The 55,581-nt window shown below is 68.5% G+C and carries 51 protein-coding genes and 1 tRNA gene; 25 read left to right on the top strand and 27 right to left on the bottom strand.

What is annotated here, in order from left to right:
* Window positions 1-86: 86 nt before the first annotated feature.
* From AC07WC_RS04410 to AC07WC_RS04400, 3 genes are read left to right on the top strand one after another with little or no spacing between them, the layout of a single operon-like run.
* Complete coding sequence (locus AC07WC_RS04410; protein ID WP_495208922.1) at window positions 87-671, top strand: RNA polymerase sigma factor; 585 nt, start codon at window positions 87-89, stop codon at window positions 669-671.
* The gene (locus AC07WC_RS04405) at window positions 668-1,186 is read left to right on the top strand and encodes a hypothetical protein (protein WP_495208921.1); all 519 of its coding nucleotides are present in this window, start codon (window positions 668-670) and stop codon (window positions 1,184-1,186) included. The genes AC07WC_RS04410 and AC07WC_RS04405 overlap by 4 nt, the downstream gene beginning before the upstream one ends.
* Before the next feature lie 11 nt (window positions 1,187-1,197).
* Entirely contained in the window at window positions 1,198-2,079 is an 882-nt protein-coding gene (locus AC07WC_RS04400; protein WP_495208920.1) for a DUF4097 family beta strand repeat-containing protein, read from the top strand.
* Between the two features lie 45 nt (window positions 2,080-2,124).
* Here AC07WC_RS04400 and AC07WC_RS04395 read toward each other — a convergent pair whose 3' ends face one another.
* From AC07WC_RS04395 to AC07WC_RS04385, 3 genes are all read right to left on the bottom strand, one after another.
* A complete protein-coding gene (locus tag AC07WC_RS04395; RefSeq protein ID WP_019183415.1) occupies window positions 2,125-2,304 on the bottom strand; it encodes a hypothetical protein in 180 nt (59 codons plus the stop codon).
* An 11-nt stretch (window positions 2,305-2,315) separates the two neighbouring features.
* Window positions 2,316-2,615, bottom strand: a complete 300-nt coding sequence (locus AC07WC_RS04390) for a YkgJ family cysteine cluster protein (RefSeq protein WP_080114834.1) — start codon at window positions 2,613-2,615, stop codon at window positions 2,316-2,318.
* A gap of 317 nt (window positions 2,616-2,932) precedes the next feature.
* Window positions 2,933-4,288 carry an Hsp70 family protein gene (locus AC07WC_RS04385; protein ID WP_495209109.1) on the bottom strand — a complete coding sequence of 452 codons (1,356 nt, stop codon included), beginning with the start codon at window positions 4,286-4,288 and terminating at the stop codon, window positions 2,933-2,935.
* Between the two features lie 120 nt (window positions 4,289-4,408).
* On the opposite strand from AC07WC_RS04385, the gene AC07WC_RS04380 reads away from it, so the two are divergent.
* Complete coding sequence (locus AC07WC_RS04380) at window positions 4,409-4,744, top strand: zinc ribbon domain-containing protein YjdM (RefSeq protein WP_179458273.1); 336 nt, start codon at window positions 4,409-4,411, stop codon at window positions 4,742-4,744.
* Window positions 4,745-4,750: 6 nt separating this feature from the next.
* Here AC07WC_RS04380 and AC07WC_RS04375 read toward each other — a convergent pair whose 3' ends face one another.
* Window positions 4,751-5,857 carry a tetratricopeptide repeat protein gene (locus AC07WC_RS04375; protein WP_495208919.1) on the bottom strand — a complete coding sequence of 369 codons (1,107 nt, stop codon included), beginning with the start codon at window positions 5,855-5,857 and terminating at the stop codon, window positions 4,751-4,753.
* Window positions 5,858-6,120: 263 nt separating this feature from the next.
* On the opposite strand from AC07WC_RS04375, the gene AC07WC_RS04370 reads away from it, so the two are divergent.
* From AC07WC_RS04370 to AC07WC_RS04355, 4 genes are all read left to right on the top strand, one after another.
* Window positions 6,121-6,726, top strand: coding sequence for an HD domain-containing protein (locus tag AC07WC_RS04370; RefSeq protein WP_495208918.1), 606 nt, complete (start codon window positions 6,121-6,123; stop codon window positions 6,724-6,726).
* 62 nt (window positions 6,727-6,788) lie between these two features.
* Entirely contained in the window at window positions 6,789-6,968 is a 180-nt protein-coding gene (locus AC07WC_RS04365; RefSeq protein ID WP_495208917.1) for an oxidoreductase-like domain-containing protein, read from the top strand.
* A gap of 14 nt (window positions 6,969-6,982) precedes the next feature.
* Window positions 6,983-7,630: a DUF998 domain-containing protein gene (locus tag AC07WC_RS04360; RefSeq protein WP_495208916.1), complete on the top strand. Its 648-nt coding sequence runs from the start codon at window positions 6,983-6,985 to the stop codon at window positions 7,628-7,630.
* Window positions 7,631-7,708: 78 nt separating this feature from the next.
* A complete protein-coding gene (locus AC07WC_RS04355; protein WP_495208915.1) occupies window positions 7,709-9,055 on the top strand; it encodes a virulence factor family protein in 1,347 nt (448 codons plus the stop codon).
* Window positions 9,056-9,078: 23 nt separating this feature from the next.
* On the opposite strand, the gene mprF is transcribed toward AC07WC_RS04355, so the two are convergent.
* On the bottom strand, window positions 9,079-11,643 hold the full coding sequence (gene mprF, locus AC07WC_RS04350) for a bifunctional lysylphosphatidylglycerol flippase/synthetase MprF (protein ID WP_495208914.1): 2,565 nt from the start codon (window positions 11,641-11,643) through the stop codon (window positions 9,079-9,081).
* Window positions 11,644-11,838: 195 nt separating this feature from the next.
* Between mprF and AC07WC_RS04345 the strand changes: the two genes are divergently transcribed.
* Window positions 11,839-12,186 (top strand): RidA family protein, encoded by a 348-nt coding sequence (locus AC07WC_RS04345; protein WP_019183404.1) that lies wholly within the window; start codon window positions 11,839-11,841, stop codon window positions 12,184-12,186.
* Window positions 12,187-12,275: 89 nt separating this feature from the next.
* On the opposite strand, the gene rnfB is transcribed toward AC07WC_RS04345, so the two are convergent.
* From rnfB to AC07WC_RS04305, 8 genes are all read right to left on the bottom strand, one after another.
* Window positions 12,276-12,698, bottom strand: a complete 423-nt coding sequence (gene rnfB / locus AC07WC_RS04340) for an Rnf electron transport complex subunit RnfB (protein ID WP_495208913.1) — start codon at window positions 12,696-12,698, stop codon at window positions 12,276-12,278.
* 28 nt (window positions 12,699-12,726) lie between these two features.
* Complete coding sequence (locus tag AC07WC_RS04335) at window positions 12,727-13,368, bottom strand: HAD family hydrolase (RefSeq protein WP_495208912.1); 642 nt, start codon at window positions 13,366-13,368, stop codon at window positions 12,727-12,729.
* 59 nt (window positions 13,369-13,427) lie between these two features.
* Window positions 13,428-15,476, bottom strand: a complete 2,049-nt coding sequence (metG, locus tag AC07WC_RS04330; protein WP_495208911.1) for a methionine--tRNA ligase — start codon at window positions 15,474-15,476, stop codon at window positions 13,428-13,430.
* A 97-nt stretch (window positions 15,477-15,573) separates the two neighbouring features.
* Entirely contained in the window at window positions 15,574-16,017 is a 444-nt protein-coding gene (locus AC07WC_RS04325) for a DUF2147 domain-containing protein (RefSeq protein WP_070425636.1), read from the bottom strand.
* A 100-nt stretch (window positions 16,018-16,117) separates the two neighbouring features.
* On the bottom strand, window positions 16,118-16,537 hold the full coding sequence (gene gloA2 / locus AC07WC_RS04320; protein ID WP_495208910.1) for an SMU1112c/YaeR family gloxylase I-like metalloprotein: 420 nt from the start codon (window positions 16,535-16,537) through the stop codon (window positions 16,118-16,120).
* Window positions 16,534-17,574 carry a serine hydrolase domain-containing protein gene (locus tag AC07WC_RS04315; protein WP_495209108.1) on the bottom strand — a complete coding sequence of 347 codons (1,041 nt, stop codon included), beginning with the start codon at window positions 17,572-17,574 and terminating at the stop codon, window positions 16,534-16,536. The genes gloA2 and AC07WC_RS04315 overlap by 4 nt, the downstream gene beginning before the upstream one ends.
* Before the next feature lie 57 nt (window positions 17,575-17,631).
* On the bottom strand, window positions 17,632-19,548 hold the full coding sequence (locus AC07WC_RS04310) for a DUF885 domain-containing protein (RefSeq protein WP_495208909.1): 1,917 nt from the start codon (window positions 19,546-19,548) through the stop codon (window positions 17,632-17,634).
* A gap of 131 nt (window positions 19,549-19,679) precedes the next feature.
* Window positions 19,680-20,357 (bottom strand): DUF502 domain-containing protein, encoded by a 678-nt coding sequence (locus AC07WC_RS04305; RefSeq protein WP_070425632.1) that lies wholly within the window; start codon window positions 20,355-20,357, stop codon window positions 19,680-19,682.
* A 77-nt stretch (window positions 20,358-20,434) separates the two neighbouring features.
* Here AC07WC_RS04305 and AC07WC_RS04300 point away from each other — a divergent pair, with 77 nt between their 5' ends.
* Entirely contained in the window at window positions 20,435-21,727 is a 1,293-nt protein-coding gene (locus AC07WC_RS04300; RefSeq protein ID WP_495208908.1) for a hypothetical protein, read from the top strand.
* A 113-nt stretch (window positions 21,728-21,840) separates the two neighbouring features.
* On the opposite strand, the gene AC07WC_RS04295 is transcribed toward AC07WC_RS04300, so the two are convergent.
* On the bottom strand, window positions 21,841-22,440 hold the full coding sequence (locus AC07WC_RS04295; RefSeq protein ID WP_495208907.1) for a hypothetical protein: 600 nt from the start codon (window positions 22,438-22,440) through the stop codon (window positions 21,841-21,843).
* 337 nt (window positions 22,441-22,777) lie between these two features.
* Here AC07WC_RS04295 and AC07WC_RS04290 point away from each other — a divergent pair, with 337 nt between their 5' ends.
* The gene (locus tag AC07WC_RS04290; protein ID WP_495208906.1) at window positions 22,778-23,449 is read left to right on the top strand and encodes a dioxygenase family protein; all 672 of its coding nucleotides are present in this window, start codon (window positions 22,778-22,780) and stop codon (window positions 23,447-23,449) included.
* A gap of 34 nt (window positions 23,450-23,483) precedes the next feature.
* Here AC07WC_RS04290 and AC07WC_RS04285 read toward each other — a convergent pair whose 3' ends face one another.
* The 4 genes from AC07WC_RS04285 to trxA form a co-directional block, all read right to left on the bottom strand.
* On the bottom strand, window positions 23,484-23,987 hold the full coding sequence (locus tag AC07WC_RS04285) for a DUF4442 domain-containing protein (protein ID WP_495208905.1): 504 nt from the start codon (window positions 23,985-23,987) through the stop codon (window positions 23,484-23,486).
* 65 nt (window positions 23,988-24,052) lie between these two features.
* Window positions 24,053-25,684 carry a CHASE2 domain-containing protein gene (locus AC07WC_RS04280; protein WP_495208904.1) on the bottom strand — a complete coding sequence of 544 codons (1,632 nt, stop codon included), beginning with the start codon at window positions 25,682-25,684 and terminating at the stop codon, window positions 24,053-24,055.
* On the bottom strand, window positions 25,681-27,339 hold the full coding sequence (locus AC07WC_RS04275) for a FecR family protein (protein ID WP_495208903.1): 1,659 nt from the start codon (window positions 27,337-27,339) through the stop codon (window positions 25,681-25,683). The genes AC07WC_RS04280 and AC07WC_RS04275 overlap by 4 nt, the downstream gene beginning before the upstream one ends.
* Window positions 27,340-27,554: 215 nt before the next feature.
* Window positions 27,555-28,418: a thioredoxin gene (trxA, locus tag AC07WC_RS04270; protein ID WP_495208902.1), complete on the bottom strand. Its 864-nt coding sequence runs from the start codon at window positions 28,416-28,418 to the stop codon at window positions 27,555-27,557.
* Window positions 28,419-28,546: 128 nt separating this feature from the next.
* On the opposite strand from trxA, the gene AC07WC_RS04265 reads away from it, so the two are divergent.
* The 8 genes from AC07WC_RS04265 (at window position 28,547) to AC07WC_RS04230 (ending at window position 35,678) form a co-directional block, all read left to right on the top strand.
* Entirely contained in the window at window positions 28,547-29,158 is a 612-nt protein-coding gene (locus AC07WC_RS04265; protein WP_495208901.1) for a DUF998 domain-containing protein, read from the top strand.
* Between the two features lie 187 nt (window positions 29,159-29,345).
* Window positions 29,346-31,994 (top strand): leucine--tRNA ligase, encoded by a 2,649-nt coding sequence (leuS, locus tag AC07WC_RS04260; RefSeq protein ID WP_495208900.1) that lies wholly within the window; start codon window positions 29,346-29,348, stop codon window positions 31,992-31,994.
* 162 nt (window positions 31,995-32,156) lie between these two features.
* Window positions 32,157-32,759, top strand: a complete 603-nt coding sequence (locus AC07WC_RS04255) for an LPS-assembly lipoprotein LptE (RefSeq protein ID WP_495208899.1) — start codon at window positions 32,157-32,159, stop codon at window positions 32,757-32,759.
* A 31-nt stretch (window positions 32,760-32,790) separates the two neighbouring features.
* A complete protein-coding gene (gene holA / locus AC07WC_RS04250) occupies window positions 32,791-33,828 on the top strand; it encodes a DNA polymerase III subunit delta (RefSeq protein ID WP_495208898.1) in 1,038 nt (345 codons plus the stop codon).
* Window positions 33,829-33,832: 4 nt separating this feature from the next.
* On the top strand, window positions 33,833-34,498 hold the full coding sequence (gene nadD / locus AC07WC_RS04245; protein ID WP_495208897.1) for a nicotinate-nucleotide adenylyltransferase: 666 nt from the start codon (window positions 33,833-33,835) through the stop codon (window positions 34,496-34,498).
* 58 nt (window positions 34,499-34,556) lie between these two features.
* On the top strand, window positions 34,557-34,988 hold the full coding sequence (gene rsfS / locus AC07WC_RS04240) for a ribosome silencing factor (protein WP_495208896.1): 432 nt from the start codon (window positions 34,557-34,559) through the stop codon (window positions 34,986-34,988).
* Between the two features lie 84 nt (window positions 34,989-35,072).
* Complete coding sequence (gene rlmH, locus AC07WC_RS04235; RefSeq protein WP_495208895.1) at window positions 35,073-35,543, top strand: 23S rRNA (pseudouridine(1915)-N(3))-methyltransferase RlmH; 471 nt, start codon at window positions 35,073-35,075, stop codon at window positions 35,541-35,543.
* A 58-nt stretch (window positions 35,544-35,601) separates the two neighbouring features.
* Window positions 35,602-35,678: transfer RNA gene (locus AC07WC_RS04230), tRNA-Asn, on the top strand.
* A gap of 121 nt (window positions 35,679-35,799) precedes the next feature.
* Here AC07WC_RS04230 and AC07WC_RS04225 read toward each other — a convergent pair.
* The 3 genes from AC07WC_RS04225 to AC07WC_RS04215 all read right to left on the bottom strand — a co-directional run bounded on the left by AC07WC_RS04225 (window position 35,800) and on the right by AC07WC_RS04215 (window position 40,433).
* Complete coding sequence (locus AC07WC_RS04225) at window positions 35,800-38,625, bottom strand: TonB-dependent receptor (RefSeq protein WP_495208894.1); 2,826 nt, start codon at window positions 38,623-38,625, stop codon at window positions 35,800-35,802.
* A gap of 182 nt (window positions 38,626-38,807) precedes the next feature.
* The gene (locus AC07WC_RS04220) at window positions 38,808-39,467 is read right to left on the bottom strand and encodes an energy transducer TonB (RefSeq protein ID WP_495208893.1); all 660 of its coding nucleotides are present in this window, start codon (window positions 39,465-39,467) and stop codon (window positions 38,808-38,810) included.
* Window positions 39,468-39,698: 231 nt separating this feature from the next.
* A complete protein-coding gene (locus tag AC07WC_RS04215) occupies window positions 39,699-40,433 on the bottom strand; it encodes an SIMPL domain-containing protein (protein ID WP_495208892.1) in 735 nt (244 codons plus the stop codon).
* A 130-nt stretch (window positions 40,434-40,563) separates the two neighbouring features.
* Between AC07WC_RS04215 and AC07WC_RS04210 the strand changes: the two genes are divergently transcribed.
* Genes AC07WC_RS04210 through tldD form a run of 4 tightly spaced genes read left to right on the top strand, consistent with a single transcriptional unit; the run spans window position 40,564 to window position 48,016 of the window.
* The gene (locus AC07WC_RS04210) at window positions 40,564-41,145 is read left to right on the top strand and encodes a Maf-like protein (protein ID WP_495209107.1); all 582 of its coding nucleotides are present in this window, start codon (window positions 40,564-40,566) and stop codon (window positions 41,143-41,145) included.
* Window positions 41,138-42,625, top strand: coding sequence for a ribonuclease G (rng, locus tag AC07WC_RS04205; RefSeq protein WP_019182611.1), 1,488 nt, complete (start codon window positions 41,138-41,140; stop codon window positions 42,623-42,625). Before AC07WC_RS04210 ends, rng begins: the two co-directional genes overlap by 8 nt.
* Window positions 42,626-42,655: 30 nt before the next feature.
* On the top strand, window positions 42,656-46,516 hold the full coding sequence (locus AC07WC_RS04200) for a YhdP family protein (protein ID WP_495208891.1): 3,861 nt from the start codon (window positions 42,656-42,658) through the stop codon (window positions 46,514-46,516).
* Window positions 46,517-46,570: 54 nt separating this feature from the next.
* Window positions 46,571-48,016 carry a metalloprotease TldD gene (gene tldD / locus AC07WC_RS04195; RefSeq protein WP_495208890.1) on the top strand — a complete coding sequence of 482 codons (1,446 nt, stop codon included), beginning with the start codon at window positions 46,571-46,573 and terminating at the stop codon, window positions 48,014-48,016.
* Between the two features lie 78 nt (window positions 48,017-48,094).
* On the opposite strand, the gene yjgA is transcribed toward tldD, so the two are convergent.
* On the bottom strand, window positions 48,095-48,715 hold the full coding sequence (yjgA, locus tag AC07WC_RS04190) for a ribosome biogenesis factor YjgA (RefSeq protein ID WP_495208889.1): 621 nt from the start codon (window positions 48,713-48,715) through the stop codon (window positions 48,095-48,097).
* 68 nt (window positions 48,716-48,783) lie between these two features.
* Between yjgA and pmbA the strand changes: the two genes are divergently transcribed.
* Together pmbA and AC07WC_RS04180 are read left to right on the top strand one after the other, a co-directional pair.
* The gene (gene pmbA, locus AC07WC_RS04185; protein WP_495208888.1) at window positions 48,784-50,151 is read left to right on the top strand and encodes a metalloprotease PmbA; all 1,368 of its coding nucleotides are present in this window, start codon (window positions 48,784-48,786) and stop codon (window positions 50,149-50,151) included.
* Between the two features lie 78 nt (window positions 50,152-50,229).
* The gene (locus AC07WC_RS04180) at window positions 50,230-50,610 is read left to right on the top strand and encodes a DUF4870 domain-containing protein (RefSeq protein ID WP_495208887.1); all 381 of its coding nucleotides are present in this window, start codon (window positions 50,230-50,232) and stop codon (window positions 50,608-50,610) included.
* Between the two features lie 95 nt (window positions 50,611-50,705).
* On the opposite strand, the gene AC07WC_RS04175 is transcribed toward AC07WC_RS04180, so the two are convergent.
* The 5 genes from AC07WC_RS04175 to AC07WC_RS04155 all read right to left on the bottom strand — a co-directional run bounded on the left by AC07WC_RS04175 (window position 50,706) and on the right by AC07WC_RS04155 (window position 55,499).
* Window positions 50,706-51,584, bottom strand: coding sequence for a polyprenyl synthetase family protein (locus AC07WC_RS04175; protein ID WP_495208886.1), 879 nt, complete (start codon window positions 51,582-51,584; stop codon window positions 50,706-50,708).
* Window positions 51,574-51,834, bottom strand: coding sequence for an exodeoxyribonuclease VII small subunit (locus AC07WC_RS04170; protein ID WP_176989251.1), 261 nt, complete (start codon window positions 51,832-51,834; stop codon window positions 51,574-51,576). The genes AC07WC_RS04175 and AC07WC_RS04170 overlap by 11 nt, the downstream gene beginning before the upstream one ends.
* 36 nt (window positions 51,835-51,870) lie before the next feature.
* Entirely contained in the window at window positions 51,871-53,157 is a 1,287-nt protein-coding gene (gene tilS, locus AC07WC_RS04165) for a tRNA lysidine(34) synthetase TilS (RefSeq protein ID WP_495208885.1), read from the bottom strand.
* 69 nt (window positions 53,158-53,226) lie between these two features.
* Window positions 53,227-53,712 carry a WG repeat-containing protein gene (locus AC07WC_RS04160; RefSeq protein WP_495208884.1) on the bottom strand — a complete coding sequence of 162 codons (486 nt, stop codon included), beginning with the start codon at window positions 53,710-53,712 and terminating at the stop codon, window positions 53,227-53,229.
* 74 nt (window positions 53,713-53,786) lie between these two features.
* On the bottom strand, window positions 53,787-55,499 hold the full coding sequence (locus tag AC07WC_RS04155) for an alkaline phosphatase (protein WP_495208883.1): 1,713 nt from the start codon (window positions 55,497-55,499) through the stop codon (window positions 53,787-53,789).
* Window positions 55,500-55,581: the final 82 nt, after the last annotated feature.

Genomic DNA, 55,581 nt, shown 5'->3' with positions numbered 1-55,581 from the left:
GCTCGCGGCAGCCCCAAGCGGAGACACCAGGAAAAGAAAGTCAGCGAGGGCTTAAACCTTTTCCGTGCCCCCCGCATCCAACGGATATGCTCGACACGACCATGTCCCCTTCCAGCGCCACGACCGAGGCCGATGCCGCCGATGACCACGCCCTGGTGCGTGCCGCGGCGGCCGGTGACGTGACGGCGTACGAGCGGATCTACCGGCGGCATTCGCCGCGTGTGTACGCCGTGCTGTGGCGCCTGTGCGGCGGCCACGCGGCCCGCGCCGAGGATGCCCTGCAGGAGGCGTTCCTGCAGGCATGGCGCGCCTTGCCGGGGTTCCGCTTCGAAAGCAGCCTGGGCACCTGGCTGCACCGCCTGGGGGTGAACGCGGCACTGATGGAGCTGCGCGCCAACGCCGCCGGCACTGCCGGCGATGCCGGCGAGGAGGGCTGGGAGTCGCTGGCGATGCTGCCGGCCCAGGACCGTTGCGCGGGGACCTCGATGGACCTGGAGCGCGCGCTGGAAACGCTGCCACCCCGGGCCCGCGCGGTGCTGGTCCTGCATGACATCGAAGGGTGGAAACACCAGGAAATCGCCGACCAGCTGCAGATGGCGGTCGGCAGTTCCAAGGCACAGTTGCACCGCGCGCGCGGCCTGCTGCGTGCACGCCTAGGAGAAACCGCATGAACCCCCATGATTCCGATCACGATGCGCTGACCGCACGGCTGCGGGCCCTGCCTGCCGAGCGCGTCCCGCCGGCGCGGGTGTGGCAGGGCATCGCTGCACGGTTGCCGGCGCAGATCCCGGCTCCGGTCCCGGCCGTTGCCGACCCCAGACTGTCGACCCGCCGCCGGCGGGAGCGCTGGCCGCTGCGCATCGGGCTGGGCCTGGCCGCGGCGCTGGCGCTGCTGATGGTGGTGCCGACGCCGGTCCCGCACACGCCCGCACCGACGCTGCTGCAGCGCCAGGCCGATGCCATGGCCGGCGAGTACCAGCAGGCCATCGCCGCGTTGCCCAGTGACGGTGTCACCGACGAATGGCGACCGGCCCTGCACGAACTCGATGCCAGCGCGGACAACATCCGCGCGGCGATCGCTGAAAACCCCCGCTCGCGCTATCTGCTCGGGCAACTGCAGCGTACCTATGCGCTGCGCCTGCAACTCACCCAGCAGGCGGTGCTGTCCGCCGGCCTGCCCACTTGAAGGAGAACCCCATGCGTATCCCCCTGAGCCTGGTCGCTGCCCTGGCCCTGTGCCTGCCGCTCGTCGCCCAGGCCGCCACCAGCGTCAATGAACGCCATTCACTGGGCGCCGGCGGGCGCGTGGAAATCAGCAACATCGCCGGCAAGGTCACCGTGCGTGGCTGGGATCGCAGCGACGTGGCACTGACCGGCTCATTGGCCGACGGGCTCACGCTCAAGCAGGACAAGAGCAGCAACCGGGTGCGCTGGGAAGTGGAATATCCGCGCGGCCGCAGCAACGGCGGGGCGACGCTGGAGCTGCGCGTACCGCGCTCGGTGGACGTGCAGCTGGGTACCATCAGTGCCGACATCGACGTGGCCGACATCGACGTGCGCCGCCTGCAGGCCAACAGTGTCAGCGGCAGCATCACCGCGGCAGGGCGCAGTGGCGAGACCACATTGAACACGGTCAGTGGTGGTATCCGCTCGCAGGTGCAGACGCCACGGCTGGATGCGCGCACGGTCAGTGGCCAGGTGCTGGCCGGCGGTGGCGTATCGGGGGAGGTGGCGGCCGAATCGGTCTCCGGCCGGGTCAACGTCAACGCCGGGCGGATCCAGCGGCTGGCGGTGGAGACCGTCTCGGGCAGCCTGGACGTGAGCGCGACCGGCATGGCCCCGGGCGGAAAGGTGACGATGCAGACGGTCAGCGGATCGGTCGCGCTGAAGCTGCCGGTGAATGTCTCGGCGCAGTTGAACGTCAAGACGTTCAGTGGTGGCATCCAGTCCGATGCCGGCCAGGTGGAGAAGCCGCGCTATGGCCCGGGCAGCAGCCTGGATGCGCGTCTGGGCTCGGGCGATGGGGATATTTCGATCAACTCCCACTCCGGGAGCGTGCGGGTCAGCCTGGGCCGCTGAGTGCGGCCACCGCACCGGCCAATGCCGGTGCGGTCGGCAGCAATGTCAGCCGGCTTTCTTCAGTGCCAGGGTATTGCCCAGCACTTCGATCTTGCCGCCACCTTTACGGAAGGCAGCCAGATCCGCAGCGATGCTCTGGCTGCTGACGGCGGAGTTGGACCCTTGCTTGCGGTCGACGCGAACGGTGTTGCTTGCCTTGGGGGAGGTCTTTGGCGTACGAGCCATGGATGCTCCTGCTATGGATGAAGCGTGGAAGAAAACGTCGACAGATCCTGCTGTTGTCGACGGTAGTCCTGCCGCACGAGGCGGCAATCATCGCCGCCCATGTCGAACTGGCGGCAGATCGCGGGTCGCTGCGAGTAGATCGTGCAGCGCAGGTGATAGGGGTCGATCGCGGCGCACCAGCCTTCTTCGTTGCGGGCCATCACCGTGCCACCCCGCGCATCGGTGTCCAGCAGGTAGCCGGGCACGTTGTCGTCAGGCATGACGGTGACAGTGAGCCGACAACACACCGCATCGCAACGACGGCAGTCGATGGGGTCGGGCTCGGACGATGTAAGCAGTGCAGCCAGGCGTTCGCCCAATCTGAAGATCTCTTGGCGGCTCGGGGTGCAGCAGGCTGTGAACGAGCCGGATCACAGCGAAGAGCGATCCCGGCACCGCGGACAGTTCCGGACGGTGGCAGCATCGAAGAGGACGGTGGCCTGGGAGGCCCGGAAGATGGTGCTTGTCGCGTCAAGCGCATTGCGCTTTGAAGCCGAAAGATGATAGCGCTTCCGGCGTAACGTTTTGTTAATAAGGCCGTTCACGCCTCTTCAGGCCTTGTGCGACAAGGCCTGGTGCAACAAGGTGATCAGTGGGCGGCGGCCAGTGCCAGTCCGTGAACCACACCGAAGGACGGATTGCCGCGGACCAGGGTCGAGCCCGGGAAGGCGTTGGCCACGGCCTGCTGCAGGTAGCCGGCGCGCGACATGCCGCCGGTCAGGAACACCGCTGCCGGATCGTGGCCGATATCGCGGCGGACCTGTTCGAGCAGGGCGGTCAGCTCACCCAGGTAGCCGCCGGCGGCGGTCTCCAGGCGCGCGGCATCGATCTGCACCTGCAGGTCGCGCTCGATGAAGTCCAGTGCGCTGCCGTGGCTGGACACGCTGCTCAGGGCGATCTTGCAGCGCTCGACTTCGCGGTACAGGCGCGCGGTGTTGCCGGTGTCCTGCAACGCTGTCAGGCGCGGGCCGAACGGCGCGTCCACGTCACGGTAGGTGTGCTGGCGGAAATCGCGCTGGCGGGTCATGTCCTGCACCATCGCCGCTTCCACGTAGTGGTGCGCGGGCACGCGGGTGATGCCGCGGCCGAACAGCGGCATGTAACCGCCCAGGCTCAGCGCGAGGTCGATATCGGTACCGCCGCGGGCGATACCCCAGGCACGGTGGATGGTCGGGGCCTGGCCACCGCCGACACGGGCGTGGGCGATATCGGTGGTACCACCGCCGATGTCCACCACCACGGCGTCGTGCTCCTGCGGGCTCTCGGCGTGGTAATGCATCGCCGCGGCCGCCGGCTCCTCAAGGAAGTCGATGCTGTCGAAGCCGGCCGCGATCGCCGCGCCGTGCAGGATGTCCAGCGCCTGGGCGTTGCCGGCCTCGCCGATCGAGCTGCGGAACTGGACCGGGCGGCCCAGGGTGGCGGTGCGGATCGGGGTATCCAGCTGCCGCGAGGCGGTCAGGCGGATGTGCTCGAGGATGTGCGTGGCGATACCGGCGATGGTCTGGCGCGCGCGCGGATGCAGGTTGTAGCCGAGCATCGACTTGGGGCTCTGCACCAGGTTGCCTTCGTTCTCTTCGAAGTAGGCTTCCAGCGCGTCATCGCCGTAGACCGCGTTCTGCAGCAGGGTGGTGGAGCTGAGCGGGGCGCGCATCTGCTCTTCCATCCACTGCCGGCGCACCACGCGCAGAGCCTCGCGGCGCAGCGCGTCGGGCGTGCGCTCCTGGCCGGCGGCGCGCGCGTCGCGCGCGGCGGCATCGACCAGCCGGGCCAGATCATGCTCCAGCGCCGGGGTCAGTTCGAAGTCGTTCGGGTCGCGCATCACCTCCGGGAAATACACCGTGGTGCGGAACTGTTCGGCCTGGCCGAACTGGATCGGCACCACCTTGCCGTCGACCACCACGGCGGCGGCGGAGTTGCTGGTGCCAAAGTCGATGCCGAGTTTCATGCGGTGGGCCGGGCCGGTGGTCAGGGGGGCGCGCACTTTGCGGCAACGGGACCGCCGACGCAAGGGCAGGCGGTAACGGGCGGTTACACTAACGACCGTTTCGTTACCGAAGAGCCGTCGATGTCCGCCATTCCCGCCTGCCCGCAGTGCACCCTGGAAAACACCTATGCCGACGGCGCGCTGTTCATCTGCGCGGACTGCGGCCACGAGTGGGCGGCCGGCGACGGCGCGGGGGAGGCCCTGGTGGTCCGCGACAGCAACGGCAACGTGCTGGCGGCCGGCGATACCGTCACCGTGATCAAGGACCTGAAGGTCAAGGGCTCGTCGATCCCGCTGAAGCAGGGCACGGTGATCCGCAACATCCGCCTGGTCGAGGACGATGCCGAGCACATCGAGGGCAACTCGGAGAAGATCAAGGGCCTGGTGCTGAAGACCTGTTTCCTCAAGAAGGCCTGAGCCGGCTCAGTTCGCCGGCGGGAAGTGCTGGCGCCGCCGTTGCAGGCTGTCCAGCTTGGCCTGGTAGCGGTTGGCGGAGCCATCGTCGCCGGGACCGGCCAGGTCCCGCGCACGGTGCATCTCGATCGAGGCACGGCGTGAATCGCCGGCCAGGAAGTACACCCTCGCCAATCCAAAGTGGAACTGGTGCGCCGTGTCGTACAGACGCGCGGCGCGGCGATAGAAGCGCACGGCGGCGGCGTAGTCCCCGCGCTGTTCGGCCTGGGCCCCCAGCATGTACTGCGCGAACGGATCGCTGTGCTGTACGCGTGCCAGCCGGCTGGCCAGCAGATCGGCCTGGCGGGTGTCGCCCGTCCGCCGATAGAACGCGCTGGCGTTGCTGAGGCTGGCGCCGTGCCGGGGCTGGATCCGCAGGGCGGTCGCGTAGTCCTGGCGCGCGCGGGCCAGGTCGCCTACGCGCGCGTCGAGCACGCCCAGGTTGTTCCAGGTGGCGACGAACTCCGGGGCCATGCCGAGGGCGGCCCGGAAGTACGCGCGCGCGCCCGCGACATCGCCCGCGGTCATCCGTTCCGCCCCGCGGTTGTTGTAGAAGTGGGCGAGTGCACGTTGCTGGCTGATCCGCTGGGGGCCGATCCGGTCATAGAGCACGTTGTGGTCCAGATCCACGGTGCCGCTGCGACCGTCCAGCATGATGCCGGCATTCACATGGCCGATGCTGTAGATCACGCCCGAGGCCTGGTACCAGGACACGACCTGTGCCACCTCCTGCACGTGTGCTTCGATCCCGGCGGCATTGGCCAGGGTCACGAACAGCAGGGTGAACGACAGGCAGTTGGCGCGGCGGCTCTGCCAGGTGTCGCTGATCGTGTTGGTGGCATCCGGGTCGTAGCTCAGGTGCAGCCCCTGCGCATCGAAGAGCATCGCCACGAGCCGCTGCAGGCGGCGCTCACGCGAATACCCCGGGGCGGTCACCTGCTCGTGCAGCATCGCCAGCAGCGGGGCGGGCACGTCCAGGATCTGGGACGGCGTAGGCACGTCGGTGAGGCTCGGCCCGGCGCTGGCGGGCGGCGGCGCGGGATCGTCGGCCCATACCGGCGCGGCGGCCAGGGCCATCCACGCCACCAGGAGTAGTCTGCACGCGGTCATCGCCGTCACCTCGCGGGACGCTGGGGTCCGTCGCGCCCAGTCTAGGCGCGTTGGTGGGCGCCGGCGTGCCGTTCATCGGCTGTCCGCGCCATCCACAGAGGATGTGGACCAGCGGTCGACAAAGATGTGGATAACCCCGCGCACCCACTGCACTGCAACGGTTCTGTGAAGGTGGTCAAAAAAGCACCGCCCGGCTTGCCAGCGCTGCCGCGACGGCCAATCATGCGCGCATGCGCTTTGAACCGATGCCACTGCCTGCGGGGCAGCTTGCCGAACTGGAAACCGCCTACGCCCGGCCGCCGCGGGCGTACCACAACTGGTCGCACGTGCAGGCCGTGCTGCAGCACTGCAACACGGTCGCCGAGGCCGGCCCGGGCTGGGCACGACCGCGCGAGGTGCAACTGGCCGCGCTGTACCACGATGCCATCTACGATGCCGGCCGTGGCGACAACGAAGCGCGCTCGGCGGCGATGGCGCGGGAGGCCATCGCGCGCTGGTTGCCGGCGGCCGGGATCGATGTGAACCGGGTGGTCGACCTGATCGAACTGACCGCCCACCACAGCAAGCTCGCCCCCGGCGATGTCGACCCGGAGGCGGCCCTGTTCCTGGATTGCGACATGGCCATTCTCGGCGCGCCGGCGGCGGTGTTCGATGCCTATGACCGTGGCATCGCCGAGGAGTACGCCGGGCACGTGCCGGGGTTCCTGTTCCGGCTCAACCGGTGCCGCTTCCTCAAACAGGTGCTGGGCCAGCCGCGGATATTCCTGAGCGACTTCTTCCACCAGCGGCTGGATGCCGCCGCCCGCGACAACCTGCGCCGGCGGGTCCAGCGCTGAAGCACGCCCGCCCTCAAGATCGTCCGCTACACTGTGCGGGCTGTTTCCCTACGTGTGTGGCCATGCCCGTGTCCGTTCCAGATCCTGATCCGCGTCCACAGCCGCCGGAAGAACCCGGCCCCAACGAGTGCTGCGGCAGCGGTTGCCCGCTGTGCGTGCTGGATCTGTACAGCGATGAACTGCAGCGCTATCGCGTCGCGCTGGCCGCGTGGCAGGCGCGCCACCCCGAGGCCACCGACTGAGCCCAGGAGCCGCGATGTCGCTTCCCCTGCCACGCCCCTCGCGTTGGCCCGCGCAGCACCACGGGCGCGTCGCCATGGTGATCCTGCTGGCGCTGGCACTGTTCGTCGCCACCGCGCTGTGGACGCAATGGGCGCGCGATGATCTGGATTGGGTGCAGGCCACCCTGAGCCTCTACCTGCATGGCCCCTGGGGGCTGGCCCTGCGTACCGCCTATTGCGTGCTCGCGCTGGCGATCATGCTGCTGGCGGTCTCGCTGCATGCCAACAGCCGCTCGCCGCGCCGCAGTGCAGCGGCCCCGCTGTTGTTCTGGGTGGCCGCGCTGGGCCTGATGGGCGTGGCGATCGGCGACAGCTGGTTGCCCGAGCGCGCGCCGCTGCTGGCGCCGCTGGTACACGGTGTCTCGGCCAATACCGCCTTCCTGTGCGTGAGTGTGGCGATGCTGCTGCAGAGCTGGTACCTGCGCGCCGACCCGCGCTGGCGCGGCTGGGCTGGCCCCGCATGGTGGTGGGCCTGGGGGTGCTTCGTGCTGCTGTGGCTGCACGTACTGTGGCGCGGACCACCGCGTGGCGCGGGGCAGAAGCTGGTCATCGCGGTGGTGCTGGTCTGGCTGGTGTCGGTGGCCTGGCAGCTGTGGCGACAGGCGCGCCGCGAGCGGGGCTGAGCGTCCGGCCACGGTCTGTACATGCCGTTGGCGGAGCAGGGGCGTATCGTTGGCACTCTATTCATGGGATACGCGACGATGCGGCGAGCCGGTTTGGGGGTGATGCTGGTACTGGTGATGGCAGCGATGACGGGGGGCGCGCTGGCCGCGCCACCGCAGCAGCTCAGCCATGGTCGCTTCGAGAACGTGCCGGTCTATCTGCCCGATGGCCGCCCGCAACGCGTGGTGGTGTGGTTCGAGGGCATGGCTGGCCACGCCGACAGCCAGCAGCGTATAGACGCGCTGCGTGCCGAAGGCGCGCTGGTCGCCCAGGTCGATGTTGCCCATCTGCGCCAGGTGCTGGCCCGCGAAAAGAGCGGCGATTGTGCGTTCGGCGCGGGCGACGTGGAGAATTTCTCGCGCTGGTTCCAGGCCTACCTGCACGTGCCGGGTTACCACCTGCCGTTGATCGGCGGCGATGGCGATGGCGCGGCGCTGGCCTATGCCGTGGCTGCCCAGGCCGATACCCAGGTGTTCGCCGGGCTGCTCACCACCGGGTTCTGTCCGACCGGCGTGCGCGAGCGAAAGGTCTGCGGGGCCGGCAGCAGCCACGGGCGTCTGCAGCCGACCGAACTGAATTTCCCGTGGTTGAACGCGGCCGGCGATGTGCATTGCCCGGCGGGGGAGTCAGCCGCATTCGTGCGCAAGGTCGGCATGGGGCGTCAGTTCGAGCGCACCGCGCAGGGCGAGGCGTTGCCCGGGCTGTTGGCCGCCGCGAAGGTGATCGGCGCCCAGAAGGGCGTCAGCCTGGCTCCGCCGCCGGATGACCTCAAAGGCCTGCCGGTGGTCGATGTGCCGACGACCAAAGCAGGTGACACCTTCGCCATTTTCGTCTCCGGCGATGGTGGCTGGGCGGGGCTGGACAAGGAAGTGGCCGCATCGCTGAGCGAGGCGGGCGTGCCGGTGGTCGGCGTGGATTCCCTGCGCTACTTCTGGACCGCACGCACGCCGGAGGGCTTCGCCCGCGACCTGGAACGCATCGCCAATCATTACAGCCGGCAGTGGCAGCGCCGCAACGTGGTGCTGGTCGGTTTCTCGCAGGGCGCCGATGTGCTGCCGGCAGCGATCAACCAGCTGTCACCGGCGACGCGGGAGTCGGTCGCGATGATCGTGCTGCTGTCGGTCGGCAAGAACGCGGACTACGAATTCCACGTGAGCAACTGGCTCGGCGGCGGTGGCGATGGCCTGCCGATCGCGCCGGAAGTGGCCAGGCTGCCCGCGGGAAAAACCTTGTGCGTCTATGGCGAAGATGACCGCGATGCGCTGTGCCCGTCGCTGCCCGCGGCGGGCAACGCGCAGATCATCAAATTGCCCGGCGATCACCACTTCAAGGGTGACTACGACCGCCTCGCCGACACCATCGTGCAGCACCTGCCGGCGCGCTGAGCACCGCCAGCGGCGGCACGGCCTCAATCGTGCCGGCGTGGATCCAGCGAGATCAGCCGGGTCGCATCGAGCAGGGCGGCGGGCAGGTGCACGCCGCCCGGCGCGGACAGGTATCGGGCGCGCCAGACCGGGGCGAACTTGGATTTGAAGCGGCGCAGGCCGCTGAATCCATAGAAGCGTTCGCCGTGCCGCGCGACCACGTTGGCGAAGCGGTTCCAGCGCCCGGCCAGACGGTGCTGGGCTAGCCCGGACAGCGGCGCCATGCCCAGCGAGAAGCGGTGGAAGCCCTGCGCGCGGCCCCACAGGAACAGTTCGATGAACAGGAAATCCATGGTGCCCTTGGGCGCATCGTCGACATGCCGCATCAGGTCGACCGACAGTTCATTGCCGGCCGGCGCCTGCCATAGGTTGGCGAACGCCACGATGCGTCCCTCGGCCTCGACCAGCGCCACCGGGAAGCGGGCCAGATAGGCCGGATCGAAACTGCCCAGCGAGAAGCCTTTTTCATCACCGGCCTTGTCGTCCAGCCACTGCTGGGAGACCACCGACAGTGCCGGCAGCAGTCCCGGTACTTCCTCGGGGTGCGCGACGCGGAAGCTCAAACCACCCCGCTTGCCGCGGTTCCAGGCCTGGCGCAGATCGGCGCGATCGCGGCCTTCCAGAGTGAAGTCCTGCAGCGGCACCATCGCCTCTTCGCCGAGTTTGACCAGGGTCAGGCCCAGATCGAGATAGGTCTGCCAATGCGCTTCGCCGACCTGGTAGAACACCGGGCGCAGCCCGAGCCGGTCCGCTTCCTCGCGGAAGCGCCAGATCAGCGCACGCACCACCTCCGGCGGCCCGACCGGATCGCCCATCGCGATCAACGAGCCGCCGTAGCGCTGCATCATCACGAAGCCACGCTGCGCGTCGTCGCGCAGCACCGCCTTGTCCGCCGTCAGCACCAGGCAGGCCTGGGTGTCCTCGGCAGCGGCGAGGATCGGTGCAAGCGCATCCAGCGTGGCGGCATCGGCCGCCGGCAGCGGGCTGCGCGTGCTGTGCAGCAACCGCGCCAGGCCGAAGATGGTCAGCGCGATCGCCACCAGCAACAACGCACGCAACGCACGCGGGGCATTGCCCTGCAGCGCGAACTGCCACCACAGCTCGTTCTGGTATTCCACGTGGCTGTAGACGAAGAACAGCAGCCAGATCACGGCGACCAGCACCAGTCCGAGGTTGCGGATCCACGGCCACGACCAGGCCTCGTCCAGCAGTGCGCCCTGGCGATAGAATTCACGACGCGAGGCCCACAGTGCGGCCGCCACCAGCAGCGCCGACAGCGCGATCAGTACCTGCCCACCGCGCAGCCAGATCGGCAATGGCGACAGCACGCAGATGCCGAGCGCGAGCATCCATGCGGCATGGCTGCGCCGCTGCAGGCCCTGGCCGATCAGCAGCAGCGCAACACCGGCCAGGCTGCCGAGCAGATGCGAGGTTTCCAGGATCGGCAGCGAGGCCGTGATCAGATGCCGGCGCGGGGTCGGCAGGGTGCCGTCGATCACCAGCGCGGCGCCGACGCTGAACACCGCCAGCGCGATGATCTGCGGCAGCCACGGGCGCAGTGCGGTCCAGCCGACCCGGGTCGCGCCGGCACCGGCACGCAGCGGGCGACGCAGCGCCGGCGCAACCGCCAGCACCGTGGCCAGCAGCAGCGGCAGCACGTAATAGGTCACGCGGTAGATCAGCGCTGCCGCCAGCACCGCAGCGGGAGCGACCTGGGGCAGCAGCTTCAACAGGCTCCACTCGAATACGCCCAGGCCGGCCGGCACGCTGGAGATCAGGCCGGCCAGCACCGCGACCAGATACAGCCCGACGAAACCGGGCAGCCCGGTCGGTGTATCCATCGGCAGCAACACGTAGAACGCCGCGCTGGCCAGGACCAGTTCGACCACGCTCAGCGCGGTGACGCCGAGCATGGTGCGCCGATCCGGCAGCCACAACGCATGCCCGCGGATCTGGAAACCGCGGCCCTCACGTCCCACCACCAGCACCGTACCGGCATAGGCCAACAGGCCGAGGATGCCGATCACGCGCACCGCCTGCACCGGAATCGGCAGCGCGAGTGCGGCAGCGCCGGGCTCGAGCACGAAGGCCAGCGCCAGCAGCAGCCACGCACCGAACACGAAACCCAGCGTGCTCATCAACACCGCTTGGCCAATCTCGCCCAGGCTCAGCCCGGCACGGCCATACCCGCGCAGGCGGACGGCACCCCCGGTAAGCGCGGCAAAGCCCAGCGTCTGCCCCAGCGTATGCGCGAGGAAGGCGGTGATGCCGACCCGCGCCGGATGCAGGCGTTTGCCACTGCGGCGCAGGCCGATCGCATCGAAGCCGATCAGGCAGGCGTAGCTGGCCAGGCCGAGCAGCACGGTCAGCGCGATCTGGCCGGTGCCGAGATGACGGAACGCGTCGCGGATCGCGCGGTAGCCGTGCTCATCGAATTCGTTGGCCAGGCCGCGCAGGGCCAGGGCCAGGATCACCAGGGGGATGACCACGGTCGCAGCGCGACGCCAGGGGGCACGGGCCGGAGTGGGAGCAGGGGCGGTGTCGGTCATCGGTACAGCGTGCTCCGGGATGGGCGATGAAAGAGTCAAGGGCGGGTCTGCCCGCCGGGTCCGGCAAATCGTGCGCCTGATGCCGACGCTTGCCAAGCGGCGGCGCTGTGCCTGCCGTGGCTGCTTTGCGCGCTGGTCCCGGCAGGCTCACACCGCATCGGTGACAATGCGGTTTCATCCAGAGGAGTAATCGCCATGTTGGAGCGTTTCGACGTTGGTCCACGCATGTCCGAAATGACCGTGCACAACAAGGTTGCGTATCTGTCCGGGCAGATCCCCGAAGACACCAGCCAGGACATCACCGGGCAGACCCGCCAGGTGCTGGAGGAGATCGACAAGCTGCTTGCGCTGGTGGCCAGCGACAAGCAGCACATCCTGCGCGCGGAAATTTTCCTGGCCGACATCGGCGATTTTGCCGGCATGAACGCTGCGTGGGATGAGTGGGTGGTGGCCGGCATGACACCCGCGCGCGCGACCGTGGAAGCCAAGCTCGCCGATCCCAGCTGGAAGGTGGAGATCGTGGTGACGGCGGCCTTGCCGTAACCGCGCCGTGAAGCAGGGGGCGCCATGGCGATCGACGCATCACCATGCGCCCTGGGGTCGCCGCTGTCGCCAGGAGCGCAGCAGCGGGCTTACCGGGTCACGTCGACCAGCACGATGCAGTCCACCGGGCACGGCGGGATGCACAGCTCGCAGCCGGTGCACAGGTCGGCGATGACCGTGTGCATGTACTTGGCGCCGCCGACGATCGCATCGACCGGACAGGCCTGGATGCACTTCGTGCAGCCGATGCAGTCGGCTTCGATCACCACCGCGACCTGCGGTGCCTTGTGTTCGCCGCGCGCGCGGTCGAACGGCACCGCTGCCACGCCCAGTACGTTGGCCAGCGCGCGCGCGCCCGCATCGCCGCCGGGCGGGCAATGATCGACGCCCGCTTCGCCGCGTGCCATCGCCTCGGCATACGGGCGGCAGCCGTCGTAGCCGCACTGCCCGCATTGGGTCTGTGGCAACAGCCGGTCGAGTCGTTCGGTGAGGGTATCGATGGTGAGGCTCATGGCGTGGCGGTGGCTGCGCGGTGGGGCATCAGGCCCGGGTGCCGCGGGCAGGCGAGGTGGCGATGGGCCCATCCCGGCGGGGCTTCATGAGTTTGCCGCGGTACCAGCGTTCGTGGGCGAGGGCGAGCATCGGGCGGTCCTCGCTGCTGTCGCCGTAGGCATGGATGCGCAGATAGCGCGTGAGATCGAGACGACGGCGGATGTGCGCCACCTTGTGCGGACCGCAGTCGCCGTCGGCATAGCGCCCGGTCAGGCGCCCGTCGCGGCTCTCCAGCCGGTTGCAGATCAGGTCCAGCCCCATCGTCTCGCACCACGGGCGCAGGTACAGATCCAGCGAGCCGGATACGATCACCACGGTGTGCTGCTGCTTGAGGTGCCAGTGGATCTGGTCGAGCATCTCCGCCCGCATCACCCCGGGCAGCACATCACGCGCGTAGCCGGCGGCCTGTGCGGTGATGTCCTCCAGATGGCGATTGGTGAAGGTCAGGCGGGTGACGCGGCGGCGGAGGCGTTCGGCGGAGATCAGCTTCAGGCGATAGGCCAGCAGCCACGGGCCCACTTTCCACCAGGCCTGCGCCAGCTGCTCGGGCGTGGCGACGCGACGCAGGAAACGCCCGTAGGTATCGCAGGTCGTGACCGTGTGGTCGAAATCGAACAGCGCCAGTTCCAACCCACACCTCCAGGCAGAAGAGCGTGGCAGGGCGACCGCAGGCCGCCCTGCCGCCGCGGTCAGCGGACCGGCATGCCCGGCAGGGCGGCGCTGTCGGCGTCCAGCAGGGCCAGTGCGCCGCCGTCGAAACCGGCCGACAGGATCATGCCTTCGCTCAGGCCGAAGCGCATCTTGCGCGGGGCCAGGTTGGCGATGAACACCACGCTGCGGCCGACCAGTTGTTCCGGCTCGCCGTAGCTGGCGCGGATGCCGGAGAAGATCTGGCGCTTGCCGAGGTCGCCGGCGTCGAGTTCGAAACGCAGCAGCTTGTCCGAGCCTTCCACGAACTCGCAGACCAGCACCTTGCCGATGCGCAGATCAAGCTTGGCGAAATCGTCGATGCCGATGTAGGCCGGCGCGGCCTCGCCCTCGGCGGTGACCGCCGGTGCCGGTGCGGCGGGGGCCGCGGTGGCGGCCTGCAGGGTGTCCTTGGAAGCGTCGGTCATGGCGTCGATTTTTTTCGGGTCGATACGGGTGAACAGGGGCTCGTACACCGCGATGGTATGCGCGGTCAGCGGGGTGGCGATGTCGGTCCAGGCCTGCACCGGCGCAGCCAGGAAGGCCTCGGCCTGCGCGGCGGTGGCCGGCAGCACCGGCTTGAGCGCGGCGACCAGCACCCGGAACAGGTTCAGGCCCTGGGTGCAGACCGATTGCAGCTGCGTGTCGGCGCCCTCCTGCTTGGCGATCACCCACGGCTTTTCATCGTCGATGTAGCGGTTGGCTTCGTCGGCCAGCGCCATGGTCTGGCGCAGTGCACTGGCCGGATCGTTGCGCTCGTACGCTTCGCGGATCGGCGCCAGTGCGGCGACGAAGCGGTCGTACTGGGCGGCATCGGGCAGCGCAGCGGCCAGGCGGCCCTCGAAGCGCTTGCTGATGAAGCCGGCGCAGCGGCTGGCCAGGTTGACGAACTTGCCCACCAGGTCCGCGTTGACGCGCGCGATGAAGTCACCCAGGTTCAGGTCGAGATCGTCCACGCCGCCGGAGGACTTGGCCGCGAAGTAATAGCGCAGCGCTTCCGGTTCCAGCCCGGCATCCAGGAAGGTGCGCGCCATCACGAAGGTGCCGCGCGACTTGGACATCTTCGCGCCGTCCACGGTCAGGTAGCCGTTGACGTGCAGGCGGGTCGGCGCGCGGTGGCCGGTGCCGTGCAGCACCGCCGGCCAGAACAGACCGTGGAAGTTCACGATGTCCTTGCCGATGAAATGGTGCAGTTCGGCGCTGGTGCCTGCGCGCAGGTGCGCCTCGAAGTCTTCGCCGGTCTTCGCGCACAGGGTCTGGAAACTGGACAGGTAGCCGATCGGCGCATCCAGCCAGACGTAGAAGTACTTGCCCGGGTGGCCGGGAATCTGGAAGCCGAAGTACGGTGCGTCACGCGAGATGTCCCACGCGCGCAGGCCGCCTTCGGCATTGAGCCATTCGCCCAGCTTGGCCTTCACGCCCGGCAGGGCGACGTCGCCGGCCAGCCACTCGCGCAGGAAGCCTTCGAAGCGGCCGACCTCGAAGAAGAAATGCTCCGAATCGCGGATTTCCGGGGTGGCGCCGGAGATCACCGATCTGGGGTCCTTCAGGTCGGTCGGGCTGTAGGTGGCGCCGCAGACTTCGCAGTTGTCGCCGTACTGGTCCGCGGTGCCACAGTTCGGGCAGATGCCCTTGATGTAGCGGTCCGGCAGGAACATGCCCTTGGCCGGGTCGTAGAACTGGGCCACGGAGCGGCGCGCGATGTGGCCTTCGGCCTCGAGCTTGAGGTAGAAGGCTTCGGTCAGCGCCTTGTTGGCCGCCGAGTTGGTCGAGTCGTAATGGTCGAACGCCACGCCGAACGCGGCGAAATCGCGCTCATGGCTGGCCTGGATGTTGGCGATGAAGGCCTCCGGGGTCACGCCGGCCTTCTCGGCCGCGAGCATGATCGGGGTGCCATGGGTGTCATCGGCGCAGACGAACCAGGTCTTGCCGCCGCTCATTCGACGCGCGCGCACCCAGATGTCAGCCTGGATGTAGCCGACCAGGTGGCCCAGGTGCAGCGGGCCGTTGGCGTAGGGCAGGGCGGTGGTGACGAGAGCGGTGCGGGTCATGGTGAGCGCTGTTGCCAGGGGAACCAGGGATTATCGCACGCCAAAACGCAGTAACCCGGCCGAAGCCGGGTTACCGGGGCCGGGACCTGCGCGGGGCTTACTCGCGCACCCAGGTCTGGGCGCGGCAGATGAAGGCCACGCAGCCGGACACGTCCAGTTTGGCGCCGCCGGTCTGCAGCTTCATCTTGGACTTGTAGGTCTTGCCGTTGCCCGGGTCCAGGATGGTGCCGCCGGACCAGGCGTTGGCGCCGTCGGCCTTGAGGTTCCACAGGATGGTCATGCCCTTGACCGGCTTGTTCTTGTTGGCGCCCTCGCAGCCATCGCAGACCGGGTTGGGGCCCTTGTCCGAGTGCAGGATGTCCACGACCTTGCCGGTCAGGGTGCCGTTGGTGGCCTGGGTGATCTCCACGATCGACTTCACCTTGCCGGTCTTGTCATCGATGGTCTTCCAGCGGCCGACGGCGCCGTCGGCGGCGCTGGCCGACATCGCGGCCATCATCAGCGGCAGCGCCAGCAACAGGGTCTTGAAGGTCTTGCGCATGTTCCCCTCCCAGGGATGTCCGTGAACACCGGCGCAGGCGGCCGGTACGGGCTGACTGTATACCCATTCGCTCCGGTACGGAACGTGCCCGGCGCACGGTTCAGCCGGCGTCGGCCGGGATCTCGTACAACTCCAGCGGCAGGTCGTCGGGGTCGGCGAAGAAGGTGAAGCGGCGGCCGGTGTACTCGTCCACCCGGATCGGCTCGCAGGCGACGCCCGCGGCGGCCAGGCGTTCGATCATCGGCTCCAGCAGGTGCACGCGGAAGGCCAGATGGCGCAGGCCCTGGGCTTCGGGGCGGCTGGGGCGTGGCGGCGCCCCCGGGAACGAGAACAGCTCCAGCTGGCTGCCGTCGGGCAGGGCCAGGTCAAGCTTCCAGGAATCGCGCGCCGCACGGTAGTTCTCGGCGATCACCCGCAGGCCGAGCACGCGGGTGTAGAAGTCCTTCGAGCGGGCGTAGTCCGCAGCGATCAGGGCCACGTGGTGGATGCCGACCAGTGGTGGGGTGTCGGAAGCATTCATTGCAGGGTGTCCAGCCAGCGCCGCGCGATCTGCAGCGCCAGCGGATAGGGTTCGGGGGCGTTGCGGTTGCTGAGCACGATCACGGTGAGGCGCTGGGCCGGATAGCGCAGGATCACGTTGCGGAAGCCGATGCTCTCGCCGCTGTGCCACTGCGCACCGCCGTTGAGCCGCCAGCCGAACCCGTAGAACGGCACATCCGGTTCGATGGTGGGCGTGGCAGGGGAGAACATCTGCGTCAGCGATGCTGATTTCAGCAGGCGCTGGTCATACAGCGCCGCATCCCAGCGGGCCAGATCGTCCAGCGACGAATAGATCCCGCCATCCCCGAGCACCGCGCTGGTCGGGCTCTGGTCGGTGCGCTGCCAGCGCCCGTCGAGGTCGCTGTAGCCGTAGGCGCGACCGGTGACATCGTCCACGCCGTCCTGATGGGCCACGCTGCCACGCATGCCCAAGGGCAGGAAAATGCGCTGGTGCAGGAAGGTCGCGAAGTCGGTGCCGGAGGCCTTGCCGACCACCAGCGCCAGCAGCGCGTAGCCGCTGTTGCTGTAGCGGTAGGCCGTACCCGGGCGAAAGTAGGTGCGGTTCTGGCCTTCCAGCAGACGCAGCACGTCCTGGTCATGCACCTGCGCGGTGGCGTCGCCGGCCATCAGGTCTTCGTAGTCGAGCAGGCCGCTGGTGTGGCTGAGCAGCTGGCGCAGCGTGATGGCATCGGCAGCGGCCGGCAGCGTAGGCAACCAGCGCTTCAGCGGGTCATCCAACGCCAGCCTGCCGTCTTCGGCCAGCAGCAGGATCGCCGCAGCGGTGAACTGCTTGCTGACCGACGCCAGCCGGAAATTGGTCTGCGCGGTCACGGCGGTGCGATCTTCCAGCACCGCCAGCCCATAGCCCCGACGGAACACCGGTCTGCCGTCGTGCAGGACCAGCACCGCGGCGCCCGGCACCTGGCCGTCGTAGCGTTGCATCAGCGCATCGATGCCCGGGTCCGGCGGCGTCAGCACCGGCGCGGCGGCGACGGTGCCGCTTCCGGCGATGCACATCGCGGTGACCCACACACGCAGACGCCGGACGATGTGCATGCTCGATTCCTCGGGTGATCAGGGGGCGGGGGTCGCCGCACCACTCTGGCCGGCGATCCAGCGGGTGATCTTGGCATCCAGGATATCCAGCGGCATCGAGCCATCGCGCAGCACTTCCTCGTGGAAGCGACGTGCATCGAAGTGGGCGCCCAGCGCGGTCTTGGCCTTGTCGCGCAGCTCCATCATCTTCAGCTCGCCCAGGCCGTTGGCCAGGGTCTGCCCGGGCAGGGCCATGAAGCGCTCGACCTCGGCGCTGGCATCGTTGGCGCTCATGTCCGCGGTCTTGACCAGGTAATCCACCGCCTGGCGCTTGGTCCAGCCCTGTGCGTGCACGCCGGTGTCGGCCGCCATGCGCGCGGCGCGGGTCAGTGCGGCCTGCAGGTAGCCGATGCGCTCGTACGGGTCCTGGTACACGCCCAGCTGCTCACCCAGCGATTCGGCGTACAGGCCCCACCCTTCCACGAAGGCGATGTCGCCACCCAGCCGACGGAAGCGCGGCAGCTTGTCCAGTTCCTGCTGCAGGCCGAGCTGCACGTGGTGGCCGGGGATGCCTTCGTGCAGGAACTGCATCGGCGCGGCCCAGCGGCGGCGGCTCGGCAGATCGCCGGTGTTGATGTACAGCACGCCCGGGCGCATGCCGTCCGGCAGCGGCTGCTGGTAGCTCACCGCGCCGGCGGTAGCGGCGCGCTCGGGCTCGACCGCACGGATCTCCATCGGCGCCTTCGGCAGCGTGCCGAGCAGGGTCGGCAGGCGCGCATTGACCTGGCTCTGCAGCTGCTTGTAGCGGTTGAGCAGCGCATCGGCATTGGCGTACTGGAAATCGCGGTCGGTGCGCATGCTGCGCAGCAGCTTCTGCTGCGAGCCGCGGATCCGGTTGTCTTTCATGATCGCGGCGATCTGGGCCTGCAGCGAGGCCACGCGCTGTTCGGCCAGCGCGTGGATCTGCTCGGGCGACAGCGTGGAGGCGGTGCTCTGCACGATGGTCTGCGCATACCACGCCTTGCCACCGGGCAGGCCGGCCAGGCCATCGGTGCTGCGCGCGGCGGGCAGGTACTCGGTGGCGATGAAGCCGCGCAGGGCGCGATAGGACGGCATGATGCGGAACTCGATCATGCGCTTGTACTCGGCGGTGATGCGCGCCTTGTCGGCCTCGGGGAAGCCTTCGGGCAGGTTGCGCACCGGCGCCCAGAAGATGCTCTCTTCGGCACTCGGCTTGATCACCGCATCCAGCTGCGGCAGTACTTTTTCCATCAGGTCGCGCGGCTGTACCACACCGGCGGCCATGCCCTGGCGCATGTTGGCGATGGCCTGGTCAAACAACGCGGGAATGCCCAGCGAGCGGCGCGACCAGCCGTCGTAATCCTGCACCGTGTTGAACGGCTGCGCGCCCGAGCCGGAGCCGAGGATGGCCATGATGCTGCCGAGGTTGTAATACTGGCTCACCGGCAGCATCCAGGCCGGGAACTGCTCGGCGGCCAGTGACATGCGCGCATCGCGCACGAAGATTTCATAGCTGAGCAGGTCCTGGCCGGTCAGGCCGTCCGGGCCGATCTTTTCGACCTTGCCCAGCCACTCGACGGTGAAGTCGTGCGATTGCTGGCGGTACGCGGCCGAGAGAATGTTGGGAAGCTGGTCATTGTGGCGGCTGTCGCCCTGGAAGGTGGCCTGCAGCGGGTTGAGCCGCATCGAGGCATCCCAGTACTCGTCGTAGATCCGGTCCAGCTGCGCGGCCTTGCTCTGCTGGCGCGCCAGCGGCTGGCGGGCAGGGGCGGCGGCCGGGCGCGCACGCGGCTTGGCCTTGGGCTTGGCGGCAGGCCGGGACTGGGCCGTGGCGGGCCGGGTGGCCTTTTTCTTGGCAGCTTCGGCCGGGGCGGCGGCGCTGAAGGCCATCAATGCTGCGATGGCAAGCGCCAGGGCGCGGGCGGGGTGGGGCATCGGCTGTTTCCGTAAACGCACAGACACGGGAGCTTGCCCGATTCGCCTGCGTACGGCCAGCGTCGGCCCGCGGTCAGCTTTGTCATGTACGGCACCCAGTCAGCTGCGGCAGCGCGGGGCCGCCGCGCTGGTCAACGATCCCCGGCGCGGGTGAACGGCATGGTTTCCGGGGCGACCGCACCGCCGGAGATGATGAAGCTCATCGCCTGGTCCACGGTCCAGTCGGTCGGGGTCAGCAGTTCGACCGGCACGATTTCCAGATAGCCCGAGGTCGGATTGGGGGTGGTCGGTACGTACACCGCGGCCAGCTCGCGGCCGCTGCCTTCTTCCTTCATCACCCGCGTGACCAGGCCCACCGACTTCATGTCGCGATGCGGGAAGTCGATCAGCACCACGCGCTGGGTGCTGCCCGGCTCGGTCTGCAGCATGTCCAGCAGTTTCTTGGCGCTGTCATAGATGATGCTGGCCAGCGGGATGCGCTTGATCACCGCACCGAACCAGCGCAGCAGGCGCTGGCCGATCACGCGGCGGCTGAGCACACCCACCGAAAGGATCACCAGCAGGGTGGCGGCCAGGGCGATGATGTCCTGCATCCACTCCACCTTGATCCAGCCCAGGTAGTGCGGGAAGGAGGCGGCGATCTGCTCGGACAGCGGCACCACCAGCGGGCTGGAAATGCCCGAAAGCAGCACGAACACGAATTTGACCACCACCCAGGTCAGCCAGATCGGCAGCAGGGTCAGCAGGCCGGTCAGGAACAGGCGCTGCAGGGAGGGACGCGGAACGAGTTGGGGGGCTTCGGGCGACATCCGCGCATTGTAGCGGTGCGATGCCCGGTTTACGCTGCCGGTCCCCGCAGGACGCGGGGTATGGGGAGAATGCTGTGTTGAGCAATGGACTGAAATGGGTCGGCATCTCGATCCTGAGCCTGGCGCTGGCCGCGGTGGTGCTCTGGGCCGCCTCGCGGTTCTGGCCGCTGCCGGCCGAGCAACGCGACGCGATGAAGCTGCTGCAGGCGCCGCTGCCCACGCGCGGCGAGAACGGCTTCACCGCGTTGTGGACGCTGCGCTACGACGGCCTGGATGCACAGGGGCGCACGGCCGTGATGGCACAGGATGTCGCGCGTTGGCGCAGCGGTACGCCAGGCCAGCGGCCTGTATCGTCCAGCGCGGAGGGCCATTGCCCGGCGGCGCCGCTGTCGGCCCTGGCGCGCTGCGGCCGGCGGGGTGTCGGGTGCCTCGCGGCGGTGCGTGCGGACCCCGAAGGTTTCGCCGGTGCGCATGCCGGACATGATGGGCTTCACCAGCGCGTGGCCGCGCTCGCCGGCTACGGTCATTTCGTGTCGCCATTCGAGCCGTTCGGCACGGACCCGATGGTGCCGCTGCCCGCGTTCCAGCCGCTGCTCGATCCGCTGTCCGCGCATGCGCTGGCCCATGTGCGCGGCGACAGTGGACCCGCGCTCGCCGGTGCATGCGCCGATATCCTCAGTGGCCGCCGGCTGACCGGGCAGGGCGATACCCTGGTCAGCAGCATGATCGGCGCGGCCATGGTGGAGAGCAACGCGCGGCTGCTGGCCGACATCCTGGTCGAGCTGCCCGCCGACGTTGCAGTGCCCGCAGTCTGCGAGGCTGCACTGGCGCCGATGACGGCCAGCGAGCAGAGCCTGTGCACGGCGATGCGCGGCGAGTTTTCGCTGGCCGCGGCGGGAGTGCAGGTGTCCAGCGGAACCCGGGACGGCCACCGCCTGCTGTTGGATGTGCCGCGCACCCGGATGCGCATGGCCCCCCGCTATGCATGGGCGTGCGCTGGCAGTGCGGAACTGGTGGCAGCACGCGACGCGCCCACGCCCATTCCCGGGCCTGCGCGCGATCGCTTTGCGTGCATCGCCAATCCGTTGGGCTGTGCCGTGGCCAATATGGCCGGGCCGGACATGCGGCAGTACGCAGGCCGCCCGCAGGACGCCGCGGCGATGCTGCGCCTGGTGGCGGCGCAGCGATGGGTGCGGCAGCAGCCGACGGTGGCATCCGTGGCGCTGCAGAGCATGCCGGAGGCCCTGCGTTCGCCCACCCGCACGCCGGTGCTCAGCGACGACGGCCAGTGGCTGCAGGTGGAGCGGCGCGTGGTGATGGACGAGGCCGGGCCGACGCTGCAGGTGCCGATGCGCGCGCCTGCCCGGTAAGCGGCGCGCGGCGCCGCGGCGGTTTACCGATCGTCGGCGCCGGCCAGTGGCTCGAATGCGCTGCCATCGCCGACCGTGTCGAGGGTCCAGCGCCGCGACGAGGTCAGGGCTTCCTAGCGGACCGTTTCGCGGTCAGTGTCCACGCTGCCTTCGGCATGGCGCACGCGGCGGGTCGAGTAATTGATGCTCAGGCTTTCGGTCTGTCCGGAGTTGCGCATCATCGAACTGCGGTCGTAGCCGATCAGCGCGAAGGCGCCGTCCTGCCAGCGGAAGGTGTAGCTGGCCGAACCAGTGGACCAGCTGCCGGCGTTGGAGAAGAAGAACAGCGTGGTGCGCAGGGTGCCACGTACGATCGAGACGCCGGTGCCGCCCTTGAATACGTCGGACAGGTTCGGCGCCTCATGGCGGGTGATCAGGGTGTGGTTCTGCGCGGCGAGCGCGTAGCCGGCCGGCGTGGCCCAGGCGATGGCGAGCATGCGCGGATTGCTGTCCAGCGGACTGATGCCGAAGCCATCGTGCTCAACGATGTTGCGCGGGTCCTGCTGGCGCAGCACCGGAACGAGATCATCGCGCTTGTCGCCATTGAGGTCGCCGTGCAGCTGCTGCTCGATGCGCCATCCGGCGGGGACGAAGCCGACCGTCGTGGTGGCGCGTGCAGGCAGCACCGGAAAGTCTACCGGCGGTATCTGCAGCTGCTTGACGGAAGTGGGCAAGGCCGTGAAGAGCAGTACAGCGAGAAGAGGCGTGCGCATGGTCAACGGTGAGATAGAGCTGGCGCACGAGCATAGCTAAGGGGGTGGGAACAACCGTGCGTGAGCAGATCAGGCACCTCCCGCGATGCTGTGCGCAGGTCCGTTTGCGATCTGCGTGATCATTCTGGTGCAAGGCTTTACAACCAGACTGTCGATCGATGGAACAACGGTTTCATGACCGGGTCGACACTGTCGGTCGGCGGCCGAAGCGTAGGCTGGAACGGCGCCCTGAGATCAGTTGTACCGGCTGCAGTGGACGCTCACGACACCCTGCCAGCATCAATTTCTGGAGATGACCATGAACGACCTTTCTCGACGCCAGCTATTGGGTTCTGTGTTGACCCTGACTGCTGGGACTCTGCTTTCCCCCCTGGCCGGCGCAAAGCCGGGACTGCGGCAAACCGTAGCCGATATCATGGGGCCGTACTATCCGGTACTACGCCCGCTGGACGAGGACATGGATCTCACCCGCGTGAATGGCAAGTCGGGACAAGCGCAGGGCCAGATTCTGCATCTGGCGGGGCGGGTCATCAATCGCAGCGGCCGGCCGGTTGCCGGGGCCCGGATTGAACTGTGGCAGGCTAATACGCACGGCCGCTACAGCCACGCCAGCGACCCGAACACCGCGGCGCCGCTGGATGATAGCTTCCAAGGGTTCTCCCGGCAGGTTGCCGACGAACACGGTCGCTTCCGCTTCAAGACGATCATCCCGGGTTATTATCCGGTGCTGGACGCGGCCCCGGTCTGGACCCGCACCCGCCACCTGCATTTCGATATTTCCGGCCATCATGATCGTGTGGTCACCCAAGTGTACTTCGACGGCGAGCCGCTCAACGATAGCGACCTGCTGTACCAGGCGCTGTCGCCGGAAGATAGGGCCACGGTAACCTTGAACCTGGAGCCGGCGCGAAAAGGAATGGAAAGCACCGCGCGCTTTGCCTGGTGGGATGTGGTGCTGGCCAGCGGCTAGGCGCTGGCAACGCTGTCATTGCTGGAGTCGGGTCCTAGGTTCTGCCCGGTGGCGTTCCGGGTGCTGCGCCAGGCGCGAGGCAGCGGCTGCGGGCGTCTGGCTTGAGGCGCAGGTAGACCTGCTTGCGCACGCGTGCAATGACCTCGCCCTTCGCATCGACGATGTCATTGCTGAACCAGTGCAGGTATTTCTCGCTGCCGGCGGTGGCCGCGCGCAGCTGCTCCAGCAGGGCGTCGTCCAGGCGGAATTCGGCCACCACCGGGCCACGGCCCGGCTTGAGGAATTCGATCTCGCCAGCGCGGTCCCAGACGTAGTAGTCGCGCCCCAGGTTCTGCATCACCGTGAGCATCCAGAACGGGTCGGTCATCGCAAACAGGCTGCCGCCGAAATGGGTGCCCACGTAGTTGCGGTTCCACGGGCGCATGCGCAGTTCGACGCGCACATGGCGGTAGTCCGGACTGACGTCGGTCACGTGGATGCCGGTGAACAGGAAGGGCGGCCACAGATTGATGCCGTGGCGAAAGAGGGAAGCCTTCATTCGGGGTCACGTCACGCTGGGGAGGTGCCCGGAGTCTACCATTCGCTTGCGTATGGGGGGGCTGTTCAGCCTTGCTCCGCGTCATTCGCGGCGTAGCCGTTCCGCCCGGCCGCCTTGGCCTGGTACAGCGCCGCATCGGCGCCTTCGAAGAAATGGCGCGGCTCGGTGCGGGGCGTCGGCACCCGGGTAAACACGCCGGCGCTCAGGGTGATGTGCGTGGTTGCGCCGCGGCCGGCGGGGATTTCCAACCCCTGTGCGCGTGCGACCAGGTCCTGTACCACCTGGACTGCGCCTTCCGGCGTGGTGTCAGGCAGGATCAGCGCGAACTCATCACCGCCGAAGCGTGCCGCCATGTCGCGCGGACGGCGCGCATGTGCACGGATTTCCTGGGCGATGCGACGCAGCACGGTGTCGCCGGCCTGGTGGCCGAACTCGTCGTTGTGGCGCTTGAAATGGTCCACATCGATCAACACCAGGCTGAGCGGCCGCCCACTGCGGCGGCCGGCGTCGTGCTCGGCCTGCAGGGTCTGTTCGAAGCGCAACCGGTTGCCCAGCCCGGTGAGGGCATCGCTGTTGGCCTGGCGGCGCCAGGCGCTGACCCGCCACAGCGTCCACGCCAGCAGCACGGCCAGCATGCCGGTCAGGGCCGCGGCGGGCGCGAACCACAGGTTGCCGGCACGCAGCAGCACGAAGCTCAGCAGCAGCGTCAGCGGGAGGGCGAGCACGCCACTCAGCCATGCCCGCGGCAGCGTCAGCAACAGGCAGCACAGCGCGACCAGCAGCCCGGTCAGGGCGCTCTGCCAGGTCGACGGCAACGGGTTGATCACCGTGTCGGCAAGCAGCATCGAGGCGACGTTGGCCTGGTACTCGCTGCCACTCATCCAGCGCTCGCGGGTGGTCGGGGTCAGCAGGCGCGGCGCGATCCCGCTGGCAGTCATGCCGACCAGGACCAACCGACCGCGCAGCAGGGCCGGGTCGACGGCGCCGTTGAGCACATCGGCATAGGACACCTGGGGGAAGCGCTCGGGCGGACCGGCGTAGCGCACGCGCACGTAGTGGTCGCGGCGCCATTGGTAAGGCGATGCCAGATCAGGCTGGTCGTCATGCAGCCCGGGCAGCGGGCCGCGTGCGTCGGCCAGCGCCAGCCCCAGGGCCGGCCAGTGCGGTGAGCCGATCCCGGCAGAGAGGTACAGGCCGCGGGCAACCCCGTCGCCGTCCACTTCGATATCGCTGTGGCCCAGGCTGGCCGCGTTGGCGGCGATCAGCGGGATCGGCAGCAGCTCCTCGGCCATCCGCGGACCGCTGGCGGGGGCGGCCAGCACCGGCAGGATCACGTGCCCGTTGCGACGGATCGCAGCGGCCAGTTCGGCATCCTGGGAACTGTCCTGGCGGTCGGCTTCGGACAGCATCAGGTCCAGTACCACGCGCTCGGCGCGGGCCTCGGTGAGCCGGTCCAGCAGGCGCGCGTGGGTGCCGCGCGGCCACGGCCACTGGCCGAGCTGCTGCAGGCTGTTGTCGTCGATCGCCACGATCAGCAGGCGGGCATCGGGGGTGTACTCCCAGCCGCCGACGTAGGCGTCGTACACCGCCTCGTCCTGTTTCCAGAACCACTGCCAATGGCTGGCCACGACCGCCAGCGCCCCGACCAGTGCGGCCAGCACGATGCGGTGCGGCCAAGGCAGGTGCAGCGGCGTCACAGCAGCAGCCACAACAGCAGCGCGCCGCCCCCGGCGGCGTAACAGGTGCGGCACGGCAGGGTGATCTGCTGGGCGGGCGAGAACGGACCGGCGTAACCGTCCTCATCGATGTACTGCACGCGCACGTGCAGGGTGCCGCGCCAGGGCCGCTTGATCGAGACCGCGGGCTGGTCGAGTTCGCGATCAAGCAGCGGGGCGCTGAAATCGCCGCGACGGTCCAGTTGCACGCGGTAGCGCTGGCCCGGTTCGCCGGCCTGCCAGCGCAGCGTCAACTGGCCTTTGGCGGCCTCGGGCGGCTGCAGGGCGGGATCGACCGGCAGGTCGGTGATGGTCAGCGGCAGCGGCTGGCCGAACCGGCCGCGATGACCGTTGCCATCCACCGAGGCCACGCGCCACAGATAGTCGCCCGGCACCAGGTCGCGACTCGGGCGCAGGTGGGTTCCGCGGCTGTCCTGTTCGAGCAGCGGATCGAGGAACTGCGGATCGCGGGCGATCTGCAGCACGGTCCGCTCGGCCTCGGCCAGCCGGGTCCATTCGAAGCGCGGGCGCGCACTGTTGACGGTCTGGCCGTGCAGCGGCCGCACGGTCAGCGGTGCGACCGGCTGGTCCGGCACGGCAAAGTCCAGCTCGGCATCCAGGCCTTCGACCTGCTCCGTACTGACGGCCCGTACCAGCAGCCGCAGCTCGCCGGGGGGCAGGTCGGGCAGGGTCAGCGTGGTGGCGGCGGAGTCGCGCGCGAACAGCAGCACCTCGGGTTGATCGGCACGGACCACCTCGACCCGGTACCCGGCGGCACCCGCGACCGGCTGCCAGGCCAGGGCAGCGGGCAGCGTACCGAGGCGCTGCGGATCGATCGACAGCTCCGGTGCGGGCAACAACGTTTCCAGGCCGGCCGGACGCGCGTCCAGCGAGGGGCTGCGCGTGGCCTGGCCGCGGGTGACCAGCCGCTGTCCGCGGCGGTTGCCCACCTGCACGCGCCCTTCCAGCACTTCAGTGGCCGCGCCATCGCCGTCGTGGCCGGCGCTGACCCGGAACACGGTGCCGCGCACGCTGCTGGTCGCCGTGGGGGCATCGATGATGTAACGCGAGGCTGGTCCGGTGGCGGGCGTAACCCGGTTGCTGGCGCGCCCCTGTTGCAGGCGCAGGCGGGTATCGACCATGCCGGTGTGGCCGTAGCGGGACAGCTGGTCGAAACGCAGGCGCGAGCGTTCGCGCAGCTGCAGATGCGAATCATCGGCGAACACCACGGTGACGCTGGCGTCTTCGCCGGTCGTCAGTTCCTGGCCGATCCGCAGCAGGTCTCCTTCGACTACCTCGCGACGGGTCTGGCCAGCGGCCTGGCTGTGCACCGGCCCGCGCACGGCAAGCACGCGCGCCGGGGCGGGCTGCACCTGCAGCCAGGCCACCGGGAACTGCAGCCGGCTGCCGGGCGGCAGCCGATAAGGGTCGGCGATGCCGTTATGCGACTGCAGCTGTTCCCAGCCGATGGACGGCTTCAGGTAACGGGCGCTGAGGTCCCAGATCGTGTCGCCGGGGCGGACCCGGTAGGTCCAGTCCTGCGCCAGCAGCGGCGCGGCGGACAGCAGCAGGGCCACCACGACCAGCAGGCGGGCAGCCAAAGGGAAACGAGGCACTCGGGTCAATCTCACGGTCATTCACGGCCCTGCAAGGCGGGGCGCAGCCAAGTAGGCCGCCATGGCCCAGACCTCATCCTCCCCGATGGATCGCAGCCACCAGCGGGCTGCGGCGGCATTATTGCGCGGGAGCCGTGCAGGGTTTCTGAACGTGATTCATGTCACACATCGAAGTCGCAGGTTCGGATAGGCGGCTTCGTTCGGCCAGCGCCCCGGAAGGCGCTGGCCGTAGGCGATCAGAACAGCAGCGAGGCCATCCGGCGGCGGTACTGGCCGACCAGGTCTTCATCTTCGATCACCTTGAAGGCGTCGATCAGCAGCTTGCGCGGGCGGCCGTCATCGTAGCTGCGGTCGCGACGCAGCATGTCCAGGAACTGCTCCAGCGCGGCGGCGTCCTGGCCGGACAGCAGCAACTGCACGCCGCGCAGGTGGCGGGCCTGCAGATCACCGGCATCGGCCGCGATGCGTGCCTCCAGCACGTCAGGTGCCGGGGCATCCTGCAGGGCGCTGGCGAACTCCAGGCGGGCGCGGGCGCGCACGGCGCGGTCATCGGTGGACAGATTGGCCGGCAGTGCGTCGATCAGCGCGGTGGCCTCGGCGGTGGCACCGGTCTGCAGCAGGGCCAGGGCCAGGTCGAGCTTGAGCTCTTCCTTGTCCGGCTCGGCGGTGATCGCCGCGCGCAGGACATCCACCTGGGCCTGCGGATCGAGCGGGGGCGCCTCGACGACCTCCTCCGTCTGCGGCGCAGCCTCCAGCGGGTGGACCCCGTGCTGGGTCAGGAACTCACGCAGCTGGCCTTCCGGCACCGCGCCGGGGAAGCCGTCCACGATCTGGCCGCCCTTGACCAGGAACACGGTCGGCACCGAGCGGATCTGGAACGCGGCTGCGATCTGCTGTTCCTTGTCGACGTCCACCTTGGCCAGTTCGAAGGCGCCGTGGTACTCGCCCGCGAGTTTTTCCAGCATCGGGCCCAGGGTCTTGCAGGGGCCGCACCAGGTGGCCCAGAAATCGACCAGCACGGGGGTCTGCAGGGATTTCTGCAGGACCTCGGTCTCGAAGGTCTCGGTGGTGGCGTCAAAGACGTGGGACAGATCGCTCATGGTTTCAAATCAACCGGGAAACTGGAGAGGAAGTGTATGGTGCCGGCCGCGACTGGACGCAACCCCATCGGGCGGATCCGGTCGGAAACGGCGACAATGCGGGCCTTGTGACGCAGCCGGTGGACAACATGCAGGGAATCCAACGTTGGGAAGGCGCGCTTGGCATCGCGGCCGCGGTGCTGTTCGTGGGGGCGGTGCTGGGCTTCGGCGCGGCGCTGCCGCTGTTCGATCCGATCGGCCATCCGGTCGCGCTGCTTGGCGCGATGGGCGTGCCGCACGCACTGGCCTTCAACATCGTCGGCTTTGCGTTGCCCGGCCTGCTGGCCAGCATCGTCGCGTTGCGCCTGCTGTTGCGGGTGCCGCGCACCGCGCCCTGGTCGATGCGGGTGGGCGCGCAGCTGCTGATGCTGGCCGGGGTCGGGTTCACCGCGATGGGCGTGCTGCCGTTGGATACCAGCGACCTGGACAATCCGGCCAGCCAATACCACGCCAGTGCATGGATGGTCTGGGTGCTGGCCTTCGTGCCGGGCGCGGTGATGTCCGGGGTCGGGTCCCTGCGGCTGCCTGCATGGCGGGCGGTGGGCCGCCTGCACCTGGCCTGCGGGCTGGGCGTGCTGCTCGCGGCGTTCGCCTTGCAGGCGCTGCTGCCGGCCCCGTTGGCCCAGCGCGTGGCCTTCGGCGTGTGGCTGCTGTGGCTGGCGACGGTCCTTCCGTTGGCCCCGTCCGCGCGCCGCGGCTGAGTGGGGGCTGGGCCGGTGCTGCGCCCCGGTACGCCCGCGACCGCGGCGCCGAGGGTTGACGCATTCGGCCAATCTTCAGTCAATTCAATGAGATGACTGGTTTGGCCACCGCAGTGGCCGGCGTCGATTGGAGCCCTATGCCGCACTGCGGTACCCTGTGCCGCTTTGCCGCCGCACTAGCGTTTTTATGACCAGCGTCGAACCCAACGTTTACGATCCGCAGCAGGTTGAATCAGCCGCCCAGCAGTACTGGGATGCCACCCGTGCCTTCGAGGTCACCGAGGCCTCGGACAAGCCGAAGTTCTACTGCCTATCGATGCTGCCGTATCCGTCCGGTGCGCTGCACATGGGCCACGTGCGCAATTACACGATCGGCGACGTGATCAGCCGCTACAAGCGGATGACCGGCCACAACGTGCTGCAGCCGATGGGCTGGGATGCGTTCGGCCTGCCGGCCGAGAACGCGGCGATCAAGAACAAGACCGCGCCGGCCAAGTGGACCTACGCCAACATCGAGCACATGCGTGGCCAGTTCAAGGCCATGGGCTATGCGATCGACTGGTCGCGCGAGTTCGCCACCTGCACGCCCGAGTACTACGTGCACGAGCAGCGCATGTTCACCCGGCTGATGCGCAAGGGCCTGGCCTACCGCCGCAACGCGGTGGTGAACTGGGACCCGATCGACCAGACCGTGCTCGCCAACGAGCAGGTCATCGACGGCCGCGGCTGGCGTTCCGGCGCGCTGGTGGAGAAGCGCGAGATCCCGCAGTGGTTCCTGCGCATCACCGATTACGCCCAGGAACTGCTGGACGGCCTGGACGAACTGCCGGGCTGGCCGGACTCGGTCAAGACCATGCAGCGCAACTGGATCGGCCGCTCGGAAGGGCTGGAGATCCAGTTCGACGTGCGCGATGCCGACGGCAGCACGCTGGACCCGCTGCGTGTGTTCACCACCCGTCCGGACACCGTGATGGGCGTGACCTTCGTGTCGATCGCCGGCGAACATCCGCTGGCCCAGCACGCGGCCAGGTCCAACCCGGCGCTGGCCGCGCTGCTGGCCGAGATGAAGCAGGGCGGCGTCTCCGAAGCCGAACTGGAAACCCAGGAAAAGCGCGGCATGGATACCGGCCTGCGCGCCATCCATCCGGTCTCCGGTGCCCAGGTGCCGGTGTGGGTCGCCAACTTCGTGCTGATGGGCTACGGCACCGGCGCGGTGATGGCCGTCCCCGGCCACGACCAGCGCGATAACGAATTCGCCAACAAGTACGGCCTGCCGATCCGCCAGGTCATCGCGTTGAAGTCGCTGCGCAAGGAAGAAAGCGCGTACGACGCCACCCGCTGGCAGGACTGGTACGGCGACAAGACCCGCGAGACCGAGCTGGTCAACTCCGAAGAGTTCGACGGGCTGGATTTCCAGGGCGCCTTCGAGGCACTGGCCGAGCGTTTCGAGCGCAAGGCACAGGGCCAGCGCCGCGTGAACTACCGCCTGCGCGACTGGGGCGTGAGCCGCCAGCGCTACTGGGGTTGCCCGATCCCGGTGATTTACTGCCTCAAGTGCGGCGCCCTGCCGGTGCCGGAAGAGCAGCTGCCGGTGGTCCTGCCGGAGAACGTCAACTTCGTCGGCACCGGTTCGCCGATCAAGGCCGATCCGGAATGGCGCAAGACCACCTGCCCGGACTGCGGCGGCGCGGCCGAGCGCGAGACCGACACCTTCGATACCTTCATGGAGTCGAGCTGGTACTACGCGCGCTACACCTCGCCGGGTGCCCGCGATGCGGTGGACAAGCGTGGCAACTACTGGCTGCCGGTGGATCAGTACATCGGTGGCATCGAACACGCGATCCTGCACCTGATGTACTTCCGTTTCTTCCACAAGCTGCTGCGTGATGCGCGCATGGTGGACAGCAACGAGCCGGCGCAGAACCTGCTGTGCCAGGGCATGGTGATCGCCGAAACCTACTACCGCCAGAATCCGGACGGGTCCAAGGACTGGATCAACCCGGCCGACGTCGATGTGCAGCGCGATGAACGCGGCCGCATCATCGGTGCGACCCTGATCGCCGACGGCCAGCCGGTGGTGATCGGCGGTACCGAAAAGATGTCCAAGTCCAAGAACAACGGCGTGGACCCGCAGGTGATGGTGAGCAAGTACGGCGCCGACACCGTGCGCCTGTTCTCGATGTTCGCCGCGCCGCCGGAACAGTCGCTGGAGTGGAACGAAGCCGGCGTGGATGGCATGGCCCGCTTCCTGCGCCGCTTGTGGGCGCAGGTGCAGAAGCACGCCGCCGACGGTGCCGCACCGGCACTGGACGTGGCCGCGCTGAACGCCGGGCAGAAGGCGCTGCGGCGCAAGACCCACGAGACGATCGGCAAGGTCGGCGACGACTACGGCCGCCGCCACAGCTTCAACACCGCGATCGCCGCGGTGATGGAACTGATGAACGCGCTGGCCAAGTTCGATGACGTCAGCGAGCAGGGCCGTGCGGTCCGCCAGGAAGCACTGCGCGCCACCGTGCTGCTGCTCAACCCGATCACCCCGCATGCCAGCCATGCGCTGTGGCAGGTGCTGGGCCATGCCGAGGAGCTGCTGGAAGACCAGGCGTTCCCGCACGCCGATCCGGCCGCGCTGGTGCGCGACGCGGTGACGCTGGCGGTGCAGGTCAATGGCAAGCTGCGCGGCACGATCGAAGTCGCCGCCGATGCGCCGCGTGACCAGATCGAAGCGCTCGGCCTGGCCGAGCCGAACGCGGCCAAGTTCCTGGAAGGCCTGGCCGTGCGCAAGATCATCATCGTGCCGGGCAAGATCGTGAACATCGTGGCGGCCCCGCAGGGCTGATCCTGTCGCGCCACCGGGCGCCCGTGCGCCCGGTGGCGCGGATCCCCAGGGGCGGGGTCCGGGCACGCCGTGCGTGCGGTCCGGTATCAAGTCCTGTTCACGCGGCGTCCGGCAGGATCACTGCTTGTTGCCGCGACCGCCCGGCTCCTACAGACTGTGTCCATGACCCGATTCCTGCTTGCCCTTGTCCTGACCGCAACCCTTGCCGGGTGCGGCTTCCATCTGCGCAACAAGTTGATGCTGCCGGCCGATACGGCTGCGGTGCAGGTGGTCTCCACCGCGCCTTACAGTGAACTGGTCAAGTTGCTGCGTCGTGGCCTGCAGGCCTCCGGGGCACAGATCGCCGACAGCGACAGCACGGCACCGGCCGCGCAGCTGCAGGTGTTGTCCGAGCGTTGGGGCGACCTGCCGATCGCGATCGATGCCCAGGGCCGTGCCCAGGAATACAGCCTGCGCTATGCGGTGATCTTCATCTTCCGCCGCGAAGACGGCAGCGAGCTGGTGCCGCAGCAGGTGATCGAACTCTCGCGCGACTATGTGTCGCCGCCGACCGACGCCACCGGTACCACCACCGAACGCGAAATCCTGTCCGACGAACTGCGTCGTGAAATGTCGGCTTCGATCATGCGCCGCATCGACAGCGTGGTCCGCGCCGAACTGGAACACGGCCGCGCCCCGGCCAGGTCCGGCACCACCCCGGCGACGCCTCCGGCGACCGCACCGGCCACGCCGGCGGTGCCCGTCGACGTGCCGCAGGGGCACTGAGTCCGGTCCGCCTGCGGATCGGCCTGCCCGGATGGAACTTCGTCCCGAACAGCTTGCCAGCCAACCGGCCAGCCAGCCGTTGGCCCCGGTCTACCTGATCGCCGGTCCGGAAACGCTACGTGTGCTGGAAGCGGCCGATGCCGTGCGGGCGCGCGCACGCGCCGATGGCGTCAACGAACGTGAAGTGTTCGACGCCGATGGCCGTGACTTCGACTGGAACCAGCTCGACGCCAGTTTCAATGCGCCCAGCCTGTTCAGTGCGCGTCGTCTGATGGAACTGCGCCTGCCCAGCGGCAAGCCGGGCAAGGACGGCGCCGAAGTGATCAGTCGGTTCTGTGCCGATCCGGCACCGGACGTGATCCTGCTGATCACCTGCAACGAATGGAGCAAGGCCCACCAGACCAAGTGGGCCGATGCGGTTGGCCGTGCCGGGGTGATCTCGGTCGCCTGGGCGATCAAGCCGCACGAACTCACCGAGTGGATCGAGCGTCGCCTGCGTGGCAAGGGCCTGCGCGCAGATCCGCAGGCCGTGCAGCGCCTGGCGGAGCGGGTGGAGGGCAATCTGCTGGCCGCCGCCCAGGAAATCGACAAGCTGGCCCTGCTGGCCGATGGGCAGGCGCTGGACGTGGACACCATGGAGTCGCTGGTGGCCGACGCCGCCCGTTACGACGTGTTCCGGCTGGTCGAGGCGACCTTCTCCGGCCAGCCGGCCGCCGTGCTGCGGATGATCGCCGGGCTGCGTGCCGAAGGCGAAGCGGTGGCGGCACTGACCCCGATCGTGATCCGCGAACTGCTCTCCACCGCCGGTCTGGCGCGGGTGCAGGCGCGCGGTGGCAACCTGGCCGCGGAAATGAAGAGCCGGGGCATCTGGGAGTCGCGGCAGGCGCCGTTCAAGCGCGCGCTGCAGCGTCACCCCGAGGTCAAGCGCTGGGAGCGCTTCGTGGCCGAAGCCGGGCTGGTGGACCGCATCGCCAAGGGGCGCGCCGACGGCGATGCCTGGCTGGCGCTGGAGCGGCTGTTGATCGCCGTCTCCGAAGCCCGCGCCGTGCGCCTGCTTGCCCGGGCCTGAGCCCATGGGGCTGCGCATCTATTACGGCGGGACCTTCGATCCCGTTCATCTGGGCCACCTGGCCATTGCCCGTGCCGCACGCGACCAGCTGCAGGTCGCCGTGCGCCTGTTGCCGGCCGCCGATCCGCCGCACCGCGCCGCGCCTGGTGCGGACGCCTTGCAACGCCTGGCGATGCTGTCGCTGGCCATTGGCGATGAACCCGGGCTCCTGCTGGACCGGCGCGAGCTTGACCGGGCCGAACGCCAGCCCGGCGTGCCGTCCTACACCGTGGATACCCTGCGCGAGCTGCGCGCCGAGCTGGGCCCGCGCCAGCCGATCGCCTGGCTGGTCGGGGCCGACAGCCTGTTGGCCCTGCCCAGCTGGCACGAGTGGGCTGCACTGTTCGAACTGGCGCATTTCATTGTCGCCGACCGCCCGGGCAGCCCGTTGGCCGACGCGCGCGACCCGGTGCTGGCGCAAGCCCTGGACGGGCGCTGGGCCCGCCACGAGCGTGAACTGTTCAGCGCACCGGCCGGGCGTCTGATGCGTCTGCAGGCCCCGCTGCGCGAGGAATCGGCCACGGCAGTGCGCACCCGGATCGCCGCCGGCGGGCCCTGGCAGCAGTTGCTGCCCGAGGCGGTCGCGGGCTACATCATCGACCACCGCCTGTACGGCGCAACACCGTCGTGAATACGCGCGGGCCCGCCGCCCCGTATAATCGGCCCCACATTTATCGAGTTGACCCGCTTTGAGCAACCAAGCCCAGCCCCAGACCATCAAGGTCCAACTGCCCACTCCGGCGCCCTCCGTCCTGCAGCTGCTCGAGTGCGTGCGCGGAGCCACCGAAGAACTGAAGGCCAAGGATCTCGTCGAGATCGACGTCATCGGCCGCTCCAGTGTGGCCGACTACATGGTGATCGCCTCGGGCACCTCCAGCCGTCACGTCAAGTCGATCGCCGACGAAGTGGTGAAGTTCGCCAAGAAGCTGGGTGTGATGCCACTGGGTGTGGAAGGCGAGCGCGAAGCCGAGTGGGTGCTGGTGGATCTGGGCGATGTGATCGTCCACGTGATGCTGCCGCGCGTTCGCGAGTTCTATGCGCTTGAGCGCCTGTGGACCGTGGGCGACCAGCCGCCGATCGAACTGCTCGACGATGCGGACGACGATTACGACGCGCGCTGATCGCAGCGTGCAGGGTCACGACAACGGCGCCGATGGCGCCGTTGTCATGTGCGGCATCGCGCGCGGTGCCTGCGGAGGAGACAGATGAAAGCCAAGTTGATCGCCACCGGCGAGCGCGCGCCCTCCTGGGTGGCGCAGGGCTTTGCCGAGTACCAGAAGCGGCTCTCGCACTGGTTGCCGTTTGAGCTGGTCGAGATCGAGCCCGGCCTGCGTGGCAAGGGGCGTGACGCGCGCCGTGCGACCGATGACGAAGGCAAGCGGGTGATTGCCGCGTTGCCGAAGAATGCCTACGTGGTTGCGCTCGATGTGCCGGGACGCCAGCTCAGTTCCGAGCAGCTGGCGCAGCGCCTGGAGCATTGGCGAGGGCAGGGCAGGGACCTGGCGTTCCTGATTGGTGGGCCGGAGGGCCATTCAGCCGAAGTGTCGGCGATGGCCGACGAAGCGTGGTCGATCGGGCCGCTGACCCTGCCGCACATGCTGGTGCGCCTGGTCGTCGCCGAACAGCTGTACCGCGCTGCGGCGATGCTGGCCAACCATCCGTATCACCGCGCGTGAAATAGTTGTCGCCAGACGGGTTACATCTCGCAAAAAAACGGGCTACAATGCGCACCCCGCCCGAATAGCTCAGCCGGTTAGAGCACTTGACTGTTAATCAGGGGGTCGTTGGTTCGAGTCCAACTTCGGGCGCCAAGATTCGAGAAAAAGCCTCGCAGCGATGCGGGGCTTTTTTTCGTCCGCGATGCGCCCGCCGTCGCGAGCAACAAAAAGCCCGGGCACTGCCCGGGCTCTTTGTTCCCCAAGTGCGGCTACCTCATTCGAAGGTGTACTTGGCACCGACGGTGAAGTAACGGCCGATCGCACCGCTGAAGTGCAGCGGGTTGTAGTTCACGCCACCGTAGGTGGTCGGATCCAGCGGAGCGATGCGGTCGAACAGGTTCTGCACCGATGCGTTCAACTCGAAGGCTTCGGTGATGTTCCAGCGACCGGACAGGTCGAAGGTGGTGAACGAGGAGATCTTGGTGACGTCCGTGCCGTCGGCGTAGGAGAACTGATACGAGCCGTCCGGACCGCGGAAGTCGGTGTTCTCCATCTTGGAGATGTAGTTGGCCACGCCGCTGACGCTCCACGGGCCCTGCTTCCAGGTGGTACCGAAGTTGATGCGGTCCTTCGGGGTGCCGATGCAGTTGGTGACGTCGCAGTTGCCGTGGGTACCGGCATAGTCGACGGTCACGTCCGAATCGGTGCGCTCGAACTTGAGCACGTGGCTCCACTGCAGGTCCATCTCCAGCTGGCCCGGGCCGATGTCGAAGGTCTGGCGGATGTCGGTATCGATACCCCGGACGCGGGTCGAAGCGGCATTGATGTACGCGGTGTTGACCGCCAGGATGGTGCCGGTGCCGGGAATGCCATTGATCAGATCGCTGTCGCGCAGCACGTCGCCGGCCGCGATTGCATCGGCCGTGGCGCCCTGGGCGATTTCGTTGGTGCGCTTGATCTGCCAGGCATCGACCGTCAGCGAGGTGCTGGTGGTCGGCTGCAGCACGACGCCGAACGAGTAGCTCTTGGATTCTTCGGGCTTCAGGTCCTTGTTCGGACGGGTGATGATCGCCACCGGTCGCGAGCTGCAGTTGGTGCCGACATCGGCCGCCGGGCTGGCAGCGCAACGGACCGGATCGCGGGCGTTGGAGAAGGCGGCCAGGCCACCGTCGCCATTTTCAGCCGGGTTCGGGGCGCGGAAGCCTTCGGCATAGCTGCCGCGGACCGCGATCCAATCGGCCGGGGTCCACTTGATGCCGACCTTCGGGGTTGCCTTGCCTTCGCCGCTTTCATACTTGTCATAGCGGACCGCACCGGACAGTTCCAACTGCTCCAGCACCGGCGCGGACAGTTCGACGTAACCGGCATACACGTTCTGCGTGCCGTCATACGCCGAGTAGCCAAGACCGATGATGTCGCCCTGGTCGGTGTAGGTCTGCGGGGTCAGGCTGTTGCTGGTCTTGCGCCATTCGGTACCCAGTGCCAGGCCCAGCGGGCCACCCTTGAGGTCGGCCAGGCTGCGCGACACGGTGAAGTCGAACATGTCCAGGCTGGACTTGGCGCGTGCGCTGATCTCCGGCGAGATGTAGTCATACAGCGCCTGCGAATTGAGCCCGGCGTCGTCGCCGATGCGCCACACGCCGCCCGGGCAGGCCGGGTTGCCGAGCGCGCACTGGACGGCACTGTAACGCAGGAAGCCGGTGCGCTTGTTGACCAGGTCCGTGCCCGAATGCAGGTAGGCGGTGTCGTAGCTCCACTCGCCCCAGTTGCCCTTGACGCCGACCAGGAAGCGGTTGAACTCGTTGGTGTTGTTGGTTACGCGCGGACCCACGTCCCAGGCCGAGTAGCGCAGGCGCGAAGCCTGGCCCGGGATCGGGTTGTCCGGATGGGTCGGGCTCAGCACGACGGCACCGGCGCCGCTGCTGGCGTTAACCGGCCCGCCGGGATAGCCCCACCCGCCCGACACGCCCGACGGCGTGTTGCTGAAGGTGGTTTCCTTCTTGGAGTAGCCGATCTCGGTGTAGATCTCGCCGCCTTCACCGAAGGCGAAGCTGGCGCGGCCGAACACGTTGACGTACTTCTCTTCCGGGGTCAGGTCGCGGTACTGCTGCACCGGATCCCACAGGCAGCCCTGTTGCTGCGCGGTCGCGTCGGTCTGGCCGGGAATGGTGGTCAGGCCGGCGCACCCGGGCAGGGTCACCAGGGTCGGCGTGGCCGGCGGCGGCAGGCGATCGTCGAACACCGAGCCGTTCGGGCCGGAGCCACCGCTGGTGCCGCCGTTGAGTGCGGCGCCGCCGAGGAACTGCGCGTTGTTGCCGTAGCCCCAGCGACGGATGTCACCGGTGCCGATCCACTTGCGGTCCTTGCGGTCGCTGATCTTGATCGCGTCGGTCTTGCCCACGTCCAGGCTGAAGAACGCATTCCAGCCGTCGGTGGCCAGGTCGCCGGTACCGGCGGTCAGGGTGGCCTTCTTGGCATCGCCGTCGCTGTCACCGGACAGGCCGTAGGACGCGCGCAGGATCGCGCCGTTGAAGTCGCTGCGCAGGATGATGTTGACCACGCCGGCAATGGCGTCCGAGCCGTAGATCGCAGAGGCGCCGTCCTTGAGGACTTCGATGCGCTCGACCGCATCCAGCGGAATCGTGCTCAGGTCGGTGAAGACCTTCTGGCCGTCATCGGCCAGGCCGTAGGTTGCCATGCGGCGGCCGTTCAACAGCACCAGCGTGGAGCCGGCGCCCAGGCCGCGCAGCGAGATGCCGGCGCCGCCACCGGCGAAGCCGTTGCCGAAGGTCTTGGGAATGGAGCCCGAGCCGTCCGCGGTCAGGGTCTGCAGGTACTCGGCGACCGTGGTCTTGCCGGTACGGTCGATCTCCTGGCGGGTGACCACCTGGACAGGGGAGGGGGTTTCGGTATTGGTGCGGGGGATGTTCGACCCGGTGACCGTGATCCGGTCAAGGTTGGTCGCCTGCTCCTGCGCGAACGCGGAGGACGACGCCATGGCACCTGCCAGCAGCAGGGCGCTGCCGGTGAGGATCGTGGAAATGGAATGGGCCAAGGTATTGCGGCGGCTGTCGTCGCGGCGTTGGATCGGGTGTTTCACAGCTTCTCTCCTGACTGGGAAAACCTACATGTGTGAGGGTCGTCATCAAAATCACTGGCGACGGCGCCAATCTAGGTTTCCGGCAGGTGACGCAGGTGTGAAAAATTGCTTAATTCGCGAAAGATCATGTGACGACGCTGTATGAATGGGGAGAGCCCGTGTCGGGCCCTCCCCGGGCATCTTCATTGCGGCAACGAAAACGCCACCGGGACCAGGCCATCGGCTTCGACGATCTGGCCATCGACCTGGGCCGGCACGAAGCGCCAGTGGCGCAGCACCTGCTGGCGGGCCGCCTGGTCCAGCAGCCGTGAGCCGCTGCTCTTCTCGATGCTGACCGACAGCGGGCTGCCATCGGTCCCGACCCGGATGCGCAGCACCACCGTACCCTGCTGGCCCAGCCGGATCGCCGCGATCGGATACGGCGGCGGCGCGCTGCGGTACTGCAGTTGCGCGCCCTCGGAAGGTCCCGCAGCCGCGGGGGCCGGTTCCAGCGCCGGTGCGGCGGTCCTGCTGGCGGGCATCGGTGCCACCGCAGCCGCCTCGTCGAAGGTGGCGGTGGGGGTCGGCAACGGTGCCGGCACGCGTTGCGTGGTCACGGGCACGGCCGGGGGCAGCCGTGGCGGGTCTGCCGGATGCCGACGGATGATCTCCGGCGGCGGCGGTGGCGGCGGCACCACCCAGGTCACCTGCAAGCGTTCGCGAGGTGGCTTGATCAGGGGCTGGGCGGCCGGGATCAACAACAGCATCAGGGCCAGCGCGTGGACCGCGATGGCAGTGCTCCACCCGAGCACGCGGGAGGCGTCGATGTGCAGGGGGACGACCGGGGACGGGGTACGGACCATGCTCCACTCTCCTTGCCAGATGTGCGGGAACATCAACGTGCCTGCGCGGCGCATGGGGTCGGGCGGGGCCGCGCAATGACAGCAATACCCGAGCCCGGCACGGGCCGGAAGTCAGCGGCAGGGTGGGCAGTTGGCTGGCAGTCAGGATCCAACCGCAGACAGCATGACGGCGCCCGCAGGCGCCGTCATGCCCGGCAGGAGCGGACCGTGGGTCCGCTCTCCGCTGGCGTGTTACCGGCCCAGGTCGAACACCACGTCCAGGTTGACCGACACGGTCGATTCACCCGGCGACACCGGGGTGGACATATCGGCCGCCATCGGCGCGGCCGCGGCACGCATCATCACCGGGCGGAAGTTGCCACCACCGCTTTCGGAGATGCTCACGATCCGGCGCACGCGCAGGCCCAGCGACTTGGCATACGTCTCGGCACGCGCCTGGGCCTTCTTCAGAGCGGCAAGGCGGGCTTCGTCATACACCGGCTCGGGCTGGTCGATCTCGAACTGCGGGCCATTGATCTGGTTGGCGCCCTGGGCGGCCAGTGCGTCGAGTACCTTGCCGAGCCGGGCGATGTCGCGCACCTTCAGGCTGACCGTGTTGCTGGCCTGGTAGCCGGTGATCTTCGGTGCTTCGTTGTCGGCGTAGCGGTACTGCGGGCTCAAGTTGACGCCGCTGGTCTGCACATCGCGCTCGGCGATCCCGGCCGCCTTGATCGCAGCGAGCACCTTGGTCATCTGCTCGGCGTTCTGGCGCATGGCGGTGTTGCCGTCCACGGCCTGGGTGACCACGCCGGCCGAGAGCGTGGCCACGTCCGGCACGCGCCTGGCGTCGGCGTTGGCCGAGATGTTGAGCAGGGTGCCGTCGGCTGGCACGGCGATGGTGGGCTGGGACTGGGCGTGGGCGGTCATCGAAGCTCCCAGGGCAAGGGACAGGGCGAGCAGCAACGGGGACAGGGACGGGCGGCGCATGTACATCTCCTTGTGAAGACGTTGAGGTTGGTGTCGGGGCGATGAACGCGTCGTGAGGTTTGACGGGGTTGATCACGATTCGGTCGTGTTGCTTGCGATTCAGACAGTAGCCTCAGGTTATGCTTCCTCGATGCTTTATCTCGCCTCTCGATCCCCCCGACGAAACGAACTGCTTGCGCGCCTGGACCGACCGTTCCAGGCGCTCGACCTTCACGTGCCCGAAGTCCGCGCAGCCGACGAGTCCGCCGCTGATTACGTCCAGCGGGTCGCCGCCGACAAGGCGCGTGCCGGCCTGGCGCTGGTCGCGCATGATCCGCAGGCGGTGGTGCTCGGCTCGGATACCGAGGTGGTGCTGGACGGCCGCGTGTTCGGCAAGCCGGTCGATGCCGACGATGCATGCGCGATGCTGCGTACGCTGGCCGGGCGCACCCACCAGGTGATGACCGCCGTGGCGCTGGTTGCCGTTGGCCGGGAACAGGGTGTGCTGGTGGTTTCGGAGGTCACGTTCACGGCGATCGATGAGGACCGGATCGCCGCTTACGTGGCCACCGGCGAGCCGATGGACAAAGCCGGCGCCTATGCGATCCAGGGCGGCGCCGAACGATATATCCGCCACCTGGCGGGAAGCTATTCGGGTGTGATGGGTTTGCCCCTGCAACAGACCGAGCAGTTGCTGCAGGCGTTTGAACTGAAGGGAGTCGCCCATGTCTGAAGAAATCCTGGTCAATGTCACCCCGCGGGAAACCCGCGTCGCCGTCATCGAAAACGGCATGCTGCAGGAACTGCACATCGAACGCGGCTGGCGCCGTGGCGTGGTCGGCAACATCTACAAGGGCAAGGTGCAGCGGGTGATGCCGGGCATGCAGGCCGCCTTCGTCGAGGTCGGGCTGGAGCGCGCCGCGTTCCTGCACGCCAACGATGTGATCCGTCCGGCCCCGGTGGCCAGCGCCGATACCGAAGGCACCACCCTGCCGCCGCCGTCTTCGGTGCCGATCGTGGAGCTGCTGCGCGACGGCCAGGACATCGTGGTGCAGGTGGTCAAGGACCCGATCGGGACCAAGGGCGCCCGCCTGACCACCCAGATCAGCATTCCCTCGCGCTACATGGTGCTGCTGCCGCAGTCCAAGGTGGTGGGGGTGTCGGCGCGGATCGAAGACGAAGCCGAGCGCGCCCGCCTGAAGACCCTGGTGACCGAACTGTCGGCCCAGCACGGGGGCTACGGCTATATCGTGCGTACCAACGCCGAAGGCCAACCGGCCGAGGCGATCGCCGAGGACGTGGCCTACCTGTCGCGGGTCTGGAACGTGGTCGAGCGTCGTGGCCGCGATGCCGCCCCGTGCAGCGTGATCTATGAAGACCTGAGTCTGCCGCTGCGTTCGGTGCGCGACCTGATCCGCAAGGACGTGGACAAGGTCAAGGTCGATTCCAAGGAGACCTTCAACCAGCTGCAGGCGTTCGTGGCCAAGTACATGCCGGTGCTGGCCGAGAAGCTGGAGCTGTACAGCGGCGACCGCCCGATCTTCGACATGTTCGGGGTCGAGGACGAGATCGGCCGCGCGTTGGACAAGCAGGTGCCGCTCAAATCCGGTGGCTACCTGGTGATCGACCAGACCGAAGCGATGACCACGATCGACGTGAACACCGGTTCGTTCCTGGGCCAGCGCAACCTCGAAGAGACGGTGTTCCGCACCAATCTTGAAGCGGCGCAGGCCGTGGCGCGGCAACTGCGGCTGCGCAACCTGGGGGGCATCATCATCATCGACTTCATCGACATGGATGACGCCGAACACCGCCGCCAGGTGCTGCGCACGCTGGAGAAGGCGTTGGCGCGCGACCACGCCAAGACCACCGTCTACGATTTCTCGCCACTGGGCCTGGTCGAGATGACCCGCAAGCGCACCGTGGAGAGCCTGGAGCGCCAGCTGTCCGAGCCGTGCCCGGAGTGCAGCGGCCGCGGCTCGATCAAGACCGCCGAAACGGTGACCTACGAAATCTTCCGCGAGATCACCCGGGCGGTGCGCCAGTTCGATGCCGCACGCCTGCTGGTGATCGCCTCATCGAAGGTGGTCGCGCGCATCACGGACGAGGAATCCTCGGCGGTGGCCGAACTGGAGGAGTTCCTGGGCAAGAGCATCCGCTTCCAGGCCGATGAGCAGTACCTGCAGGAGCAGTTCGATGTCGTGCTGCTCTGACCGCGGCCGGTCAGGCACGCCCAGCGTCCGATGAGCACACCGCTCCGCCTGCGCCTGCGCCGGATCCGCCGTCATGCTGTGTATGCGGTGGCGGTCCTGCTGGTGGGCGTGGCCCTGCTGGTCGGCACGGCCAGCCAGCTGCTGCCACTGGCCGAGCGCCACCCGGACAAGGTGGCAGCGTGGCTGAGCGCGCGCGCCGGCCAGCCGGTCCGCTTCGATGCGCTGGATACCGCCTGGACCCGGCGCGGTCCGCTGCTGCAGCTCAAGGGCCTGCGGATCGGTGAAGGGCAGGGCCTGCGGATCGGCGAGGCCGAGGTACTGGTCTCGATGTACGCCGGCCTGCTGCCGGGCCATTCGTTGACCGAGCTGCGCCTGCGTGGCCTGGCCCTGGTGCTGCAACGGGCCGACGATGGCCGCTGGTCGGTGCAGGGCCTGCCACAGTCCGGGGCCGGCGATCCGCTGGAAACGCTGCGCCGCCTGGGCGAACTGCAGGTGATCGGAGGGCGGCTGCGCGTCGATGCGCCCTCGCTGGGCGTGAATGCATCGCTGCCGCGGATCGATCTGCGCCTGCGCGTCAACGGGCAGCGCCTGCGGGTGGGGGCGCGTGCCTGGGCCGACCCGGCCGCGCAGCCGCTGACGGCGGTACTGGAATTCGAGCGCAACCGCGGCGATGGCCAGGCCTGGCTGTCGGCCGATCCGGCCGATTTTCGTGCGTGGTCCGCGCTGCTGCAGTTCGGCGGCATCGGGTTGCAGCAGGGCAACGGTGAGTTCAATGCCTGGGTGGACCTGCGCGACCACCGGGTGGTGATGATCACCACGGATGCGGATCTGCAGAATGTGCAGGTGCGCGGCGTGGAACTCACCGACGGCACCCGCCCGCAGCTCAGCCTGGACACGCTGGAGATGCGCGCCCGCTGGCGCTGGGTGCAGGGCGGTTGGCGCGCCGATGCCCCGCGCCTGCGGATCGGCCTGGAAGGTGCTACCCAGACACTGGACGGCCTGCTGCTGGCCGGCGGCCGGCAATTCGCGCTGGCCGGTGACAATATCGACGCCACCGCGCTGCTGCGCGGCCTGGCGCTGACCGACAGGATCGATCCCGGCCTGCGCGAGTGGCTGCATGACGCCGCACCGCAGGTCCGCATGACCCGGGTGCGGGTGGCGGGCGAGCAGGGCGGCCCACTGTCGGTCGAGGGTGATCTGGAAGACATCCGCTTCGCCGCGGTCGGGCATTCGCCGGGGCTCAGCGGCGTGGGTGGCCGAATCGACGGCGATGCCGATGGATTCACCCTGGATCTGCAGCCGCAGCGGGTCATGCACTTCGACTGGCCGAGCGGATTCGGTGAGCGCCACGACGTGCGCCTGGCCGGCCGTCTGGTCGGCTGGCGTGACGAGGCCGGTGGCTGGCGCATCGGCACGGCGGCGCTGCGCGTGCAGGGCACCGATTACGCCGCCGACGTGCGCGGCGGCATCTGGTTCCAGAACAACGGCACGCGGCCGTGGCTGGAACTGGCCGCCAGGATCGACGACGTGCCGATGACCGCCGCCAAGCGCTTCTGGATCCATTCCAAGATGAGCAAGGCCGCCACCGATTGGCTGGATGCCGCACTGGTCTCCGGACAGGTGCGCGGCGGCGTGGGCCTGGTGACCGGCGACCTGGAAGACTGGCCCTTCGACAAGAACAACGGCCGCTTCGAGGCGACCGGGCACATCGACGCCGGCAGCATCCGCTTCCAGCACGACTGGCCGGCGATGGATAAGGTCGATGCGGATATCGCCTTCATCGGTCCCGGCTTCGAACTGCACGGCAAGGGCGACCTGGCCGGGGTGGCGGTCGACCATTTCGACGCCGGCATTCCCGATTTCGGTGCGACCGACCTGTACGTCAAAGCGACCAGCCACAGCGATGCCGGAGCACTGCTGGCCATGCTCAAACAGAGCCCGCTGCAGGAAACCTATGGCGAGACCCTGGACAACCTCACCGCGAAGGGACCGGCGGCGGTCACCTTCGATCTGCTGCAGCCGCTGCACCACGATGAGGGGGGCGGCCACCTGCAGGGCACGGTCGATCTGAACGGTGCGACGCTCACCGAGAAGCGCTTCGACCTGGTCTTCGAGAACATGCGCGGCCAGGCCCGCTATGGTCACGGCGGCTTCGATGCGGAGCACCTGGCGGTGCGGCACCAGGGCCAGGACGGGCTGCTCAGCCTGCGCGCCGGCGAGTTCGTCCGCGATCCGCAGCAGGCGTTCGAATCCGAACTGACCGCCTCGCTGGAGGCCGGCGCGCTGCTTGACCGCGCGCCGGAACTGAACTGGCTCAAACCCTATATCCAGGGCACCTCGCGCTGGACCATCGGCGTGACCCTGCCCAAGGTCGCGGCCGGCAGCAAAGTCGAACCGCCGACCGTGCTCAAGCTGCATTCGGACCTGGTCGGCACCACGCTGGAACTGCCCGCACCCCTGGACAAGCCGGCCGCCACCCCGTTGGCCACGGCGGTCACGGCCCAGCTGCCGATGGGCAGTGGCCGCGTCGACGTCGCTTTCGGCCAGCGGCTGGCCCTGGCTGCGCGCACGCATGACAACCAGACCGGTGTACAGGTCACCCTTGGCAGCGATCACGTGGACCGCGATCCCCCCGCCAGCGGCCTGGTCGTCAACGGCCGCAGCGGCTCGCTGGATGCGCTGGAGTGGATCGGCCTGGCCCGTTCGCCCGACGGCGGCGATGACAAGGACCCCATGCCGCTGCGCCACGTGGACGTGCAGGTCGGGCAGCTGTTGCTGGCCGGCGGCGTGTTCGAGCAGACCCGGCTGCAGCTGCGCCCGACCGGCAACAGCGTCGACGTCCGCCTGGATGGCCCGTCGCTGGCCGGCAGCCTGAACGTGCCCAACGCCGACGGCGGCACCATCGTCGGCAAGCTCAGCCGCGTCCACTGGCAATCGCTGCCCACGCCGGTCAAGGCGCCCAGTGATGGCGCCCCGATCCTGCTGCCGCCGGACGTGGCCCTGCCGGCGCGGGTCCAGGCCAGTGCCAATGACACCAATCCGGCCAAGGTGCCGCCGCTGTCGCTGGATATCGATGACCTGCAGTTCGGCAAGGCCAGGCTCGGCCAGGCCGTGCTGCGCACCCGCCCGATGGCCAACGGTCTGAGCGTGGACCAGCTGCAGTTCCGCGCGCCCAAGCAGGAGATCGACGTCAACGGCCGCTGGATGGGCATGGGCGAGGCCGCGCGCAGCCAGTTCAACGTGCAGGTCAAGAGCGAGGACCTGGGCGGGCTGATGCAGAATCTGGACTACGGCGGCCAGCTGCGCGGCGGCCAGGGGCAGCTGAGCATGAGCGCCGGCTGGCAGGGCGGCCCGTCCGATTTCCAGCTGGGCGCACTGCAGGGCCAGCTCGACGTGCATGCCCGCAACGGCCAGCTGCTGGAGCTGGAGCCGGGCGCCGGCCGCGTGCTCGGCCTGCTGAGCGTGACCCAGCTGCCGCGCCGCTTGATGTTCGACTTCCGCGATTTCTTCTCCAAGGGCTTCGCCTTCAACCAGGTCGAAGGCAGCGTGGCCTTCGGCGACGGCATGGCCACCACCGACAAGGTGCTGATCGAAGGCCCGGCGGCGAACATCACCATCCGCGGCCAGACCGATCTGCGCCAGCAGCGTTTCGACCAGACCATCGACGTCAATCCGCGCGCGGGCAACCTGCTGACCGTGGTCGGTGCGGTGGCCGGGGGGCCGGTCGGGGCGGCGGTCGGCGCGGCAGCCAATGCGGTGCTGTCCAAGCCGCTGGGCGAGATCGGCGCCAAGACCTACCGCGTGACCGGTCCCTGGGCCGAACCCAAGGTCGAGGTGATCGACCGCGACACCGCGCCCAAGCCGGCTCCGGCCGCACCCCCGGCGCACTGACCCCTTTCCCGCGCCCGGGTTGCGATCGCGCCCGGCGCCCATAGATCAAAGAGCATGAACAACAACGCACTTTCGCTGGCCACCGACCGTCTGCTGCTGCCCGCCGGGCTGGATGCGAGCGGTCTGGAACGCACGTTCGGGACCCTGCTGGGGCCGGGCATCGATTTCGGGGATCTCTATTTCCAGCACGCGCGCCGCGAAAGCTGGAGCGTGGAGGATGGCATCGTCAAGGACGGTGCGCATTCGATCGAGCAGGGCGTGGGCGTGCGCGCCATCGCCGGTGAAAAGACCGGTTTCGCCTATTCCGACGACATCCACAGCGACGCACTGCTGGCGGCAGCCAATTCGGCCCGCGCGATCTCCCGCGAGGGGGGCGCGCAGTCGGCCCGCTCGCTGGTGCTTGGCAGCGGCCGCGCGCTGTACCCGGCGCTGGACCCCATCGATGGCATGGGCAACGAGGCCAAGGTCGAGATGCTCAAGCGCCTGGACCGCTACCTGCGCGCCGCCGACCCGCGCGTGCAGCAGGTGATGGTCAGCCTCTCCGGGGGCGTGGACACGGTGCTGATCGCGCGCAGCGATGGCGTGCTTGCCGCCGACATTCGCCCGCTGGTGCGTTTGAACGTGCAGGTGATCGTCGAGCAGCACGGCCGTCGCGAATCCGGCTACTCCGGTGGCGGCGGTCGTTACAGCTACGAAGAACTGTTTGCCGACGGGCGCCCGGAAGGCTTCGCCCGCGAGGCGCTGCGCCAGGCGCTGGTGAACCTGGAGGCGATCCCGGCCCCGGCCGGGGTGATGACCGTGGTGCTCGGCCCGGGCTGGCCCGGCGTGCTGCTGCACGAAGCGGTCGGCCACGGCCTGGAAGGCGACTTCAACCGCAAGGGCACCAGCGTCTATGCCGGCCGCATCGGCGAGCGCGTGGCCGCGCCGGGCGTGACCATCGTCGACGACGGCACCCTGGACGGTCGTCGCGGCTCGTTGAACATCGATGACGAGGGCCACCCGACCCAGTGCACCACGCTGATCGAGGACGGCATCCTGGTCGGCTACATGCAGGATTCGCTCAATGCGCGCCTGATGGGCGTGGCCCCGACCGGCAACGGCCGTCGCGAGTCGTTCGCGCACATGACCATGCCGCGCATGACCAACACCTACATGCGCGCCGGCCAGCACGATCCCGAAGAAATGATCCGCTCGGTCAAGCGCGGCCTGTACGCGGTCAACTTCGGTGGCGGCCAGGTCGACATCACCAGCGGCAAGTACGTGTTCTCGGCCACCGAGGCCTACCTGATCGAAGATGGCAGGATCACCGCGCCCGTGAAGGGCGCCACCCTGATCGGCAACGGGCCGGAGACCATGCAGAAGGTGCGCATGATCGGCAATGACCTGGCCCTGGACGAGGGCGTGGGCATCTGCGGCAAGGATGGCCAGAGCGTACCGGTCGGCGTGGGCCAGCCGTCGCTGCTGATCGATGGCATCACCGTGGGCGGCACCCAGGCCTGAACCGGGATGCGTTCCCTCGTGCTGCCCGACGACGCGGCCGCCAGCCTGGTGCTGGCGGTGCCGCGTGAGCGCCGAGGCTCAGTCCTCGGCGTTCTCTTCGCCGTCGGTATCGGTATCGGTATCGACCGCGTCGTCCAGGTCATCGTCGGACGAGGCGTTCACGCCCTCCAGGCCGAGCGCGGCCGGCAGCAGCAGCGTACGCAGCACCTGGAAGATCTCGCGGTAGGCACGCGGCGGCTTGTTCTTGGCCTTCTCGGCCTGGGCATTGCGCACCAGCGTACGCAGTTCCTGGCGATCGGCGTGCGGGTACTCGTCCAGCAGCGCACTCAGCGCCTTGTCGCCGTCCTTGAGCAGGCGCTCGCGCCAGTCTTCGACGCGATGCATGGTCGCCACTTCCCGGCGCGAGGTCTCGCTGTTGGCATCGAGCGCGTTGCGGATCGCATCCAGCACGGCGTCGTCTTCGCGACGCATGTGCTTGGCCAGGAACGCCAGCTGGCGCTTGTGGGCGATATGGGCGGTGATGCGCTTGGCCTCGGCGATGTGCGGCAGCAGGTCTTCCGGCACTGGCAGGAGCGCCAGCTGGGCCGGGGTCAGCGAGACCAGCTTTTCGCCCAGGGCCAGCACGTCCAGCGCAGCCCGGCGGTTCTGGCTGCGGCTGATATCAAGGAATTCACCGGTTTCTTCGTCGCGTCCGCGCATCGTCTTATTTCCACATCCGTAAACTGTGCCGGCGTCGCGCCGGGCACTCACCTGTACAGGATAAAGCATTGAACGTGATCTCCCCTGAAGTCTCCCCGGCCGACGACAGCCTGCAGCGCCTGGAGCAGCTGGCCGACATCTCCCAGCGACTGCTGGAGCGGGCCAAAGCCCTGGGCGCCACCCAGGCCGAGGTCAGCTGCAGCGATGAGCGCGGGCTGGATGTGAACGTGCGCTTGGGCGAGGTCGAAACGGTCGAGTCCACCCGTGACCGCGGCATCGCGGTGACCGTCTACTTCGGCCGGCGCAAGGGCAGCGCCAGCACCGCCGACCTGCGCGACAGCAGCCTGGAGTCGACCGTGGCCCAAGCCTGCGCGATCGCCCGCCATACCGAAGACGACGAAGCGGCCGGGCTGGCCGAGGCGGCACTGATGGCCCGTGAGTCCCCGGACCTGGACGGCTGGCACCCCTGGGAGCTCAGCGCCGACGCGGCGCTGGACCTGGCGCTGGCCTGCGAAGCTGCTGGCCGTGAGGCCGACACCCGCATCAGCAATTCCGACGGTGCCTCGGCCGCGACGGCGCAGAGCCTGTCGGTGTATGCCAATTCGCACGGCTTCATCGGCCGCGAGCGCAGCAGCCACCACTCGATCGGCTGCGCGCTGATCGCCGGGCAGGGCGATGGCATGCAGCGCGATGGCTGGTACAGCAGCGCGCTGGCCCGGGAAGACCTGGATGATGCCGCCTCGATCGGCCGCCGCGCCGCCGAGCGCACCGTCGCCCGCCTGGAGCCGCGCTCGATGACCACCGCGCAGATGCCGGTGCTGTACGCACCGGAAGTGGCCCGCTCGCTGATCGGCCATCTGCTCGGGGCCGTCTCCGGCGGCGCGCTGTACCGCCGCGCCAGCTTCCTGCTCGACAGCGTCGGCACCCGCCTGTTCCCGGACTGGTTCGGCATCGACGAACTGCCGCTGCTGCACCGCGGCCTGCGCTCGGCCGCCTTCGACGGTGATGGCGTGGCTACCCGCAATTCCGCCCTGATCCGCGATGGCGTGCTGGAGCGCTACATCCTGGGCAGCTATTCGGCGCGCAAGCTCGGCCTGCCGACCACCGCCAATGCCGGCGGCGTGCATAACCTGAAGGTCGCCGCCAACGCGGGTGATCTGGTCTCGATTGCCCGGCAGATGGGTAATGGCCTGCTGGTCACCGAGCTGATGGGGCAGGGCGTCAACAGCGTGACCGGCGACTACTCGCGCGGCGCCGGCGGCTTCCGCGTGGAGAATGGCGAGATCAGCTACCCGGTGGACGGCATCACCATCGCCGGCAACCTCAAGGACATGTTCGCCAGCATCGAAGCGGTCGGTGGCGACATCGACACCCGCTCGCATGTGCACACCGGTTCGATCCTTGTAGGACGAATGACCGTTGCCGGTAACGATTGACGTATTCTATGGAGGCTGCCCTGGCAGGCGGGGAGCCTGCCGCGTGCAATACCCATAACCTCGAACAAGGAGTTTCACGTGAGCGATTTCGATAACGTCACCACCCCGCCGCCGCCGGTTGGCGCTGCGCCGGTCCCGACCGACCAGCGCACCATGGCGCTGGTGGCTCACCTGCTGGGCATCCTCACCTGGTTCATCGGTCCGCTGATCATCTGGTTGATCAACAAGGACGACAGCAGCAAGGCGTTCGTCACCGACCAGGCCAAGGAGGCGCTGAACTTCCAGATCACCATCACCATCGCGATGCTGGTCTGCATCGTGCTGATGATCGTCATCATCGGCGGCCTGCTGGCGCCGCTGGTCGGCCTGCTGAACCTGGTGTTCTGCATCATCGCCGGGGTCAAGGCCAACAACGGTGAGTACTACCGCTATCCGTTCACCCTGCGCCTGATCAAGTAATCGATCCGCAGCGCTGGAACGAAAAACGCCCGGGATTCCCGGGCGTTTTTGTTGGAGCCGCGTGCAGCGATCGACCGTTGGTTGATTCCCTGGCCTCAATGGTCCCGCTCAGCCGCCAGCCGGGCCAGCGCGCGCAGTGCATCGGCCGCCTCGTCATAGCCGGCCAGACCGTCGAACATCTGTTCGCTCAGCCTGTGCAGATGCGCCTTCGCGCCATCCATGCCGAGCAGCGCCGGGAAGGTCGACTTGGCGTGTGCCGCATCCTTGCCGGCGGTCTTGCCAAGCTGTTCGGAGCTGGCCTCGACATCGAGGATGTCATCGCGCACCTGGAACGCCAGGCCCAGCGCCGAGGCCACCGTGTCCAGCGTCGCCAGATCGCGCGCCGGCGCTTCGCCACACAGCGCCCCCATGCGCACCGCCGCGCGGATCAGCGCGCCGGTCTTGAGCGCGTGCATGCGTTCCAGATCCTGCAGCGGCTGCTGACGGCCGGTGGCATCGATATCCAGCGCCTGGCCGCCGCACATGCCGGCCGCGCCGGAGGCCTGCGTCAGTGTCTGCAGGCAGGCAACGCGCAGCGAGGCCGACAACGCCGCGTCGGCGATCAGGCCGAATGCACGGGTCTGCAGGGCATCACCGGCGAGAATCGCGGTGGCTTCATCGAAGGCGATATGCGTGGTCGGGCGCCCACGGCGGAGGGCATCGTCGTCCATCGCCGGCAGATCGTCATGCACCAGCGAATAGGCGTGGATCAACTCCACCGCCATCGCCGGTGCGTCCAGGGCGTTCTCGTCGGCGCCGAAAATCCGGCCGCTGGCATACACCAGCAGTGGCCGCATGCGCTTGCCGCCACCGAGCACCGCATAGCGCATCGCCTGATGCAGCCCCCGCGGGGCGTCGGAGGGCGAGGGCAGGCTGGCGTCGAGCTGGCTTTCGATCCGATCGCGCCAACGCGCGAAGGTGGACTCAACCGTCATGGCCGGGCGGGTCGAAAGGCACCGCGGTGTCGGGCTGGGCCGGATCGCTGAGCAGGCGCACGCGCAGCTCGGCCTGTTCCAGCGCCTGCTGGCACTGGCGATACAGGCCGACGCCACGCTCGTAGGCGCTGAGCGATTGCTCCAGGCTCATTTCGCCGGTTTCCATCTTTTCCACCAGCTGCTCCAGCTCTTCCAGCGACTGCTCGAAGTGGGCGACCGGGGAGGTTTCATTGGGGGACTTTTTTGCCATGCGACAAGTGTGGGCCGCCGGCCCGGCGGGGTCAATTCACGCCGCGCCGGGTATCCACTGCAACTGCGCATGATGGGCCTGCAGCCACGGCTGCAGGGCGGCACCGATCACCCGGTCGCCGGCGGCCAGCAGCACGTCCTCATCGAACAACAGGGGCAGCTGGCGGCGTTGCCACGGCGGTAGGCCCTGCTGCTGCAGCAGGTCCTTGAGCGCATGCGAATGCGTGCGGCCTGGCAGCTGGATGCGCTCGCCACCGCGGCGCGCGCGGATCTGCACGGGGCTATCGAAACCGGCGTCCGTGCCAAGCAGGCGCAGCTCGCCACCATCTGGCAATGCCAGCGGCGCGCGCCCGTCCCAGTGCACGCTCCAGTCGGCCGGCAACGCCAGGCTGGCCGAGAGCAGGTGCAGTTGGCCGCGCCAGCGCCGGATGCGCGCACCCTGCCACGCGAACTGTGCATCGGCATGATGGGCCGCCGGGAGCAGTTCGCGTTCAACCGCCTCCACGCCCGCGGCCGGTAGCGGCGGTAGACCGCTGCCGCGCACCCAGTGCCGCAGCAGCCGCGCGCGGCGCTCGACCGGCTGGCGCTGCAGGCGCGCGCAGTCGATCACGCCGGGGCCGACAGCACAGCGTTCCAGTGCATCGCGGTCGGCGCTGTCGAGCAGGTGTTGCGACTGCGCGCACAACCCCGCGCTGCGCGCGAAGGCGGCGTCGGCCTGCGGCCAGCGCTGGCGCAGTTGCGGCAGCACGTGCAGGCGCAGGAAATTGCGGTCGGCGTCGTCGCTGGCATTGCTGGGGTCTTCGATCCACGCCAGGCCCTCGGCCTGCGCATGCGCGCGCAACGTACTGCGCGGCACCTCCAGCAATGGCCGCCACACGGTGCCGGCGCCGAATGCGCTGGTGACCTGCATGGACGCCAACCCATCCACGCCGGAGCCGCGCAACGCGCGCAGCAGGAACGTCTCGGCCTGGTCATCGCGGTGATGGGCCAGGGCCAGCTGTTCGCCAGGCAGCAGCTGCGAGGCGAATGCTTCGCGACGTGCTTGCCGCGCGGCGGCTTCCAGCCCCTGGCCCTGGTTGCGCGGCACCTGTATGCGGATCACCCGCAGCGAAATGTTCCAGCGCGCGCATACCTGCGTGCAGTGCACGGTCCAGGCATCGGCCTGTTCCTGCAGGCCGTGATGGATGTGCACGGCGCGCAGGCCGGCCGTGCACTGCGCGGGCGAGGTCGCCAGCCAATGAAGCAGAACCGTGGAATCCAGCCCGCCGCTGAAGCCCACCAGCACGGGATGGGCGACAGAGGGAGGGGGCGGCAGCAGGGTCATCATGGGAACCGCGAGCTCAGGCAGACCGGCAGTATCGGCGCAGTGCGGCGATACCGCCACGCGGGGCCGTCACGGTGCCGCGATGCCCATTGCCGAACGGCCTTGGCGATCGATGCGATACCAGGTGCCACCGACCATGGCGATGTGGCCATGGTCGTCCGGCGTGCCCGGCCGGCAGCCCTCGCAGACCCGGGCCACGCCGTCATCGAAGGCCCAGCCGAAATCGAACGTGGCCGGGAACGCCTGGCGGAGCTGGGTATCGAAATAGCCGATGCGCTGCCCGATCCGACCGCGGACCAGGCCGTCCACCACCGGGTCCGGACCATTGTCGGCGGTGATCACCGGCAGCTGCCGACCATCGGCGCGGACGTAGTGATACCCGCCGCCGGCATGGATCGGCGCCAGCCCATGACGGTCATAGGACAGCGACACCAGCGACTGCGCGTCCAGTTCAAGATGGCCGTCGACCCACTGGCACCCGGCCAGGGGCTGCAGCCCGTCCTCCTCGGTCAGGGCGGCGCAGCCGGTGTCGGCGCCCCAGGCAAGGGTAGACATGGCCAGGCCGGCCACCAGCAGCAGGGGCCGGACACGGCGGCCCCTGTTCACGGCGTTGCGGAGAGGCGGATGCATTACTTGACGTCGCTGGCCTGGCGCTCGAACGCAGTCGGCTTGGGCAGTTCGACCGGTACCCCCTTGGCGTCGCAGGTGCCGGCGTCGCACAGGCGCTGGCGCAGGCGCGGAGTGGCCTGCACGATCATGTGATAGATCGCGTTCTGTTCCATGGTGCCGCGCACCGCCTTGCTGCCCGGGCCGCTCGCCCAGATGCCGACGTCTTCACCGCCATGCGATTCGCTCTTGGTCGGGACCAGTGCTTCCTGCATGTAATCCGGGTGTTCGGTGTCCACTGCGGTCAGGTCCGGTCGACCGGCGCCGGGGTCGAAGCTGCTCGGGTTGTGCGGGTAACGCTTCGGGCCCGCCGGCTGCTGGTTGGTGGTGCCGGTGTAGCCCGGGCCATTGGCGTAGGTCAGCGTGGTGTAGGGCAGGCCCAGGCCATCGCGCGCCAGTTCGAGCTTGCCGGCACCGTCTTCGCCCCCCTTGTCCTTGACCTTGCCCAGGATCGGGTTGCCGCGGGCCGGGTAGCCGACGAAGTTCAGCGTGTGCGAGTGATCGGCGGTGACGATGATCAGCGTGTCCTGGTCGGAGGTTGCTTCGATCGCGGCGCGCACCGCATCGGACAACGCCACGGTATCGGTCAGCGCCCGGTAGGCGTTGCCGCTGTGGTTGGCATGATCGATGCGCGCGCCCTCGACCATCAGCACGTAGCCTTCCTTGTGGCGGGACAGGTTGGCGATCGCCGCCTGGGTCAGCTCGGCCAGGCTTGGCTCACCTGCCGGGTCGTCCTTGCGCTCGGCTTCGTATCGCATGTGGTCCGGCTCGAACAGGCCCAGGATCGCCGGCGCATTCGCGGCGGCCTGCAATTGCCTGGTGTTCCACACATATGCACCCTGCGGGTGCGCCTGCTGCCATTCGGTCACCAGGCTGCGCCCGTCCAGACGCTGGCCGACCTTGTCGTCGTATTCGGGATCGCGCTCTTCCACGGTGGTGAACTCACCGCGGCCACCGCCCAGGGCGACCAACGGGCCGCGCCCGAAGCGCGCGGTCGACAGCAGCTGTTGGGCGATATCGCGGCAGCCGGCGGCCTTGGCCTCTTCCGGCAGGTCGGTGTCGTTTTCCCAATTGCGCTCCGGCGAGTGCGCGTAGGTCGCCGCCGGGGTGGCGTGGGTCAGGCGCGCGGTGGTGACGATGCCGGTCGCCATGCCGGCGCTGTCGGCCAGCTGCAGCCAGGTCAGCAGCCCCTTGTTGAGGCTGTCGGCACAGTCATTGCGGGTGCCGGCACTGACCCCGATCGCACCCATGTGGGTCTTCACGCCAGTGGTGATCGCGGTCATGGTGCCGGCCGAATCCGGCGTCTGCGAGTCGGTGTTGTAGGTCTTGCTGAACGCGGTGGCCGGGAAGTGCTCCCAGGACAGCAGGTTCTCCTCGCCCGGGCGCCCGTTGCGCTGGCCTTCGAAGATGCGTGCGGCCGCCACCGTGGTCAGGCTCATGCCGTCGCCCAGGAACAGAATGACGTTCTTGGCCTTTCCGTCCATCGCCCCGGAACTGGCGGCCCGGGCCGCGCCGCTGCGGTACCACCACTGCGGGGTTTCCCCGGCGGGGTGGGCAATGGCCGGCACATCGACCTGGACCGCGCCGACAGGGGCGCTGGAGGAGGGAGCGGTACTGGCGCAGGCGCCGAGCAGCAGGGTGGTGACGGCAGCCACCAGGGGCGTGAAACGGGACATGGATGAATGCATCTCACATGTGAAACGGGCGTTCATTATGCAGAACGCTGCAAGGCACGCCGATGACACGCTGATTTTCCGT

Source organism: Stenotrophomonas sp. GW821-FHT01H02A (genome assembly GCF_059422145.1).
The sequence above is the reverse complement of the archived record's forward strand: the minus strand, read 5'-3'. Positions and strand labels throughout refer to the sequence as shown.

Coding starts and splice junctions, on each gene's coding strand:
- AC07WC_RS04285 (WP_495208905.1), bottom strand. CDS start 23,987: ATGAAGGCTTCCCTCTTTCGCCACGGCATCAATCTGTGGCCGCCCTTC.
- rng (WP_019182611.1), top strand. CDS start 41,138: ATGTCTGAAGAAATCCTGGTCAATGTCACCCCGCGGGAAACCCGCGTC.
- AC07WC_RS04395 (WP_019183415.1), bottom strand. CDS start 2,304: ATGGCTCGTACGCCAAAGACCTCCCCCAAGGCAAGCAACACCGTTCGC.
- AC07WC_RS04355 (WP_495208915.1), top strand. CDS start 7,709: ATGCGGCGAGCCGGTTTGGGGGTGATGCTGGTACTGGTGATGGCAGCG.
- AC07WC_RS04160 (WP_495208884.1), bottom strand. CDS start 53,712: ATGTCTACCCTTGCCTGGGGCGCCGACACCGGCTGCGCCGCCCTGACC.
- tldD (WP_495208890.1), top strand. CDS start 46,571: ATGAACAACAACGCACTTTCGCTGGCCACCGACCGTCTGCTGCTGCCC.
- AC07WC_RS04290 (WP_495208906.1), top strand. CDS start 22,778: ATGAACGACCTTTCTCGACGCCAGCTATTGGGTTCTGTGTTGACCCTG.
- tilS (WP_495208885.1), bottom strand. CDS start 53,157: ATGACCCTGCTGCCGCCCCCTCCCTCTGTCGCCCATCCCGTGCTGGTG.
- AC07WC_RS04155 (WP_495208883.1), bottom strand. CDS start 55,499: ATGTCCCGTTTCACGCCCCTGGTGGCTGCCGTCACCACCCTGCTGCTC.
- AC07WC_RS04345 (WP_019183404.1), top strand. CDS start 11,839: ATGTTGGAGCGTTTCGACGTTGGTCCACGCATGTCCGAAATGACCGTG.
- AC07WC_RS04400 (WP_495208920.1), top strand. CDS start 1,198: ATGCGTATCCCCCTGAGCCTGGTCGCTGCCCTGGCCCTGTGCCTGCCG.
- AC07WC_RS04380 (WP_179458273.1), top strand. CDS start 4,409: ATGTCCGCCATTCCCGCCTGCCCGCAGTGCACCCTGGAAAACACCTAT.
- gloA2 (WP_495208910.1), bottom strand. CDS start 16,537: ATGAATGCTTCCGACACCCCACCACTGGTCGGCATCCACCACGTGGCC.
- holA (WP_495208898.1), top strand. CDS start 32,791: ATGGAACTTCGTCCCGAACAGCTTGCCAGCCAACCGGCCAGCCAGCCG.
- AC07WC_RS04375 (WP_495208919.1), bottom strand. CDS start 5,857: ATGGCCCTGGCCGCCGCGCCGGTATGGGCCGACGATCCCGCGCCGCCG.
- AC07WC_RS04210 (WP_495209107.1), top strand. CDS start 40,564: ATGCTTTATCTCGCCTCTCGATCCCCCCGACGAAACGAACTGCTTGCG.
- AC07WC_RS04325 (WP_070425636.1), bottom strand. CDS start 16,017: ATGCGCAAGACCTTCAAGACCCTGTTGCTGGCGCTGCCGCTGATGATG.
- yjgA (WP_495208889.1), bottom strand. CDS start 48,715: ATGCGCGGACGCGACGAAGAAACCGGTGAATTCCTTGATATCAGCCGC.
- AC07WC_RS04315 (WP_495209108.1), bottom strand. CDS start 17,574: ATGTGCATCGCCGGAAGCGGCACCGTCGCCGCCGCGCCGGTGCTGACG.
- AC07WC_RS04170 (WP_176989251.1), bottom strand. CDS start 51,834: ATGGCAAAAAAGTCCCCCAATGAAACCTCCCCGGTCGCCCACTTCGAG.
- AC07WC_RS04255 (WP_495208899.1), top strand. CDS start 32,157: ATGACCCGATTCCTGCTTGCCCTTGTCCTGACCGCAACCCTTGCCGGG.
- AC07WC_RS04370 (WP_495208918.1), top strand. CDS start 6,121: ATGCGCTTTGAACCGATGCCACTGCCTGCGGGGCAGCTTGCCGAACTG.
- AC07WC_RS04410 (WP_495208922.1), top strand. CDS start 87: ATGCTCGACACGACCATGTCCCCTTCCAGCGCCACGACCGAGGCCGAT.
- AC07WC_RS04220 (WP_495208893.1), bottom strand. CDS start 39,467: ATGGTCCGTACCCCGTCCCCGGTCGTCCCCCTGCACATCGACGCCTCC.
- AC07WC_RS04365 (WP_495208917.1), top strand. CDS start 6,789: ATGCCCGTGTCCGTTCCAGATCCTGATCCGCGTCCACAGCCGCCGGAA.
- metG (WP_495208911.1), bottom strand. CDS start 15,476: ATGACCCGCACCGCTCTCGTCACCACCGCCCTGCCCTACGCCAACGGC.
- AC07WC_RS04265 (WP_495208901.1), top strand. CDS start 28,547: ATGCAGGGAATCCAACGTTGGGAAGGCGCGCTTGGCATCGCGGCCGCG.
- AC07WC_RS04360 (WP_495208916.1), top strand. CDS start 6,983: ATGTCGCTTCCCCTGCCACGCCCCTCGCGTTGGCCCGCGCAGCACCAC.
- nadD (WP_495208897.1), top strand. CDS start 33,833: ATGGGGCTGCGCATCTATTACGGCGGGACCTTCGATCCCGTTCATCTG.
- AC07WC_RS04385 (WP_495209109.1), bottom strand. CDS start 4,288: ATGAAACTCGGCATCGACTTTGGCACCAGCAACTCCGCCGCCGCCGTG.
- AC07WC_RS04175 (WP_495208886.1), bottom strand. CDS start 51,584: ATGACGGTTGAGTCCACCTTCGCGCGTTGGCGCGATCGGATCGAAAGC.
- trxA (WP_495208902.1), bottom strand. CDS start 28,418: ATGAGCGATCTGTCCCACGTCTTTGACGCCACCACCGAGACCTTCGAG.
- AC07WC_RS04275 (WP_495208903.1), bottom strand. CDS start 27,339: ATGACCGTGAGATTGACCCGAGTGCCTCGTTTCCCTTTGGCTGCCCGC.
- AC07WC_RS04305 (WP_070425632.1), bottom strand. CDS start 20,357: ATGTCGCCCGAAGCCCCCCAACTCGTTCCGCGTCCCTCCCTGCAGCGC.
- AC07WC_RS04310 (WP_495208909.1), bottom strand. CDS start 19,548: ATGCCCCACCCCGCCCGCGCCCTGGCGCTTGCCATCGCAGCATTGATG.
- leuS (WP_495208900.1), top strand. CDS start 29,346: ATGACCAGCGTCGAACCCAACGTTTACGATCCGCAGCAGGTTGAATCA.
- mprF (WP_495208914.1), bottom strand. CDS start 11,643: ATGACCGACACCGCCCCTGCTCCCACTCCGGCCCGTGCCCCCTGGCGT.
- rnfB (WP_495208913.1), bottom strand. CDS start 12,698: ATGAGCCTCACCATCGATACCCTCACCGAACGACTCGACCGGCTGTTG.
- rlmH (WP_495208895.1), top strand. CDS start 35,073: ATGAAAGCCAAGTTGATCGCCACCGGCGAGCGCGCGCCCTCCTGGGTG.
- AC07WC_RS04200 (WP_495208891.1), top strand. CDS start 42,656: ATGAGCACACCGCTCCGCCTGCGCCTGCGCCGGATCCGCCGTCATGCT.
- AC07WC_RS04405 (WP_495208921.1), top strand. CDS start 668: ATGAACCCCCATGATTCCGATCACGATGCGCTGACCGCACGGCTGCGG.
- AC07WC_RS04215 (WP_495208892.1), bottom strand. CDS start 40,433: ATGCGCCGCCCGTCCCTGTCCCCGTTGCTGCTCGCCCTGTCCCTTGCC.